Consider the following 54,170-nt stretch of genomic DNA (forward strand, 5'->3'; position numbering starts at 1 on the left):
TCTCGACGCTTGGAGCAGCATCAGCGGTGCCGACAGCCGACTGGACATGCTCGCCGACGATGTCGAGGCGCTGCTGGTACGCGTGCCCGACCGCGATCACGCCGATCCCGAACTCAACGCCCCCGCGGAGTGCTACCTGGTCCCCATCGACGCCTGCTACGAGTTCGTGGGCAGACTGCGGATGTTATGGCGGGGCTTTGACGGTGGCCACGAAGTCCGCGAATTCGTCGACGAATTCTTCGAGCAGATCAAGGCGCGCAGCAAGGTGGCCAGCGGATGAACGGATCAGCGTGAGCAGTTTGACGTTCACCGTGCACGACGTGGCCGCAGAACAGTTCTCGGTCACGCCGCGACTGATCGCGCGCATCGGCATCGTGGCGGGCGACGACGAACCGATCCAGGCCATCGCGCTGCGATGCCAGATCCGCATCGAACCACTTCGCCGGCCCTACTCCGATGAGGAGGCCGCAGGCCTGCTCGACCTGTTCGGTCCACGCGAGCGTTGGGTCAATACCCAACGCACATTCCTGTGGCAGCACAGCACCGCCATGGTGCAGGGCTTCACCGGCGCCACCGAGATATCGCTGCCATTGGATTGCACCTATGATTTCGAAGTTGCGGCGTCCAAGTATCTTCACGCGTTGCGCGATGGAGCCATACCACTGTTGTTCCTTTTCAGCGGAACGGTTTTCGTCCAGGGCGAACGCGGATTCTCAGTTCGCCAGGTGTCGTGGGAGTGCGAAGCCCAGCACGACACGCCGGTGGCCGTCTGGAACGACCTGACTCGACTGCACTATCCGAATGCCGGCTGGGTTCGACTCGGCCACGACACCGTCGCCGCGCTGGCCGCCTACAAGTCGGCCCGCGGCATGCTCGACTTCGAGGACGCGGTCACCACGCTGCTCGCCGAGGCGCCCCGGGTCTCGATGCCGGTACCTCAACCCGAGGAGGCCCGATGACACCCACCTGGGATCGGGCCCGGGCCATCGCCGACGCGGTGCTCTACGAGGGGTACCTGCTGTATCCCTACCGGGCGACGTCGGCCAAGAACCAATCCCGTTGGCAGTTCGGCGTGGTTGGGCCGCCCGGCGCATCGGATGCCGGCATCGGCGAAGACGACAGCCTATCGGCGCAATTCCTGATCGACGGTGACAGCGAACTGACGCTCATCGTGCGCTTCCTCCAGTTGCAGCACCGGAATGCCGAACGTGAGGTCGGCGGCGGACGATTCGAACCCGTCGACGAATTGACCAGCGGCTTGAAATCATGGGTCACCTGGGACGAGGCCGTTGAATGCGAGCTGTCCTTCGGGCCCTTCGACCTAGCCGACCTGGCAAAGCCCTGCACGTTGGAGATCGCCGTCACCGAAGCGCGCGACTCCGAGGACGTCGACGGCGGCCGGTTGATCAGGACCAGGGCGGCCATCGGCGCCGAACTCAACATCGCCGTCGAACACGATGGTGGTTTCAACCGCGTCAGCGTGTCGGTCAACAACACCGGCGCGGCGACAACGGACAAAGTTGCAGCCATCGCCACGTCCCTGATCGGAACGCACATCATCGCGGAAGTGGTTGGCGGGGAGTTCGTCTCCCTGCTCGAACCCCCCGAGTCCGCAGCCGGTCCGGTGGCCCGCCTCGTCCAGCACCGCTGCTTCCCGGTGCTCGCAGGGCGGCCGGGCGAACGCGACCTGCTGCTGATCTCGCCGATCATCCTCTACGACCACCCCGAGATCGCCGAACAGAGCGACGGGGCGCTCTACGACTCCACCGAGATCGACGAGATCCTCACGCTGCGCGTCATGACGATGACCGATGAGGAGAAGGCACAGGCGCGGGCCACCGACCCACTCGCGGCGGCAATCATCGACCGATGCGACTCGATGTCGCCAGAGGCCATGCAGCAGCTGCACGGAATCCTGCGCAACCCGCATGCCGGCACGCATACAGATCCGTGGCTCGACGAGTTGGACGAGCAGATGCGGACGGCCGGGCTGATCCCGGAGATCCCCGACGGGGTCGATTGGTGGGATCCGGTGGCCGACACCGCGGTCCGCCCCGACATCGACGCCGTGCTGGTCAACGGAGTGCGGGTGGCGGCAGGCAGCCGAGTTCGTCTGCGGCCGAATCGCCGTGCCGACGCACAGGACATCTTCTTCGCGGGTAAGAGCGCCCGTGTCACTTCCGTTCATGAGGACGTCGACGGCCAACAGTATGTGGGCGTCATCGTCGAGGACGATCCAGACGTCGAGATGCCCGACTCCTACGGCCGATATCTGTACTTCGCGCCGGACGAGGTCGAACCGATCGATGCAAGAGTAGTCAGCCCAGATAGGAGTTCATGATGGATGTAATTGGTTGGATAGCAACCGGTGTCGTTGCCGTGGTGGTCGTGGGCGGAGTGGTGGTCGGGCTCCGCTCAATCCCGGACGTGCGACGATACATGAAGATACGCAACATGTAGTTGGGAGTTCGTCAATCAGATGACAGCCCGCATCCTGGTCGCCGGAATCGGCAACATCTTCCTCGGAGACGACGGTTTTGGACCCGAGGTGATGCGCCATGTCGGCGTACACTCCGTCGGTGCCGATGTGCACCCGGTGGACTACGGGATCAGGGGCATGCACCTCGCCTACGACCTTCTCGAGGACTGGCGTGCGCTTGTCCTCGTCGATGCATTGCCCAACCGCGGGTCGCCGGGCAAGCTTCACGTCTTCGAGGCCGATCACGAAACCCTCTCGCCCACCGTCGGTCTCGAGGCGCACAGCATGGACCCGGCTGCCGTGTTCGCGACGCTCAACGGACTGGGCGGAACCGCACCGTTGACCATCGTCATCGGCTGCGAGGTAGAGAACATCGACGAGGGCATGGGACTGTCGGCACCGGTGAGCGCCGCGGTGCCGCAGGCCGTCGCGGCGGTCAACGAGGTGCTCGCCGACCTGGCCACGCGCGCGACCGCACCTGCGGAGGGCTGACTCATGTGTCTGGGGATCCCAGGGCAGGTCGTCGGAATGCTGGAGGGTTACGGCGACCAGCTGGCCCTGGTCAACGTCGCGGGTGAGAACCGCAAGGTGAACATCGGCATGCTGCCCGAGGAGACATTCGATCAAGGTGACTGGGTGATCATCCACATGGGATTCGTCGTCGAGAAGACCGACAAGGCCGGCGCCGACGAGGCGATGGCCGGCCTGGAGATGATGGGTAGGGGCTTTCAATCGGGAGAAGACCCCGAGGCTTTTCCATGACCAGCAGGCGCAGGCTGCGTGTCTGCGTTCACGGTGTCGTTCAAGGCGTGGGCTTCCGGCCGTTCGTCTACGCGTGCGCGGCCGCACTCAGCCTCGCTGGCTCCGTACGCAATGACAGCTCCGGTGCGGTGATCGAGGTGGAGGGCGACGCCGCCCGGATCGACGACTTCCTCACCCGACTGCGCGATCGACCACCGCCACTGGCCGTCATCGAATCGATCGAGACTCAAGACGTCGCCGTCGTCGGCGGCACCGGCTTCACCATCGCGGACACATCACGGTCGGCTGGCGGCCGCACCCTGGCATCCCCCGACGTCGCCATGTGTGCCGAATGCGCCGCCGAACAGCGTGATCCGACGAACCGGCGCTACCGGCACGCATTCGTCAACTGCACCAATTGCGGTCCGCGGTTCACCATCATCGCTTCGCTGCCCTACGACCGCGCGTCGACAACGATGGCGCCCTTCGCAATGTGCGCCGATTGCACAGGTGAATACAACGACCCGGCCGACCGGCGGTTCCACGCCCAGCCCGTGTGCTGCCCGAACTGCGGCCCCACACTTCGCTACCGAGACCGCAATGACCACTCGACCGAGTCAGAGGCTGCGCTGCGGCAGACACGGCGGCTGCTGAGCGACGGCGGCATCGTCGCGGTCAAGGGCATCGGCGGATATCACCTCGCCTGCGATGCCGCCAACGAGCGTGCGGTGGCCGAGCTGCGCACACGAAAGCGGCGCGGCGACAAACCGTTCGCGGTGATGGTGGCGGACATGGCGACTGCGCGCACCATCGCCGAGATCGACGACGGGTCTGTGCGGCTGCTGTCCGGTGCGCAGCGGCCGATCGTGCTGATGCCTCGGCGGGACAACGTCGCGGTCGCTGATGCCGTCGCCCCGCATAATCCAGACCTTGGCGTCATGCTTGCATACTCGCCTCTGCACGCACTGCTCTTCGGGTTGCCCGGCGACGAACCCGGACCGTCCACACTTGTCATGACATCCGGCAATCTCGGCGGAGAACCTATCTGCTTCGCTGATGACGATGCGCTGGAGCGACTTTCGGAGCTTGCCGACGGTTGGCTGATGCACGACCGGGAGATTCTGGTCCCGTGCGACGACTCGGTCGTGCGGGTGGTGTCCATCGGCGGTGCCGACAATCAAGCCCATTACAGCGAACTTCCGATCAGGCGCTCCCGCGGATACGCACCGCTGCCCGTCGCGCTGCCGACGGCCCTGCCGCCGACCCTCGCGGTCGGCGCCGACCTCAAGAACGCACTGGCGGTAGCCGACGGAAAGTACGCCTGGCTCAGTCAACACATCGGCGACATGGACGACCTCTCGACGTTGTCCGCTTTCGACTCGGCGCGACAACACCTGCAGGCACTCACCGGAGTGGAACCTGACGTGCTTGTCGCCGACGCCCACCCGCTGTACCGGTCGACCGCATGGGCGCACCGAAACGCGGCGGGGCGGCCCGTCCGGACGGTTCAGCACCACCACGCTCATATCGCCTCGGTGATGGCCGAACACGGTCTGGACGGATCGCGGCCGGTACTCGGATTCGCCTTCGACGGAACCGGCTACGGGCCCGACAACGCGGTGTGGGGCGGTGAGGTGCTGCTCGCCGACTACAAGGGTTACCGGCGGCTTTCGCACCTCAAGTACGTGCCGTTACCCGGCGGGGACGTCAGCGTTCTGCGCCCGTACCGGATGGCCCTGGCGCACATGTGGGCTGCGGGCTTGAGCTGGGATCAGGACCTGGCACCCGTGCAGGCATGTCCGAAGGATGAGCAACGCGTACTGGCCCACCAGCTCGAGACCGGTCTGGGCTGCGCGCCGACGTCGAGCATGGGGAGGCTGTTCGACACCGTCGCGGCGCTGGTCGATGTCCGCCAGGTCGTCGCATACGAGGCACAAGCGGCCATCGAGCTCGAAGGGATGTCCCGCGACGCCGCCTGTGGCACAGCCACTTACAATTTCGAAATCGACATCACCCGAACACCCGCGGTGATCGATCCGGCACCCGTCATCGCCGCGGTGATTGCCGACACCCGATCCGGGGTGGGCGCAGGTGTGGTCGGCGCGCGGTTCCATCGTGCAGTGGCGGATCTGATCGTTCGACTGACCACCACTGTGGTCACCGATAGGCCCATAATCGCATTGTCGGGCGGGGTGTTTCAGAACGCACTTCTGCTGCGCTTGACCATGTGCGGCCTGAAGGACAAGGGATTCGACGTGATCACTCACCGCTTCGTGCCACCGAACGACGGCGGGATCGCACTGGGCCAGCTGTTGGTGGGGAATTCCTCATGAGGAAGGGAGGCCGCTGATGTGTTTAGCGGTACCGGGGAAAATTGTCAGCATCGACGACCGTGACGGCACTCTGATGTCCGTCGTCGACTTCGGCGGAATCAAGAAGGACGTCTGTCTGGAGTACATACCCGACGCGGAAGTCGGCCAATACGTCGTCGTCCACGTCGGTTTCGCGCTTCAGCGACTCGACGAGGAATCTGCGATGCGCACACTCGCCGAATTCGAACACCTCGGCGTGCTCAAGGAGGAGTTCACCGATGGCTTCGAGCTGGCCGCCCAGCAGGCCGGCCTCGACAACCCCAACTCGACCAACGGAAATTCTGAGGTGACGTCATGAAGTACCTGGATGAGTTCAGCGATCCTCAACTCGCCGGCCATCTCGTCGACGAGATCAAGGCCGCCACCAGCCAGCGGTGGTCGATCATGGAAGTATGTGGCGGCCAGACACATTCGATCATCAGGCACGGTATCGACCAACTGCTGCCGGATACGATCGAGATGATCCACGGCCCCGGGTGTCCTGTTTGCGTGACACCGCTGGAGATCATCGACAAGGCGCTGGAGATCGCGTCACGACCCGATGTGATCTTCTGTTCGTTCGGCGACATGTTGCGGGTGCCGGGCAGCGAGAAGGACCTGTTCCAGGTCAAGAGCCAGGGCGGCGACGTCCGGGTGGTGTATTCACCGCTGGACGCGCTGAAGGTGGCGCAGGACAACCCCGACAAACAGGTGGTGTTCTTCGGCATCGGCTTCGAGACCACCGCGCCCGCCAACGCGATGACCGTGTACCAAGCCAAACGGCTTGGTATCGACAACTTCTCGCTGCTGGTATCCCACGTCCTCGTACCGCCGGCGATCTCGGCGATCATGGAATCGCCGTCCTGCCGGGTGCAGGCCTTCCTGGCGGCCGGTCATGTCTGCACCGTGATGGGGACCGAGGAGTATCCGTCGCTGTGCGACAAATACGGCATTCCGATCGTCGTCACAGGCTTTGAGCCGCTGGACATCCTCGAAGGAATCCGGCGCACGGTGCTGCAGCTGGAATCGGGACGTCACGAACTGGAGAACGCCTATCCGCGCGCGGTCCAGGTCGAGGGAAACTCCGCGGCCAGGGCGATGCTCCTCGACGTCTTCGAGGTGACCGACCGGTCGTGGCGCGGCATAGGCATGATCCCGAGTAGCGGGTGGCGGCTCTCGCATGCGTACCGCGACTACGACGCGGAGCATCGGTTCTCCGTTACCGACATCCACACCGAGGAATCGTCGGTGTGCCGGTCCGGCGAGGTACTCCAGGGACTGATCAAGCCGCACGAGTGCGAGGCGTTCGGCACTTTGTGTACCCCGCGCAATCCCCTCGGCGCCACGATGGTCTCGTCGGAGGGGGCCTGCGCCGCCTATTACCTGTACCGGCGGCTGGAGGTATCGAATGCCTGAGACCCCCGCGGAGGTCGGCGCCACCATCGACATGGAGTCGTGGGTGTGTCCGGCCCCCCTTCGGGATTCACCGAACATCGTGATGGGGCACGGCGGTGGCGGGGCGATGTCGGCCGAACTCATCGAGCACCTCTTCCTGCCCGCATTCGGCCCTGCCGCCGATGCGGGCATGGGCGATTCCGCGGTCCTGACCGTCGGCAATGTCCGGCTGGCATTTTCGACCGATTCCTTCGTGGTCAAGCCACTGGTGTTCCCCGGGGGCACGATCGGCGATCTGGCGGTGAACGGCACTGTGAACGATCTGGCGATGGCCGGTGCGCAACCACTCGTGCTGTCGACGGCCTTCATCCTGGAGGAGGGCACTCGCCTAGATGAGCTCGCCCACGTCGCCCACACCCTCGGGACGGCCGCGATGGCGGCGGGCGTGAAGCTGGTCACGGGTGACACCAAGGTGGTCGATGCCGGTCACGGAGACGGCGTCTACATCAACACCGCCGGCATCGGACTGATCGACGAACGCTCCGACATCCGGCCGCAGCGAGCCGCCGAGGGCGACGTCGTGATCGTCAGCGGGGACATCGGAGTGCACGGTGTCGCGGTGATGAGTTGCCGCGAGGGGCTGGAGTTCGGCACCACTGTCGCAAGCGACACCGCGCCGTTGCACGGGCTGGTCGCCGCGATGATCGAGACGGGTGCCGATATCCATGCGCTGCGCGATCCGACCAGAGGCGGGGTCGCCGCGACGTTGAACGAGATCGCCAAGACGGCTCGCGTCGGAATCTCGCTCGACGAACGGGCATTACCGATCCCCGCCGAAGTCCGCGACGCCTGCGGACTGCTGGGCCTCGACCCGTTGTACGTGGCCAACGAAGGCAAGCTGCTCGCGTTCGTGGCGGCCGCGGACGCCGACAGGGTTCTCGCCGCCATGCAAGCGCACCCGCTCGGCGCCCACGCGACCGTGATCGGTCGCTGCGTCGCCGAGCATCCGGGAATGGTGTCCGCCAAGACCGCACTGGGCGGCACCCGCGTCGTCGACCTTCCCATCGGTGAACAACTGCCGCGGATCTGCTGAATGAGCGGGCACGAGACATTCGCCTGCTTCGCCTACCCGCCGAACGAACTGGGCTATTGCGGACCCGCCGATGTCGCTCACACCGAACTCGCGTCGCATGCGCGGGAGTTCGACGGTGCATGGCCTTATCTGCAGGCCATCGCCGATGCCGCGGGGATTTCGGACCCGCTGGATGAGGACGTCGTCCGCAGTTATTGGGTCGGAGGACCCCTGCTGGACAAGGTCGATCCCGCCGAGCTGTTGTCGCGAATACGTAGCGCCTTCACCGGGCAGGTCACCGGACTGCTGGCCGATCTGCCGGACCGGGCACACGTGTTGGCACACCACAGTTTTCACGTCTTCGTCGTCTACCCATGGGTCCGGTTCCTCGATCGCGATCCGACGACGCCACTGCGGGTCATGCAGGACTGCCGGATTCGCTGGGGCACCGTCGACTCCGTCGCGGGCGAGGTCGCCGAGATAGTTTGTCGTCCCCTGTCATTCGATGCCGGTGCGCTCGCGCTGGGAGACCCGCGCGTCGAAACGGTGCGGTGGAGCAAGCACGGTGAGTCGTTGGCCCCGCCGCCGACCCCCGGCGAAACGGTCTCGGCGCACTGGGACTGGGTGTGCGGGTCGTTGACCGACGCGGACGCAGACGCCCTGGCCGAAGCGACGCAAGCGACACTCGACCTGGTCAACGCAGCCAGAACCCGGGCCTGAGTACCTGCTCCGGCGGAAAATCACCACTGGTCACGCGGGACGTCGAAGTCCGCGCAGAGCGCCCGCCAGACATCGCGCGGGTCGACGCCGTCCTCGATGGCCTGCACAGGGGTGCGCCCCCCGAGTCCGGTCAGCACGTGGTCGACGAGCAATGACGCCCCACGCACCGCACCGAACTGAGCTTCAACGAGTTCATTGAATTCCGTCAACCGCACGTCGCCCAACCTACGCCGACGACGCGACCGCTTCATGGCACACCCGTACCGGATCTTCGACGCCGGCGATGGATGCCCCGGCCCGGCGCGCCGCGTCCGCGAAGTGGGGCGAGGACAACACCTCGCCCACCGCCGACGCCAACGCTTCCGCGGTCAACGGGCGTACGAGCAGCGCACTGCCCTGCCGCACAACGCGATTGGCGATCTCCCACTGGTCGCCGCCACCTGGTACGACCACCAGCGGCACGCCCGCCAGCAATGTCTTGGACACCATCCCGTGCCCTCCGCCGCAGACCACCACGTCGGCGTGTGCCAGCAGCTCGTCCTGGCGGCCGAGCCCGACCACCGCCCATGGCGGCAGCGACCCGTCCGGACCCTCCAGCCGCGACACCACGACCCGCGAACCGGCCGGAAGCACCTCACCCGGCGTCAGCGTGTCCAGGGCCAGCTCGGCCAGGCCGCGGGCGCCGGTCGTCGCCGTTGACGGCGCGACGACCACCACCGGGCCCGATCCGGCCGGAATCTGCAGCGTCGACGATGTCGGTTCGAAGTGCAGCGGTCCCACGATCACCGCTTCGGACGGCCAGTCGGGCCGCGGGACTTCCAGTGCGGGCAGGGTGGCGATCAGCCGTCGCCGCGGGCCGGGATCGACCGCGGGCAAACCGATCTCGACACGGGCCGCCGCCCGCTGCCGCTCTCCTTCGCGCCATGAGCGGGCGGACAGCGCACGCAGCACCACGTCCCGGAGCCTGCCGCGGACGCCGGTGCCCGCCGCCAGCCCGCTGCCTATCGGCGGAAGCCCCTTCGACGGTCGATACAGCGGCTGGGGGTTCAGTTCGACCCACGGCAGCCCGAGCAGCTCCGCGGCGAGCCCGCCGGCAACGGTGATCACGTCCGAGACCACCAGGTCCGGCGCCAGCTCTTCGAGCTGCGGCGCGTTGAGGACCGCCATCCGGGCAGCACGCTGATGGATCTTCGCCCCGGCATCGAGATCGTCGTCCACCTCGGTCACGTCCAGACCAAGGAGTTCGGCCGCGTCGACTCCGGCCGCTCTCGCCGTAGCCAGCCATTGTGTGCCGGTCAGAACAGTCGGCGAATCCCCATTGGCCAGAAGGCGAAGACACAGCGCAATGGCCGGAAAGGCATGCCCGGGATCGGGTCCGGCAACGACCACGACGCGCATTGGGCCTACCATGCCACAGCGCCAGACCATAGGCTGAGGACATGACCGACCAGGCTTCTCCAGTGAGACCCGACCTCGACAACGTCCGTGCCGTAGAGACGTTTCTGTACGCAATGCAGGACGAGGACTTCGACACCGTCGACCGCTTGATGGCCGACAACATCGAATGGCAGAACGTCGGGTTCCCCACCATCCGAGGCCGCGAACGCATCATCGGCATGATGCGACGAGGCGAGGGACGGCTGGGCTTCGAGGTGAAGATTCACCGTATCGCCGCCGAAGGCAATGCGGTGCTGACCGAGCGCACAGACGCCCTGGTGTTCGGACCGTTGCGGATTCAGTTCTGGGTCTGCGGGATCTTCGAGGTACACGCGGGCCGAATCACCCTGTGGCGGGACTATTTCGACACGGTTGACTTTCTCAAGGGAACCGTTCGGGGAATTGCCGCGACGGTGTTCCCCTCGCTGCGCGCGACTATGTAGTTCTCGTTTAGAGGCCTGACCCATCCGCGCCGGCTGCGGCGACGAACTACTTCCGTGGGCATAAGTAACGGTGCGCGCGGCGGCGTGCTGATCCTTCCCGGCGGAAAACCCAGCGACATGTCCGCGTCACGCTCGTGGCAACTCGCGAATCAGCGGATGAACTGGCTGGCCTTGTCGCTGCGGCGCAGGCTGGGCAGTTCGGCGACGGTCCGGCGCGTGCAGTACCGCAAGCGCGGCTGGAACAGTCCGGCACTCGATGCGCTTCGCGACGCGCAAGCAGCACTCCAAACGCTGATGCGCGATATCAATTCCGGCCAGGTGGTGCTGGTAGGGCACTCGATGGGCGGCCGCGTCGCGGTGCATCTCGCAGCACACAACGACGTCGCCGGAATCGTGGCACTTGCCCCGTGGTGGCCACACAACGATGCCGACCTGGTGCCGCCGGGCTCCCGGCTCCTGACTCTGCACGGCACCGCCGACAGCTGGACCGACCCACGCGCGTCGCAGACACAGACTCGCAGGGCGGCCGATCGCGGCGTCGACGCGCGGTGGGTGGGAATTCCGAATGCGGGTCACTACCTGCTGCGCGACTTCGACACATGGCACCGGCTGACAACGGAATTCGTCGCCGAACAGCTGAACGTCAGCTGCCCCTAGGCCCGCCGCAGGTGCCCGAGTTCGTCGAAGGCCTGCGCCCATCCGAGCAGTCGATCGGTGGCGTTGGACAGCTCGTTACGGTAGCGCTGCTGCGTCATCGGTGAGCTCGACATCGACCCGGTGTTGGCCGCCGACACCAACTGAGCTGCCGCAGTGACCATTTCGTTGTACTGACGGCTACCCTGGTTCAGCTGTGCGGTGAAGGCCTGGATCGTCGGGGCCAGATGCGCACGCGACTGCGGAGCCGAGGCGATCGCCCGTTCCATCGACACCACCTCGTTGGCGGTCGCGGTCATCGTGGCGGCGGTCTGATTGGCCGCGGACGTCAGCTCACGAAGTTCGTCGTCGGGAAGCATCCGGCCGCGCTCCATCACTCCGAGAAGCGAGAACAAACCGCGCTCAGACGCCGCCAGCGCGGCCATCGGCTGGCGGGCCGCCGAGCCCCATGCCGGGAGGCGACGAGCGGTGCGAGATCGCTGTGGCGGCAAGGGCTCGCCCCGCAGCCAGCGCCAACGCAGGAACGACAGCGTCGCCAGGAATGCCGCCCCGACGGCGATGGGAGCCGGGATGAACAATGCCCAGAACGGCGTCTCCCACGCCGAGAGCAGACCCGTCACGCCGATCCAGAACACCGACGACACCGCGAAGAACACCCCGAGCCGCAACGCCCAGCGTCGCTTGCGGATCAGTTTGGCACGCGGATCCGCTGCGGCATTGAGCTTTTGGGCCAGCACGTCGGACCATTCCGCGGCGGTGTCCATACCCCGCTGCGCCATCGAGCGCCAAGCCTCCGGTCTACCCGCTCGCGAATTCACCGCTGTTCCTCACAGAAGTTATTGCGACAACGGATTTTCCGGAGTCGCTTGGGGGTTGGTGGCGGGCGTCGCAGGCGTGCCGGCCGTCGCGCCACCGGCTGGCAACTGCTCACCGCGCATGGACGCACGAATCTGCTCGAGCCGCGAATGCCCCGCCATCTGCACGCTGGCCGACTGCACCTCCATCATCCGGCCTTGTACAGAGTTCTGCGCCAGCTCGGCCGAACCGATGGCGTTGGCGTAGCGGCGCTCGATCTTGTCGCGCACCTCGTCGAGGCTCGGGGTGCTGCCGGGAGCGGCGAGCTCGCTCATCGACCGCAGCGACGCGCTGACCTGCTCCTGCATCTTGGCCTGCTCGAGCTGGCTGAGCAGCTTGGTGCGCTCGGCGATCTTCTGCTGCAGCATCATGGCGTTCTGCTCGACGGCCTTCTTGGCCTGTCCGGCGGCCTGCAACGCCTGGTCGTGCAGTCCCTTGAGATCCTCGACGCTCTGCTCCGAGGTCACCAGCTGCGCGGCGAACGCCTCGGCGGCATTGGTGTACTCGGTGGCCTTGGCGGCATCGCCGGCGGCGGTCGCCTGATCGGCCAGGGTGAGCGCCTGACGGACATTCACCTGGAGCTTCTCGATGTCGGCGAGCTGGCGGTTGAGCCGCATCTCGAGTTGACGCTGATTACCGATTACCTGGGCGGCTTGCTGCGTCAGCGCCTGGTGCTGGCGCTGGGCCTCTTCGATGGCCTGCTGGATCTGCACCTTCGGATCGGCATATTCGTCGACCTTGGAGCTGAACAGCGCCATGAGGTACTTCCACGCCTTGGTGAACGGATTGGCCATCGGTTCATTCCGCCTTCGTGTCTGTCGTTGTCTCGGCCTTGGGCCGCCGGCTTAACGTGCTGCCCAATCTATCGGGTCGGCTACCGTCGCCGCACCTACACCGGCTTCAGCGGTTCTAGGCCACCGCCATCGACACGACCTGCGGAATGACGACCTTGGTTGCGGCGTCGATGTTGGCCGCACCGACGGATTCGCGTTCGAACGCAGCGAGTTCCTTGCGCCCCATCTCGTCGCCCGCTTCGGAGAGCACCCGAGACAGCGGGACGTCCAGGGCGCTGCAGATGGCGCTGAGCAACTCGCTGGAGGCCTCCTTACGTCCGCGCTCGACCTCCGAGAGGTAGCCAAGGCTGACCCGAGCGGAATCGGACACTTCGCGCAGGGTGCGGCCCTGCTCAGTGCGGGCACGGCGCAGAACGTCGCCGATCACCTCGCGCAGCAATGCCGTCATCGTGATCCCCTTCCAGGAGCCGTCGCTTGGCTTTGTATTAGGGCAACGCCGCAACCATTCAGGTGGTTCCCGGATCGCGCAGTTCTTTGCTGCTCGGCCAGAAACCGCAGGAAGGGCCGCCGAAACCGTCAGGAAGCAGCGGGCCGTTCGCGCGAATCGCGAATCGCCGAGACGACGTAATCAACGCCCGTGACCACGGTCAGGACGATCGCGCACCACATGATCACCCAGGCCCCGGTGAGCCATGGGCCCGACAACGGCAGGATGAACAGGCCGATGGCCACGCCCTGGACGAGGGTCTTCAGCTTGCCGCCGCGGCTGGCCGGAATGACGCCGTGACGCAGGACGGCGAAGCGCAGCACTGTGATGCCGATCTCGCGCACCATGATCACCACGGTCACCCACCACGGCAGCTCGCCGAGGGTCGACAGTCCGATCAAAGCGGCGCCGATGAGGGCCTTGTCGGCGATCGGGTCGATCAGCGTGCCGAACTCGGTGACCATTCCGTAGCTGCGGGCCAGCGCACCGTCGAACCGGTCCGTGATCACCGCGACGGTGAACACGATGAATGCGGCTATCCGCCAGAATGTTTCGTGGCCGTCACCGACGAAGAGGACCACCAGGAACACCGGCACCAGCGCCAGCCGCACCCCGGTGAGCACATTGGCGATGTTCGCCACCCGGGCACGCGGAACCACTGGATCAGTCGTGGGTTCGCCCGGCACCGCAACAGAATATCCGTTGCCCGGACCGATACTCTCCACGTGTGAGCGCAGATCCCGAAAGGGTCGCCATCCGGCGGGCCAGAACGTCGGATGTGCCCGCCATGAAAGCTCTGGTCGACATCTACTCCGGCAAGATCCTGCTGGAGAAGAACCTGGTGACGCTCTATGAGGCGGTCCAGGAGTTCTGGGTCGCCGAGCTCGACGGCGAACTGATCGGGTGCGGCGCCCTCCACGTGCTGTGGTCAGACCTCGGCGAGGTGCGCACGGTGGCGGTGCACCCGAAGGTCCGGGGCCACGGAGTCGGGCACGCGATCGTCGACCGGCTGCTGGACGTGGCCAGGGATCTACATCTGCAGCGGATCTTCGTGCTGACCTTCGAAGTCGCGTTCTTCAGCAGGCACGGCTTCCAGGAGATCGACGGCACGCCCGTCACCGCGGAGGTCTTCGAGGAGATGTGCCGCTCGTATGACACAGGTGTGGCGGAGTTCCTCGACCTGTCCTACGTCAAGCCCAACATCCTGGGCAACACCCGAATGCTGTTGACGCTCTAGGCGTACCGTCGGGGCATGATCCGCCGGATCGTCTTCTGTGCCTGCGCTGCGGCCAGCCTTCTCTCGCCCGCTGTCGCGCAGGCAGACCCACCGCAATGCGGGGACGGCCCGATCGTCATGGCCGGTTGTCAGAGTCCCGGATCATGCACCGCAGTCATCGACAACCGGTGCGTCGGACCCGTCGTACCGCCGCTGCTCCCTGACCCGGGACCGGTGCGGGTAGGTCTGGAAGGCATCGTCGGCGTCGGGAGCTAGAACTCCGGCTCGTCGTCGTCGCCGGCCTCGCCACCGCGGATCAGCATCAGCGTTCCCGCCAGCTCATCGGGCTTGACCAGCACCTCGCGCGCCTTGGATCCCTCGCTGGGGCCGACGATGTTGCGGGTCTCCATCAGGTCCATCAGGCGGCCTGCCTTGGCGAAGCCCACCCGCAGCTTGCGCTGCAGCATCGACGTCGAGCCGAACTGACTGGACACCACGAGCTCGACGGCCTGCAGGAATACGTCCATGTCGTCGCCGATATCCGGATCGACGTCGGTGCGCTCCCCGGTGGGCTTGGCCTTGGTGACGCCCTCGGTGTACTCAGGCTCGGCCTGGGCCTTGGTGGCCTCGACGACGGCGTGGATCTCCTCGTCGGTGATGAACGCGCCCTGCAGACGGATCGTCTTGTTGGCGCCCATCGGCAGGAACAGCGCGTCGCCCATGCCGATCAGCTTCTCGGCGCCCTGCTGGTCGAGGATGACGCGGCTGTCGGTCAGCGACGACGTGGCGAACGCCAAACGTGACGGCACGTTCGTCTTGATCAGTCCGGTGACGACGTCGACCGACGGCCGCTGTGTGGCGAGCACCAGGTGGATGCCGGCCGCGCGGGCCTTCTGCGTGATGCGCACGATGGCGTCCTCGACATCACGCGGAGCGGTCATCATCAGGTCGGCGAGCTCGTCGACGATCGCGACGATGTAGGGGTAGGGCTTGTACTCGCGTTGGCTGCCGAGCGGCGCCGTGATCTCCCCGGACCGCACCTTTTTGTTGAAGTCGTCGATGTGGCGCACACGCGACGCCTGCATGTCCTGGTAGCGCTGCTCCATCTCCTCGACGAGCCACGCCAGCGCCGCTGCCGCCTTCTTCGGTTGCGTGATGATCGGGGTGATCAGGTGCGGAATGCCTTCATACGGCGTCAGTTCCACCATCTTCGGGTCGATCAGGATCATCCTGACCTCTTCTGGCGTCGCGCGCGCCAGCAGCGACACGAGCATCGAGTTGACGAAACTCGACTTGCCCGATCCGGTGGAACCGGCCACCAGCAGGTGCGGCATCTTGGCGAGGTTGGCCGAGATGTATTCGCCCTCGATGTCCTTGCCGAGTCCGATCACCAGCGGGTGGTGGTCGGTACGGGTACCCGGATCGGTAAGGACGTCGGCAAGCCGAACCATTTCCCGATCGACGTTGGGCACCTCGATACCCACGGCGGACTTGCCCGGAATCGGTGCCAGCATCCGGACACTTTCGGTGGCGACGGCGTACGCGATATTGCGTTGCAGCGCAGTGATCTTCTCGACCTTGACGCCGGGGCCCAGTTCGACCTCGTAGCGGGTGACGGTCGGGCCGCGGGTGCATCCGGTCACCGAAGCGTTCACCTTGAACTGATCGAGCACCTCGGTGATCGCCTCGATCATCCGGTCGTTGCCTGCGCTGCGCCGCTTCGGCGGATCGCCCGCGATCAGCAGGTCCAGGGGTGGCAGCGTGTACGGCCCCTCCACGACGCGATCGACGATCTTGGGCTTGGCCGGCTTCTTCTTGCGCGCCCTGGCGGTGGGCTCGGGAATGGTCGGTGTCTCGTCCTCGATCGGGTAGTTCTCCATCGGCGTGGCGCCGTTGAATGTCGCGGGCCCGCCGGCTCCGGAAGGCCACGCCTGCGCCCCGTCGTCCCGATATCCGTCGTCGTAGTAACCGTCGGAGAAGTCGTCGGCTTCGGCGGCGACGGCGGACTCCTCGTCGTCGTAGTACTCGTCGTCATAGTCGTCGCCGCGGAACGCCCGCGCGGAGAACATGGTCCGCACGGTGTCGGGCACCTCGCGGATCGTCGTGCCGGTTAACAGAAGAAGGCCGAACAGGGCGGCGATGAACAGCAGGGGCGCCGCGATCCAGACCGTCAGCCCGTCGGCGAGCGGACCGCCGATCGCGAAACCGAAGAAGCCGGCGGCGTGCTGGCGCGCGACGGGATCGGCCGGGGATCCCGCCCACAGATGCCACAGTCCCAGGGCGGGCAGCGCGATCATCGCCCCGCCGAGCATCAGCCGCGGCCGGGTCTCGTGGTTCGGCTCGGTGCGCATCAGCACAACGGCGATGACGGCCAGCGCCAGTGGTACCAGTGCGACCGAGGAGCCGATGAGCACTCGCAGGAAGGTGTCGATCCACGCTCCGACAGGCCGGGCCGCGCCGAACCAGGAACTCGCGGCGACCACCACGGCCACGCCGAGCAGTGCCAGTGCGATGCCGTCACGGCGGTGGCCGGGCTCGAGGTCGCGGGCCCTGCCTACGGACCGCGCCGTCGAGCCGGCGCCCTTGGCCAGCATCAGCCAGCCCATGCGAACACCGCGGCCGACGGTGGCGCCTGCCGACGAAATCGGTGAGGAATTCCGCCGCGGCGCAGGCTTCCGCTTCTGCGTGGTCCGCGTCCCGGTCCGGCTCCCGGTCTTTGACCTGCTAGAACGGCTGCCGGAACGTGCGGCGGTCTTACTAGGCATGCCTGTAAGCCTAGTCGCAACAGCCCCATATTCACCATCAGCCACACTGGTCACAGAAAAGTATCAATCGCCAACCTGCAGGCAGCCGGCTTACCGGCTTCGAGCTGGGCGCTTTACGCCGTAGGCGCGGGTAGCCGAAATTTAGTTAGGTTCGCTGAGTAGGGTGAGTTCACATCCGGCCGCACTCACCGAGGAGTTCACCGCTTATGCCCATCGTCGTCGTCGCAACCATGAAGGCCAAGCCCGAGTCGGTGGATGCCGTCCGGGACGCATGCAAGCAAGCCATCGAGGCGGTGCATCAGGAGCCGGGCTGCGACCTGTACTCGCTGCACGAGGCGGACGGCACCTTCATCTTCGTCGAGCAGTGGGCCGACGCCGATGCGCTGACCGCCCATAGCCAGGCGCCCGCGGTCGCGACACTGTTTGGCACTGTCGGCGAGCACCTCGACGGCGCACCCGACATCAAGATGCTGCAGCCGGTCGTCGCAGGAGATCCCGCGAAGGGTGCACTGCGTCCGTAATGGGTGCCCTCGACGGCAAAGTCGCCTTCATCACCGGGGCCGCCCGCGGTCAAGGCCGCGCCGAAGCGGTCCGGCTTGCCTCCGACGGCGCGAGCATCATCGCGGTCGACATCTGCGACCAGATCGCGTCGGTGCCCTATCCCCTGGCGACGCCTGACGACCTGGCGCTCACGGTCAAGCTGGTCGAGGACACCGGCGCGCGAATCGTCGCGCAGCAGGCCGATGTTCGAGATCGGGAAGGACTGCAGAGCGCACTGCAGGCGGGGATCGACGAACTCGGCCGTCTCGACATCGTGATCGCCAACGCCGGCATCGCGCCGATGGCAACCGGTGAAGCCGGCTGGCGCGACGTCGTCGACGTCAATCTGACCGGCACGTTCCACACGGCCGAGGTCGCGATCCCGACGCTGGTCGAACAGGGTGACGGTGGATCGATTGTTCTGATCAGCTCCGTCGCAGGACTGGTCGCCATGGTCAGCTCGGACCCGGGTGCAATGGGCTACACAGCGGCGAAGCACGGCATCGTCGGGCTGATGCGCCAGTATGCGAATATCCTTGCCGAACACAGTATCCGCGTGAATTCGATCCACCCGACCGGCGTGAACACGCCGATGATCGACAACGACTTCGTCCGCACCTGGCTGCAACAAATGGGGACCCGGGCCGCGGGAAACGCGCTGCCGGTGCCTGCGGTCGAGCCTGAGGACATCGCGAACGCGGTGGCGTGGCTGGTTTCGGATGACGCACGGTACGTGACCGGCGTGACGCTGCCCGTGGACGCAGGCGCTGTCGTCAAGCGCTGATGGTGCAGAACCCCGCCGCGCAAACCGCTTTCGGCCCGATCATGCTCGCTGCCGTCGAGCAGCACGAACCACCGGATCACCGTTTGGTGCACGACGACCTGGCCGCGAAATTTCTGCCCACCGGACTGCGTGTGCTTGTGCGTGCGACCCGACTTGGCCTTCTCCGACGTTTCATGATCGGGGCATCGGAGCGAGCAGGTCCGGGGCTGTGGGTGAATCTGGCCTGCCGAAAGCGCTTCATCGACGAGAAACTCGACGACGCGTTGCCGGAAATCGATGCGGTGGTCATCCTCGGAGCCGGTATGGACACCCGGCCATATCGCCTCGCCCGGCGATCCGACATCCCGGTGTTCGAGGTCGACCAGTCGGTGAACACCGAACGCAAGAAAGGCGTCGTCCGCCGGGTGCTGGGCCATGCGCCCCCGTCGGTTCGGTTGGTGGCGGTCGACTTCGAGCGCGACGATCTCGCTGACGCACTGGCGAAGACCGGACTTCGCGGCGACGACCGGACCTTCTTCATCTGGGAAGGCGTGACGCAGTACCTGACTGCCGATGCGGTGCACGCCACCTTCGAGTTCCTGCGGGGCGCTGCCCCGGGCAGCCGGTTGGTGTTCACGTACGTGCGACGGGACTTCATCGACGGTACGAACATGTACGGCGCCCGGTCGGCGTACCGCAGGTTCCGCGAGAAGCAGCAGGTGTGGAAGTTCGGACTGGACCCCGACGAGGTCGCAGGAGTCGTAGCGCAGTACGGATGGCGACTGATCGAACAGGCGGGGCCGCAGTATTTTCTGCGTCACTACGTCGAGCCGGCAGGCCGTAGTCTGGGCGCGTCGCAGCTCGAATGGACGGCCTACGCCGAGAAGACCTGACCGCGGCTAGATCTCGATGACCGTGGGCACGATCATCGGCTGGCGGCGGTAGGACTCGCCGACCCATTTTCCGACCGCACGTCGTACGGCCTGGGCGATCCGGGCGACGTCGGTGACCCGTTCCGCGGCAAGGGCTTCCAGCGCTTCCTGCACTTTACGGGTGGCGGGTTCCAGCGCCTTTGGATCCTCGGAGAAACCGCGCGAGTGCAGGAGCGGTGGAGACGCCAGCTTGCCGGTGCCGCTTCGCAGCACCACCGTCACCCCGATGAACCCCGAAGACAGCGTCAGCCGTTCACCGACCACCGTTTCGCCGACGTCGCCGGTGACAAGCCCGTCGACGAACATCTTGCCCGTCGACACCGCGCCGGCTATTGATGCCCGGCCCGCCACCAGATCGACGCTGACGCCGTTCTCCGCCAGCACGATGTTCTCCTCCGGCACCCCGGTGCGCGCCGCCAGCGCGGCATTGGCCCGCAGCATCCGCCAGGTGCCGTGCACGGGCATCACGTTGCGTGGCCGCACGCCGTTGTACAGAAACAGCAGCTCCCCGGCGTAGGCATGCCCGGAGACATGTACGCGCACTTGCGCATTCGTCACGACACGCGCACCGATCTTCGCCAACGCATCCAGGACGCCGAAGATCGCCTCCTCGTTGCCCGGTATCTGGGAGGACGACATGATGATGAGATCACCCGACGTCAGCGTGATGCTGCGGTGCTCACCGCGCGACATCCGCGACAGCGCGGCCATGGTCTCGCCCTGGGTGCCGGTCGTCACGAGCACCACTCGCTCGGGAGCCAGCATCTCGGCGGCACCGATGTCGATGATGTCGTCGTCGTTGTTGAGGGTTATATAGCCGAGTTCCTTGGCGATGCCCATGTTGCGGACCATGGATCGGCCCACGAACGACACCTTGCGCCCCAGCGCGACTGACGCATCGATGATCTGTTGCACACGGCCGACATTCGATGCGAAGCAGGCCACGATGACCCGCCCTTGCGCCCCGCGCATCAGCCGGTGGATGTTCGGGCCGATCTCGCTCTCCGAGGGACCGACACCGGGAATCTCGGAATTCGTCGAATCACACAGGAACAGGTCCACTCCGGAGTCACCGAGCCGCGACATACCCGGCAGGTCGGTCGGCCTGCCGTCGGGCGGAGACTGGTCGAGCTTGATGTCGCCGGTGTGCAGCACGGTGCCCGCGCCGGTGTGGATCGCGATGGCCAAACAGCCCGGAATGGAATGGTTGACGGCGAAGTACTCGCATTCGAACACGCCGTGCGTCGAGCTCTGTCCCTCGTCCACCTCCTCGAACACCGGCTTGATGCGGTGTTCGCGGCATTTCTCGTTGACCAGCGCCAGCGTGAACTTCGAACCGACCACCGGAATGTCGGGGCGCATTTTGAGCAGGTATGGGATGGCACCGATGTGGTCTTCGTGCGCGTGGGTGACCACGAGCGCTTCCACGTCGTCGAGGCGATCCTGGACTAGGCGCAGATCGGGAAGGATCAGGTCGACACCGGGCTCATCGTGAGTCGGGAACAACACCCCGCAGTCCACGATCAGCAGCCGGCCCAGATGCTCGAAAACCGTCATGTTGCGGCCGATTTCGCTGATGCCACCGAGCGCTGTGACCCGCAGTCCCTCTGGGGCCAGTGGCCCCGGTGGCGCGAGTTCTTCGTTCACTAGCGCAGCACCGTGGCGGCCCGCATATCCGCGGCCAGCGCATCGATAGCCTCCGACGAGGCCGGAATCTGCGGCAGCCGCGGATCACCGGCCTCGAAGCCCAGCAGTCTCAGACCCTCCTTGGCCAACGTCACACCGCCCAGCCGTGCCTGTGCCTCGGCCAGCGGTCCGAGTGTGACGTTGATCTTGCGCGCCGTGGCGACGTCACCGGAGTTGAACGCCGACAACATGTCCCGCAGCTGACTCGCGGCCATATGTCCCCACACGCTGATGAAGCCGACAGCGCCCATCGCCAGCCACGGCAGATTCAGCGCGTCGTCGCCCGAGTAGTAGGCCAGGCCCGTCTCGGCGATGATCTGCCCGCCGCCGTGTAGATCGCCCTTGGCATCCTTGATCGCCACGATGTTGGGGTGCCGCGCCAGCGTCCGGATGGTGTCCCACTCGATCGGAATGGACGACCGCGGCGGAATGTCATAAAGCACCACGGGTAGTGGCGTGGCATCGGCGATGGCGGTGAAATGCTCGATGAGTCCGGCCTGCGGCGGGCGCGAGTAGTACGGCGTCACCACCAGCAGGCCATGCGCACCTTCGCCCTGCGACGCCATGGCGAGCTCGATGCTGTGCGCGGTGTCGTAGGTGCCTACACCGGCGATGATGCGGGCACGATCCCCCACCGCGTCCAGCACCGCCCGCAGGAGCGTCAGCTTCTCGCCGTCCGTCGTCGTCGGCGATTCACCGGTGGTACCCGATAACACCAAGCCGTCGCAGCCCGAATCGACGAGACGGATCGCCAGCCGGGCCGCCGCCTCGGAGTCCAGGGAGCCGTCGGGCTTGAACGGCGTGGCCATCGCGGTCAGCACGGTGCCCAACTGGGCCGTCACGTCAAATCCGCCATTGCTCACGCACAGCAGATTACTCGCTCGGCCTCACGCTTCTGTGGCTAGCGGGCTGGTTGCCACCTCTGTGCCGTCAGCCAGCGCATAGATCTCGAAGTCCGAGAACGCCTGCGGTGCGACGTGGATCAGCTGGCGCAGACATTCGATGGCGAGCCTGCGAATCTCCACGTCGGCGTGTTCGCTGGCCCGCATCGCGACGAAATGCCGCCACGCGCGATAGTTGCCGGTGACGACGATGCGGGTTTCGGTGGCGTTCGGCAACACCGCACGGGCGGCCTGTCTGGCCTGCTTACGTCGCAGTACGGCTGACCTGTCTCCGGGCTCACCGCCCAGTTTCGCTTCGAGCCTGCCGAGCAATTCCGTATACGCCGCCCGGCTGGCGTCGGCGGCGGCGGTGAAGATCTCCGCGAGCTCGGGGTCGTCCTCCATGCCCGGAGGCAGGACGACCTCCGAGTCGTCCTCGGGCACGTAGCGCTGCGACAGCTGTGAATAGGAGAAATGGCGGTGCCGGATCAGCTCGTGAGTGGCCGACCGCGAGATCCCGGTGATGTAGAACGACACCGACGCGTGTTCAAGCACCGAGAAATGGCCGACGTCGATGATGTGCCGCACGAAGGCGGCATTGGTCGCAGTCCGCGGATTTGGCTTTGACCAGCTCTGATAGCACGCACGCCCGGCGAATTCGACCAGTGCGGGTCCGCCGTCGGCATCGGTGCTCCATGACACGCCCGAGGGCGGCAGGAACTCCGTCTTGGCGATCAGCTGCACGTGCAGCGGCGCGATCTCGGCCACGGCTCACCCTAGCGTGGGCGCCCTTTGGCATTGATTACTGACGCACGCGTTTGGACGTGGTGTCGGAGGGGAATTATGCGGTCCTCGGGCGGCGTTAAACGCAGCACCGAACTTGGAGGGAGTGGGGCCAATGCCCACAGATTACGACGCACCTCGCACCCAGAACGCCGATGACGCCGGCGATCAGTCTCTCGAGGATCTCGCGAGCCGCAGACGCGAGCAGGTCGACGTGGCCGTGCTCGACGTCGACGACGGGGACGCGGTGGACGCGATCGACCTGCCCGATATGGATCTGACCGGTGAGGAGCTCACCGTTCGGGTGATCCCGAAGCAGGCCAACGAATTCACGTGCTCAAGTTGCTTCCTGGTGCAACACCGCAACCGGCTCGCCCTGCAGTCGGGCAACCAGTTGGTGTGCGCCGACTGCGTCTGACACTCCGGCTCCATCCGCATTAGGGTGGCGCCATGGCAGCGCAGCCAGTTGCATCCCGTCTCCTCGACGTCTTGGAATTCGACATCCTGCCGATGACCGAGCGCGGTGTGGCGGCGGGCAACAAGGTGTTCGGGGCGGCACTGCTGCGCAAGTCCGAGATGTCCCTCGTCCTCGCCGGGACGAACAGCGAGACGGACAATCCGCTGTTGCACGGCGAGATCAGCACCCTGAACCAGTTCTACGAGTTGCCGGACCGTCCCCCGACTCGCGACCTGATGTTTCTGTCCACACACGAGCCGTGCCCCTTGTGCCTGTCGGCCATCACGTGGGCAGGATTCGACAACTTCTACTACTTCTTCACATACGAGGACTCCCGGGACGCGTTCGGCATCCCACATGACCTGACGATCCTCGAAGAGGTCTTCGGGATCGACGACGGCAATTACCGCCGCACGAATGCGTTTTGGACCTGCCATTCGATCGGCGACCTCGTCGAAGCCGAACCCGAGCCGCTCCGCACCGAGCTGCGTGAGCAGGACCAGCGGATCCGCGATGTCTACGCGGCGCTGTCCGCGACCTATCAGGATTCCAAGGGCAACAACGACATTCCGTTCGACTAGATTCTTCACGTGCCCGCCGACGCTCCGACCATTCTTGCCACCAGCGGCGGCCTGCGGCCAGGCCAACGCATCCGGTGGGAGCTCAGCGCGCTCAGCCAGTACGCCGTGGACCTGTCCGGGGTGACCGGCCGCGCCCCGCGGGTCTGCTTTGTGGCTACGGCAATTGGTGACGACCCGTCGATGCGGCACAGTCTGTTCGCGGCTGCCGGTGCGCTGGGGTGGCACAGCTCCGAACTCGTTCTGTTTCCGATGCCGAACGTCGAGGACATCCCCGCTCTGCTGCTCGATCAGGATGTGGTGTGGGTGTGCGGCGGAAGTGTGGCCGGGCTGTTGGCCATGTGGCGGTTACACGAAGTAGGCGACGCCATGCGGGCCGCGTGGGAAGCCGGGGTCGTGCTTACCGGCGTATCCGCCGGATCGATCTGCTGGCATACCGGCGGAACCACCGATTCATTCGGACCGACATTGCGGCCGGTCACCGACGGACTCGGTTTCGTCCCCTACTCCAACGGCGTGCACTACGACTCGGAACCTCAACGACGCCCGCTGTTTCAGCGACTGATCGCCGACGGCACGCTGCCTCCCGGGTACGCCACCGACGACGGCGTGGGAGTGCTGTACCGCGGTAGCGACTTCGTCGAGGCGGTCAGCGAAAAGGATGGCGCCGGGGCCTACCACGTGGACGCTGATGGCGAAACGCCATTGGACGTACGGCGCCTGTAGGCCGGTCGATCAACGACACGCTCGACGCAGATCGGCCACCAGGTCGCCCCGCCGCCCCACTCTCACGTCGCTCAGCCCCAGCCACGTCGCCATCTTCTGCAACTCCGGAGCCAGCGCCGCCGCGACCCGCGACGGTTGCTCCCCCTCTTCGGCGAATGCGCCGACGACGTTCAGCGCCCCCTGCGCACGATCTGCCTTCAGGTCGACCCGCCCGACGAGCCTGCCGTCGAGCAGGAACGGCCACACGTAGTACCCGAACCGGCGCTTGGGCGCGGGAGTGTAAATCTCTATGCGGTAATGGAATTGGAACACCCGCTCCATGCGCGGGCGGAAGAAGATCAGCGGATCGAAAGGGCACAACAACGCGGTGCCACGGTCGCGCCGAGGAATCTTCTGGCCCGCAGGCATATAGGCCGGGGCCGCCCATCCGTCGACGTCGACGGTCTCCAATACGCCGTCGGCCACCAGCTTCGCGACCGCCGGCTTGCTCTGCTTCGGGCTGAGCCGGAAATAGTCACGGATGTCGGCTTCGGTCCCGATACCGAGCGCACCGGCGGCACGCAACGACAGCTCACGGACCGCCTCATCGTCGTCGACCTGCCTGGCGACCACCTCGGGCGGCAACACCCGCTCCGTGAGGTCGTAGTGGCGGGCGAATCCGATACGGGTGGCCGTCGTCAGCACGCCCGACGACCACAACGCCTCCGTCACCCATTTGGTGTCGCTGCGGTCCCACCACGGCCCTTTGCGGCCGCGCTGTTCGGACCCCAGGTGTGCCTCGATCTGTCCGGCGGTCGACGGTCCGAGTTCCGCGATCGCGGCGACGACGTCGTCGGCAAGCCGCCGGTTCTTCTTGACGATCTCTTTTCCCCAACGGCCGTCGGCGTACTCCCGCATCCGCCAGCGCAGCAGGGGCCAATCGTCCACGGCCATCAGCGCGGCCTCGTGCGCCCAGTATTCGACGAGCAGCCGCGGGGAGCGTGCGGTGTGACTCCACGCCGCACGATCCAGTACGTCGCGGTCGTAGGGGCCGAGCCGACTGAACACCGGCGCATAGTGGGCCCGCACCGCGACCGACACCGAGTCCAGTTGCAGCACTTGGATCCGCGACACCAGCCGACGCAGATGGGCGCGCGTCACCGCCCCGCTCGGCGGTGCCTCCGTGAAGCCCTGCGCCGCGACGGCGATGCGGCGGGCCTGCGCGGTGGTCAGCCTGCTCACGGGCGGACGTAGCTGAAGAACCGGTAGCGCAAACCCGAGGTGCTGGTCAGCCAGTCCCCTTGGGTGCCTATCCAATGTTCATCCAGCGTGGGTGCCACCGCATCGCCGTCATCGCGGGGCAGGTCGATCTCGACCTCGGTGACCTCGCACCGCGTGGCAAGCGGCAGCGCGAGCGTATAGATCTGCTCACCGCCGATCACCCAGGTGATGTCGTCGGTCAGAGCGTCCTGAAGCAGGGGAACCACGTGCGCACCGTCGGCCATGTAGTCAGCTTGCCGCGTCAGTACGACATTTTTCCGGCCGGGCAACGGTCGCACCTTCGCGGGCAGCGACTCCCAGGTCAGCCGCCCCATCACGACGGTGCGTCCCATCGTGAGCTCTTTGAATCTGGCCTGGTCCTCTGGCAGCCGCCACGGGATGCCGCCGGCGCGGCCGATCACGCCACTGCTCGATTGGGCCCAGATGAGCCCCACCGTCGTCATACGGCGACGGGCGCCTTGATCGCCGGGTGCGGGTCGTAGTTCTTGATCACGACGTCGTCGTAGGTGTAGTCGAAGATCGAATCACGCGGCGCCAGAACGAGTTCCGGGTACGGACGCGGATCCCGGCTCAGCTGCTCGGTGACCTGTTCGATGTGATTGTCGTAGATGTGGCAGTCGCCGCCGGTCCAGACGAAGTCGCCCACCTCGAGGCCGGCCTGTGCCGCCATCATGTGGGTCAGCAGCGCGTAGCTGGCGATGTTGAACGGCACGCCGAGGAAGAGGTCGGCGCTGCGCTGGTACAACTGGCAGCTCAGCCGGCCGTCGGCCACGTAGAACTGAAAAAACGCGTGACACGGCGGGAGCGCCATTTGGGGGATCTCGCCGACATTCCAGGCCGAGACGATGTTGCGTCGCGAATCCGGGTCGGTCTTGAGCAACTCCAGTGCCGCGCTGATCTGGTCGATGTGGTCACCGGACGGCGTCGGCCACGACCGCCACTGCACGCCGTATACCGGACCGAGATCGCCTGTGTCAGAGGCCCATTCGTCCCAGATCGTGACGCCGTGCTCCTGTAGCCAGCGAACGTTCGAGTCGCCGCGCAGGAACCACAGCAGCTCGTAGACGATCGACTTGGTGTGCACCTTCTTGGTCGTCAGCAGCGGAAATCCGGCCGTCAGGTCGTAGCGCATCTGATGGCCGAACAGGCTGCGGGTACCCGTGCCGGTGCGGTCGGATTTCGGGGTTCCGCGCTCGAGTACGAGGCGAAGGAGGTCTTCGTACGGCGTGCTTATAGACCCTGTGACCGGCACTCGGTCAGCTTACGTCCAGAGGACAGGAGTAGAACGAAAGCCATGCCGATCATCACCGACAGCATCACCACGGCCGACGGCACCTGCCCGGTCACCCTGCACACCCCCGAGGGCGACGGGCCGTGGCCCGGAGTCGTCATGTACCCCGACGCCGGCGGCGTGCGCCAGACGTTCCGCGACATGGGCGACCAGTTGGCCTCCTACGGCTACGCCGTTCTGGTCCCCGACGTGTACTACCGCGACGGTGATTGGGCGCCCTTCGAGATGGCGTCGGTGTTCAACGACGAGGGCGAGCGCAAACGGCTCTTCTCGATGATCTCGAAGGTCACGCCGGACATCATGGCCACCGACGCAGGTGCGTTCTTCGACTATCTCGTGTCTCGGCCCGAGATCAGCGGCGAAGCATTCGGCACCACCGGCTACTGCATGGGCGGGCGGACGTCCCTGGTGGTCGCGGGCCGACTCCCGGAACGCGTTGCCGCGGCGATGTCGTTCCACGGCGGCGGCCTAGCGGCCGACGATCCGGGCAGCCCGCATCTTCTCGCCGATCAAATGAAGGCCGCCGTCTATGTGGGCGGCGCCGAGAACGACGCCTCGTTCACCACCGATGCGGCCGAAAAACTGGCGAAGGCGCTCACGGCGGCGGGTGTCGAGTACACCATCGAGTGGTACGGGGCGGGTCACGGCTTCGCCGTTCCCGACAACGCCCCCTATGACCCCGCGGCGGCGCAACGGCACTGGGACGCCATGGAGTCGTTCTTCGGCGTCCACCTCGGCTGACCCCGCGTAACGCCACAGACGGCCGGTGCGCAACCATGAACGGATGAGCGACCAGCCGACCTCAGAGCAACCGGATTCCGGCGAGGGATCGCGTATCGACCCGGTACTCGCACGCAGTTGGCTGCTGGTCAACGGCGCGCAGTACGACCGCTTCGCGCCCGCGACGGCATCCCGCGCCGACATCGTCGTCCTCGACATCGAGGATGCCGTCGCCCCGAAGGACAAAACGGAGGCACGCGACAACGTCATCCGGTGGCTTGGCGAGGGAAACAGTGACTGGGTCCGAGTCAACGGATTCGGCACACGCTGGTGGGCCGACGACCTCGATGCATTGGGTAAGACGTCCATCGGCGGCGTGATGCTCGCGATGGTGGAGTCCGTCGACCACGTGACGGAAACCGCGAAGCGGCTGCCGAACGTGCCCATCGTCGCACTGGTGGAGACGGCACGCGGTCTGGAGCGCATCACCGAGATCGCCGCCACCAAGGGCACGTTCCGGCTGGCCTTCGGAATCGGCGACTTCCGGCGTGACACCGGTTTCGGGGACAACCCCACGACGCTGGCCTACGCGCGTTCGCGGTTCACGATCGCGGCGAAGGCGGCGCACCTGCCCAGTGCGATCGACGGCCCGACGGTCGGCTCGAGTGCGCTGAAGCTGAGCGAGGCGACAGCGGTATCCGCCGAGTTCGGCATGACGGGAAAGATTTGCCTGACACCCGACCAGTGTCCGACGGTGAACGAGGGGCTGTCACCGTCCCCCGAGGAAATCAGTTGGGCCAAGGAGTTTTTCACCGAGTTCGAGCGTGACGGCGGCGAGATCCGCAACGGCTCCGATCTACCGCGCATCGCCAGGGCCAACAAGATTCTCGACCTCGCCCGCTCCTACGGCATCGAGGTGACGGAATTCGACGACGTCGACGAACCGGCGCATATTCCGGCACCGTCAGACACCTACCACTACTGAGGTTTGACCGCCGGAACTTGTCGGACCCCGATGCTTTGATGGGGTCATGTCTTCGACCGCATCGATCGACGTTCCCGCTTTGAGTCGGGTTGATCGTCTCGATGCGTGTTTCGAGGAACTGGGCGACTTGATGGGTCAGCGCAATGCCATCGATGCACGCATCGTGGAACTCGTCGCCGAGATGGACCACGACAATCTGGTCAGCATGACCGGGGCGCGATCGATCGCGGCGCTGGTGGCCTGGAAGACCGGGTCCTCGACGGCCAACGCCAACACCATCGCCGCCATCGCGCATCGACTTCCGGCGTTTCCTCTGTGTGCGGCCGGGATGCGCGAGGGCCGGCTGTCACTGGATCAGGTCGGGACGATCGCGAAGAAGGCCGCCAACGGATCCGACGCCCACTATGCCGCGCTGGCCGAGGTCACCACCGTCAGTCAGCTCAACACCGCCCTCAAACTCGAACCACCCCTGGACCCCGAACCCGATCCGTGGCGTGAACCCAACCCTGATCGGGAACCCGAACCCGAGCCCGAGCTGCCGCCCTCGATCACCAAGACCCACAGCGACGAGCAGTACACCTACTGGAAGATTCAACTGTCCCACCTCGACACGGCGACCTTCGACGCCGCCGTGCAGTCACATCTGGATGCCGCGATCGCCCAACACCAACGCGACCGCGACCGCGACGACACCCTGCCCGCACAACACCGGCCGCCGTTTCCTACCAGGGGTGAGGCGTTCATGAGTCTGGTGAAATCGGGATGGGACGCCGACGTCACCCGCCGCCCGCACGGACAGCACACCACCGTCGTCGTGCACCTCGACGTCAAGGACAAGACCGCCTCCCTGCATCTGGGGCCGCTGCTCGCCGACCACGACCGCCAATACCTGACCTGCGATGCCACCTGCGAGCTGTGGTTCGAGCGCGACGGTCAACCCCTAGGCGCCGGACGGACCGCCCGCACCATCAACCGCCGACTACGCCGCGCCCTCGAATACCGCCACTGCACCTGTGCGGTGCCCGGCTGCACAGCGACCCGCGGTCTACACGCCCACCACATCCGGCACTGGGAAGACGGCGGCCCCACCGACCTGGACAACCTGGTGCTGCTGTGCCCTTATCACCATCGGTGCCACCACCGCGGGGCCATCACCATCACCGGACCCGCACCCGACATCACCGTCACCGACAGCGCGGGACGCGAACTCAGCACCGGATCGCTTGCCCGATCACCCAATCGAGCCCCACCCGACGTCGCGCCCTACCGAGGACCGACCGGCGAACGCGCCGACTGGTGGTGGTACACGCCCTTCGAACCACAACCACCACCAAGCAACAACTAACGTTGATGCTCAAACAGGTTGGTGCATAGCGGAGCTCAATCGCACCTACTGAGAATCGTGGTCGTTTCGGTGGAGGAACGTGCCGATTGCGCGCGCAACCCCCCGGCCCGCGTAGATGCCGGCGAGGATCGACAAGATGATCATCGCGATGAACATCACCAGCCAGTTCGATCGGCTGTGGCTGACGTTCCACCACACGATCGTGAAGAGGATCGCGCAGAGGAACACCACGATGTCGCGCCAGTTTCCGGCGTAGGACATCGCGGCTTCGCGCAATGCGCGCGACCGCTCGGTTCCCTCGATCAGATCGGCGATGCGCTCGTTGATACTCGCTTCCAGGCGGGCTTTCAGCTCCGGCCTGTCATCGGGGATCCGTTCGAGCAGGTCCATGTCCTTGGCGATCATGGCGCGAACGTCGGGCCCCTTGAAGCTGCCGGCAGCGGCGCCCAGCAGGGCCCCGCCGGCGATCGGCGCGGCGCCCATAGCGAGTTCGGCAATCCCAGGCATGTGTCTCCTCCGTCGGTCAGGCTTGCGTCTCGGCGAGCAACGCGGTGGCGAGCTCCTGCGGTCGTGTGGTCATCGCCTGATGGCCCGCGTCGATCCGGACCACCCTGTCTACCCGCAGCGTCTCGGCGAAACGTTCCTGCCACGCCGGCGGCAGGCTCATATCCTGTTCGCACACTACGTATGTCGACTTGACGGCCGCCAGATGGTCGTAACGCCAGTCACTGTAGAAGTAGGAGCTCAACGGCCAATTGTCGTGCCCCAGCTTCGCGAGGAACGCCTCGCGATCGGGTGCCGACATGTCGTTGCAGAACATGACCGCGAAGCGCTCTTCGAGCGATGTCGTGTTCGGATCGAGGGGGAATCCAACATTGTCCTCCCGCTCGCCATGTGCGCAATTGCCCATCAATTCCAGAACGCTGGTTCCGGGCGGCGGTGCAGAACATGCTACATAGACGATCCTGCCGAACATCGCCGGCGCGATCTCGACCATGCGGGGAATCGCCATGCCCGCCTGCGAATGTCCGACCAACACGACGTCACACATACCCGCTGCATCGATGTCGTCGACGAGTTCCCTGGCTATGTCGTCGAATTCGATTGAGGATGTATCGCGGCCACGCTTGGCACCACACCCCGGCACGTCGAGCGCGATGCAGTCGGTATCTGCGGATGCCGACAGCAGGCTGATCACGTCGTCCCACAGCCAGCTGCCCTGCCCACCCCCGTGTAGCAGTGCGAAATTCGTTGCCGCCACCATCGCTTCCGTCCTCGTGTCGAGGGGCAATAGTAGTTCGCCACCATGGCCACCGGAGTGTCTTCGGCTACCCCATCAACTGCGCCGCGACCGTGGCGCCGAGCTCCCAGCACGCCTCCAGGTCGGCCTTGCTCGGCTTGCCCGCCACCACAACATATTCGGCGGCCTTCACCCATCCCAGCCCGCCGGTGATCCCGTCCACGGCACGCTCGGCTCCCTCGGTGCCCTCGTTACCGTGGAGGTACAGGCCGAAAGGCCGCCCCTTCGTGGAGTCGATAAGTTGGTAATAGGCGCAGTCGAAGGCGTGCTTCAGGGCACCGCTGATATAGCCCAGATTCGCCGGAGTGCCTAGCACGTAGCCGTCGGCCTCCAGCATCTCGACGGGTGACACCGTGAGCGCCGGTCGGCGGACGACCTCCACGCCCTCGATGTCGGGATCGGTGGCCCCGGCCACGACCGCCTCGAACATCTCCTGCGTATGCGGCGACGGCGTGTGATGGACGATCAGCAGGGTCTTATTCGATGGATTGTTCACGAGCGCTCCTCCATCTCGACCGCCTTCTTCATGGCTTCGCGCGCGCGGCTGCGATCGCCCGCGTAGTCGTAGGCACGCGCCAGCCGATACCAGCGTCGCCAGTTGTCCGGGTCGTTCTCCAGTTCCTCGCGCACCGTCGCGAAGAGCGCGTCGGCGGCGTCGCGCTCGATTCGCCCCGACGCCATCCGCGGCAGCGAGTTGACGTCCAGTGCCATTCCCTCGTCCTTGACGATCCTGCCCAGCCGCTGATGCGTGAGCCCCGCCCGCAACGTGGCCACCATGACCCATATGCCGATCAACGGCATGATCATCAGCGCCAGACCGAGGCCGATCGCGGCGGCTTCGCCAGAAGTGATGAACGCCATGGCGATCCGGCCGAGCAGAACGAAGTAGACGATCAGTGCGACGCACATGAAGCCGATCAGCAGCTGAATGCGCAGCGCCTGCGATCTCTGGCTCATCAGAGGTCGAGCAGCGGCTCGATACCCACGGTGAGGCCGGGACGCTCGGCCACCTTGCGTACCGCAAGAAGGACGCCCGGAACGAAGGATGTGCGGTCGAAGCTGTCGTGCCGGATCGTCAACGTTTCGCCGAGCGTGCCGAAGAGCACCTCCTGGTGCGCGACGAGTCCGGCCAACCGCACCGAGTGCACCGGGATCCCGTCGACGTCGGCGCCCCGGGCGCCGTCGAGGCCCGTGCTGGTCGCGTCGGGATTGGGCGGAAGTTCTTTGCGCGCCTCAGCGATCAGACGGGCGGTGCGGGTCGCCGTCCCCGACGGCGCGTCGGCCTTGTGCGGGTGATGCAGTTCGATGACTTCGACGGATTCGAAGAACCGGGCGGCCTGTTGCGCGAAATGCATCGACAGGACCGCGCCGATCGCGAAATTGGGCGCTATGAGCACCGCGGCATCCGGCTTGTCGGCCAGCCACTCCCGGACCTGGCTCACCCGCTCGTCGGTGAATCCGGTGGTGCCGACGACAGCGTGGATCCCGTTGTCGATCAGGAACCTCAAGTTGTCCATCACGACATCGGGATGGGTGAAGTCGATGACGACCTCGGTCCGCGAATCGACCAGTTGACTCAGCGGATCGCCGTCGTCGACCCCCGCGGAGAACGTCAGGTCCTCGGCATCCTCGACCGCCGCAACCATCGTCGCGCCGACCTTGCCTTTGGCCCCCAGGACTCCGACTCGCATGGGGGCAACCCTAGTTGGTGGCCTCAGCCCGACCGTCTATAACGGGGAGGCGCCCCGCAGGTGCTCGAATATCAACGACGTCTGGGTGCCCGCCACGTCGGTGTCGGCGTTGAGGTTCTCCACGACGAACGAGCGCAGGTCGTCGGTGTCGCGCGCAGCGACATGCAGGATGAAGTCCTCGGCACCGGCCAGGAAGTAGACGTCCATCACCTGAGGTTTGCGTCTGATCTGGTCGATGAAGCTGTGGATCTTGCCGCGGGCGCTGGATTGCAGGCTCACCGAGATCATCGCCTGGAGGGTCAGGCCGATCGCCGCCGGATCGATGTCGGCGTAGAAGCCGCGGATCACCCCGATGTCCTGCAGCCGCCTCAGCCTGACGTGACAGGTCGACGGGGCGATGCCGACCACCTCGGCCAGTGCGCTGTTGGAGATGCGGGCGTCGGCGTGCAGCGTGAGAAGGATCCGCCGATCCACCTCATCGAGGTCCACGCCCCGAACATCCTTCGGCGAACGCGGGAGACGCGCCGACGGTATCGATGTTTCTTCACTCATGTCCGCATGTTAGCGAATTATCCGCATACTTATTGCCTTCTAAACGAAGATTCTTCACACTTTAGGGAACAAATCCGATTCTTAGGAGCGATCATGCGCGTCGGCATCCCGACCGAGATCAAGAACAACGAGTTCCGTGTCGCCATCACCCCGGCCGGTGTCGCCGAGCTGGTCCACCGCGGTCATGAGGTGCTGGTTCAGGCCGGTGCGGGCGAGGGGTCCGCGATCGCCGACAACGATTTCAAGCGCGCAGGCGCTCAGATGGTCAACAGCGTCGACGAGGTCTGGGAAGAAGCCGAACTGCTTCTCAAGGTCAAGGAGCCGATCGAGGCCGAGTACTCGCGCATGCGCGAGGGCCAGACCCTCTTCACCTACCTGCACCTCGCGGCCTCCAAACCGTGCACCGACGCACTGCTCGCTTCGGGCACGACCTCGATCGCCTATGAAACCGTCCAATTGGCCGACGGATCCCTTCCGCTGCTCGCCCCCATGAGCGAGGTCGCGGGCCGCCTGGCCGCCCAGGTCGGCGCCTACCACCTGATGCGCAGCCACGGTGGCCGCGGCGTGCTCATGGGCGGCGTGCCCGGCGTCGCACCCGCCGAGGTCGTCGTCGTCGGTGGCGGCGTTGCCGGCTACAACGCCGCACGCATCGCCAAGGGCATGGGCGCGCACGTGTCGGTCTTCGACGTCAACATCAACACGCTGCGCAAGATCGACAACGAGAACAGCGGAGCAATCGAGACCCGCTACTCGTCCATGCTCGACCTCGAGGATGCGGTCAAGCAGGCGGACCTGGTGATCGGCGCCGTGCTGGTGCCCGGCGCCAAGGCGCCCAAGCTGGTCACGAATTCGACCGTCGCACATATGAAGTCCGGTGCGGTGCTCGTCGACATCGCGATCGATCAGGGCGGCTGCTTCGAGGATTCGCGGCCGACCACACATGACGACCCCACCTTCGCGGTGCACGACACCGTGTTCTACTGCGTGGCCAACATGCCGGGTGCGGTGCCGCGCACGTCGACCTACGCGCTGACCAACGCCACGATGCCGTACGTGCTGAAGCTGGCCGACAAGGGCTGGCAGGCCGCGTGCGACTCCGATCCGGCACTGGCCAAGGGCTTGTCCACGCACGAGGGTTCGCTGCTCTCCGAGCAGGTGGCCGCCGATCTGGATCTGCCCTTCACCGATCCGGCCGCCCTGCTGGCCTGACCTGGATCAGCTGAACAACTCCCCGTCCACGTAAAACCATCGACGGGCTCTGACGGCGAAGCGGGACCGCTCATGCAGCGTCCCGCTTCGCTTGTTCTGCAGATAGTGCGCATGGAATTCGACCTCACCCGACGTGTCGCCGGTTCTCCCATCCACGGTGTCCACGATCTCCAGACCGGTCCACGTCAATCCGGCCTGCGGTGTCAGCGCGTCGGGCCGCGTCCGCGGATGCCACGTCTGCCAGAGGTAGTCCAGGTCGTCGGCGGCGTAGGCGCTGTATCGCGACCGCATCAGTTGTTCGGCGGTCTCGGCCTGGCGTTCGCCGAGGTGCAGTGGCAGACAACAGCGACCGAACGGCTCATCCGACCCACACGGACACGACGCGCTCGGACGCATGGTCCTTCTCTACGCGAGAAGCGTCGGCATCACCAGTGCTGTCAGCTCGCCGATCAGCGGACGCATGTTCTCGGCCTTCGGATCGTCGGCCTGCGACCGCGTGAGGATCGCGAGCAGAACGCGTTGCCCCGCCGGTCCGTACGCGATGCCGACGTCGTTGGTGCTGCCGTAGTCCCCGCTGCCGGTCTTGTCGGCGGTGGTCCAGCCGGGCGGTAGCCCGGCCCTCATGCTCGACGTCTGATTGGCGCGCATCCAGTCCTCGAGCACCTTCCGTTGTGCAGGCGCGAGGACGTTTCCGTCGAGCAGCGCGCGGTACCCCCCGCCGAGCGCCTCGGGCGTACTGGTGTCGCGGAGATCGCCGGGAATCGCCGAGTTCAGCTCGGTCTCCCATCGATCCAGCCGCGTGCGTTCGTCTCCGATGCTGCGCGCGAACGCGGTGATCGCCTGCGGACCGCCGATCCTGTTCAACAGGATGTTTCCTGCCGCATTGTCGCTCTGCTGCAGCGCGGCCTGGCACAGTTCGGCCAGCGTCATCTCACCGCCGGCATGTGTTTCTGTGACAGGCGAATTGGGCAGAATGCCTTCCGGGTCGACGAACATCCTGTCCTCGATCGAGAGCTCACCGTGCTGGGCCATCTGCAATATGCGCGCCGAGGCGTAGCCCTTGAACGTCGAACACATCGCAAAGGGATCTTGCGCGCGGTGGGCAACGGTCTTGCCGGACACCAGGTTTGTCGCGAAGATCCCGATGGAGCGGTTGTGCTCTTGCTCCAGGCCTTGGATCGAAGCATCGACTGACGGCGGCTGCGCCAGTGCAGGATTATGTGAGGTCGCGGCGACTGCGGCGAGTGTCAATCCACCGAGCAGTACGTGCCGTCGGGACAGTGGCTGGATGTCGGCGCCGGAGCGCCTCAGTCGAGTCATCGTCCCTACAGTAAATGATCAGCGCGTCATGGCCCGAAGCGGCTGCGGCAACGCCCTTTTCGAAGTTTGCGGGCCGAGAACAGCGCCACCGTATGGACGGGTGAGCAGTTTGCGCGCGACGGAGTTGACCTCGTCGAGTGTCACCGCTTCGATCTTGGCGAGGGTGTCGGCGATGCTGCGATGTGTGCCGAAGTTCAGCTCGCTGCGGCCGATCCGGTTCATCCGGGAACCGGAGTCTTCCAGACCGAGCACCAATCCCCCACGCATTGAACCCTTCGCGATCCGGTATTCGGTCTCGGTGATGCCGTCGCGGGCCACCGCACCGAGCACGTCGGCAGTCACCCGGGTGACTTCTTCGAACCGCTCCGGCAGACACGCCGCGTAGATCGACAGTGCACCGCTGTCGGCGAAGGTGTCCACCGTCGAGTAGACCGAGTACGCAAGTCCGCGTGTCTCCCGAATCTGTTGGAACAGCCGCGAACTCAATCCTCCGCCAAGCGCGGTGTTGAGCACCGACAACGCCCAGCGATGCTCCCAGTGCCTGCCCGGCGTCCGGACACCGAGCGACAGATGGGTCTGCTCGGCGTCCTTGTTGACCAGTTGCAGTGTCGGCCGGCCCGTGACGCGGCCGGTCCCCTTGCGCGGGGGCACGGGTTTGCGGCCGCGAACCAGCCGAGGGCCGAAGTGCTCCCGCACCAGGGCCATCACCTCGTCGTGGTCCACGTTTCCCGCGACCGCAACCACCATTCGCTCCGGCGTATAGCGACGCATGTGGAACGAATGAAGTTGTGTCCGTGTCATCGCCGCGATCGAATCCGAGCTGCCGATCACGGGTCGCCCGATAGGATGCGCGCCGAACATCGCCGAAAGGAAGACGTCGCCGAGGGTGTCTTCGGGATCGTCGTCGCGCATGGCGATCTCCTCGAGCACCACGTCGCGCTCGATCTCGACATCGTCTGCGGCGCAACGCCCACGCAGCACCACGTCCGCAACCAGGTCGACAGCCAGTTCGAGATCGGTGTCGAGCACGTGTGCGTAATAGCAGGTGTGCTCGCGGGAGGTGAAAGCGTTGAGCTCACCCCCGACCGCGTCGACGGCCTGCGCGATCTCGACCGCGGTGCGGGTCGGCGTGGACTTGAACAGCAGGTGCTCCAGAAAGTGCGCCGCACCGGCAACGCTGGGTCCCTCATCACGGGAGCCGACGTCGACCCACACCCCGACCGATGCGGAATGCACCGACGGGATGTACTCGGTGACCACACGCAGGCCACCGGGCAACACGGTGCGACGCACGGCCGCAGATGATTGGTCGCCGCGTCCGGTGCGGCGCAACGCCCTAGTTGGTGGCCGCTGCGGCATCTGCTGGTGCAGTCTCCGACGGAGCCTCCGCTGCTTCGTCTTCGGCGACGAGGACCAGCGAGATCTTTCCACGGTTGTCGATGTCGGCGATCTCCACGCGCAGCTTGTCGCCGACCTTGACGACATCCTCCACCTTGGCGATCCGCTTGCCGCGGCCCAGCTTGGAGATGTGCACCAAGCCGTCCCGGCCGGGCAGCAACGACACGAACGCTCCGAAATCGGTTGTCTTGACCACGGTTCCGAGGAACCGCTCGCCGATCTTGGGCAGCTGCGGGTTGGCGATCGCGTTGATCTTGTCGATCGCCGCCTGCGCCGCTTCGCCGTTGGACGCGCCGACGAACACGGTGCCGTCGTCCTCGATCGAGATCGATGCACCGGTTTCTTCGGTGATCGAGTTGATCATCTTGCCCTTGGGCCCGATGACCTCGCCGATCTTGTCGATCGGCACCTTGATCGTGGTGATGCGCGGCGCGTACGGGCTCATCTCGTCGGGCTCGTCGATGGCCTCGGCCATCACCTCGAGAATGGTGATCCGGGCATCCTTGGCCTGCGCCAGCGCTCCGGCCAGCACCTGCGACGGGATTCCGTCGAGCTTGGTGTCCAGCTGCAGCGCGGTGACGAAGTCCTTGGTGCCTGCGCACTTGAAGTCCATGTCGCCGAAAGCGTCCTCGGCGCCGAGGATGTCGGTCAGCGTGACGAAGCGTCTTTCGACGCCACCGCCCTCTACTTCCACGTCGTCAGACACCAGACCCATCGCAATACCGGCAACCGGAGCCTTCAGCGGCACACCGGCATTCAGCAGCGACAGCGTCGATGCGCACACCGAACCCATCGACGTCGAACCGTTGGAGCTCAACGCCTCCGAAACCTGACGGATCGCGTACGGGAACTCCTCGATGGACGGCAGCACGGGCATCAGCGCCCGCTCGGCCAGGGCGCCGTGGCCGATCTCGCGGCGCTTGGGCGAACCGACACGTCCGGTCTCACCGGTCGAATAGGGCGGGAAGTTGTAGTGGTGCATGTACCGCTTGCTGGTCTCGGGTCCCAGCGAGTCGATCTGCTGGGCCATCTTCACCATGTCCAGCGTGGTGACACCCATGATCTGGGTTTCGCCGCGCTCGAAGATCGCACTTCCGTGCGCGCGCGGTACGACGGCGACCTCGGCCGACAGCGCCCGGATATCGGTGATGCCGCGCCCATCGATGCGGAAGTGGTCGGTCAGGATGCGCTGGCGCACAAGCTTCTTGGTGAGCGACCGGAACGCTGCGCCGATCTCCTTCTCGCGGCCGGCGTACTGCTCGGCCAGCCGGTCGAGCACCTCGGCCTTGATCTCGTTGGTGCGATCGTCGCGCTCTTCCTTGCCCGCGATGGTCAGCGCCTTGGACAGCTCGTCGGTGGCCACCGAGGACACGGCGAAGAACACGTCCTCCTGGTACTCGGGGAACACCGGGTAGTCGGCGGTCGGCTTGGCAGCCTTGGATGCCAGCTCTTCCTGCGCGGTGCACAGTGCCGAGATGAACGGCTTCGCCGCTTCGAGGCCCTCGGCCACGACGGCTTCGGTCGGCGCGCCCGCGCCGCCGCCGATCAGCTCGATGACCTTGTCGGTCGCCTCGGCCTCGACCATCATGATCGCCACATCATCGGCGGTCTTGCGACCGGCGACGACCATGTCGAACACGGCGTTCTCCAGCTGCTCGACCGTTGGGAACGCCACCCACTGGCCGTCGATCAGCGCGACACGCACGCCGCCGACCGGACCCGAGAACGGGATCCCGGAGATCTGGGTCGACGCGGACGCGGCGTTGATGGCCAGCACGTCGTACAGATCCTTGGGATCCAGGCTGAGGATGGTGACGACGACCTGGATCTCGTTGCGCAGACCCGAGATGAAGGTCGGGCGCAGCGGCCGGTCGATCAGGCGGCAGGTCAGGATCGCGTCCGTGGAGGGACGGCCTTCACGACGGAAGAACGAGCCGGGGATGCGGCCCGCCGCGTACATCCGCTCCTCGACGTCGATCGTCAGGGGGAAGAAGTCGAAATGGTCTTTGGGCTGCTTGCTGGCCGTGGTGGCCGACAGGAGCATGGTCTCATCGTCGAGGTAGGCGACGACGGCGCCGGCGGCCTGCTTGGCCAGCCGGCCGGTCTCAAAACGGATGGTGCGGGTGCCGAAGCTCCCGTTGTCGATGACGGCGGTGGATTCGTACACGCCTTCTTCAAGTTCAACTACAGACATGGTTGTCCGTATGGCCTCTCTGGATCACAGTCTTCACTGTTCAGCTGTTTTGCAATGCCACAGTGTGTGAATCACCGGCCTCGATTTGGCCACGGCCATCGATCGAAGCTGTCGGGTATCAGACCCGGCAGCCACTACCGAAGACCGCGCGATCAGGCAATTCGTTGATCCAACACAGTTCGATATGACACGCGGGAACGGCGCTCACGGTTCTGCGAGGGCCGCACCTAAATCATTCGAGCCGTAACCGGCTGTCGAACTCCGCCATCCTACATTGCAGCAGGTACGGCACCGAAATCCCCGGGAGATCCCGCGAGTCCCTCAGGCCACGTCCTCCACGCACACGGTGAAGCCGCGCTCGTCGTAGGGGTAGCCGACGCCGGTGGAGCACTGGTCGACGTTGGCAACCTTCAGGATCTGGGTGGCGCGCTGGCGGTTGGGCACCGCGGAGTCGGTGCAGTCCACCTGCACCGGATCCTTGTCGTTGTTCGGGTCGATGCTCATGCAGTTCCCGACCACCCAGTCGACGTCCATGCAGATCGTGGTGGTCTTGTCCGAGAAGGTGCCGCGCATCGAGTAGTACGAGTCGACGTCCGCCGGGCATTGTTCGCTGGTTTCGACCGAGGCCGCCACCCTGAAATTGGACTCCCGGCTACCGCAGGCGACCTTGGTCACCTCGGGCCGTTCGGGGGTTCCGCCCGTCTTCAGGCAGTCACCGACCGCCAAGTTCGCAGCCGACGAGTGCGAGCATCCGGCCAAACCGGCGGTCGCAAGGACCGCGGCCGCGACGACCGCGGACAGGTTCCGCACGTACGTCGCGTCAGCGACGCAGCCCGAGGCGCTCGATCAACGAGCGGTAGCGCGCCACGTCGACTGCAGCGACGTACTTCAGCAGCCGGCGGCGGCGACCGACGAGCAGCAGCAGACCGCGACGTGAGTGGTGGTCGTGCTTGTGCATCTTCAGATGCTCGGTCAGGTCGGCGATGCGCTTGGTCAGCAGCGCGACCTGGGCCTCCGGCGAGCCGGTATCGGTGCCATGCAGGCCGTACTCGCCAAGAATGGTCTTTTTCTGTTCGGCAGTGAGCGCCACGAAACAACTCCATCTTTTCAGTCCGCGAACATGGGGCTGATTGTCCCCGTCAAAAGCGCGGCCACCGCGAACTGCAGCACACGCTCGGTCGGCGCAGAGTCTAGCAGCGACCCGACTGAGCTGCGAAATCGCCGGTCTACTGCGCGGCCAGGATGGATCGCGCCCGTTCGGTGTCCGCACCCATCGCCGTGACCAGGTCCTCGACCTTGGCGAACTTCTCCTGCCCGCGAATGCGCGCGACGAAATCGACGGCCACGTGCTGGCCGTACAGATCGGCCGACGCGTCGAGAACGAACGCCTCCACGGTGCGGGTGCGGCCCGAGAACGTCGGATTGGTGCCCACCGACACCGCGGCCTGATAGCGCTCACCTGGGACGACTTCGCCCACGATCGGACCGTGGCCGAGCACCGTGAACCACGCCGCGTACACGCCGTCGGCGGGAATGGCCGAATACATCGGCGGTGCGACATTGGCCGTGGGAAAGCCCAGCACCTTGCCGCGGCCGTCGCCGCGGACCACCACACCCTCGACGCGGTGCGGGCGGCCGAGCGCCTCGGTGGCGGCGACGACGTCTCCGGCATCGACGCAGGACCGGATGTAGGTCGAGGAGAACGTGACCGTCTCGTCGCGGTCGGTGGCCGTCTCCCCGAAGGCCTCGGATACCAACGTCATGCCCTCGACCGCGAAACCGAATCGATCGCCCGCCTTGCGCAGCAGGCTGACGTTGCCCGCCGCCTTCTTCCCGAAGGTGAAGTTCTCCCCCACCACGACCTCGACGACGTGCAGCCTCTCGACCAGCAGTTCGTGGACGTAGCGGTCGGGTGTGAGCTTCATGAAGTCCGAGGTGAAGGGCATCACCAGGAACACGTCGATGCCCATTTCCTCGACCAGCTCGGCGCGCCGGGTCAGGGTCGTCAGCTGGGCGGGATGGCTGCCGGGGAAGACGACCTCCATCGGATGCGGGTCAAACGTCATCAGCACGGTCGGCACACCTCGCGACCGACCCGCTTTCACCGCGTGGTTGATCAGCTCTTGATGGCCTCGATGAACACCGTCGAACACGCCGATGGTGACGACACATCGGCCCCAGTCCGTCGGGATCTCGTCCTTTCCCCGCCAGCGCTGCACAGCGCAAGCCTACGGCGCGAACGCTCCGACGGCCTCGCTAGATCGCCAGATCAGATGAGGACTGCCTAAACTTTGTAACTGTGAATCCGAACGGTGACCCGCGCGACCTGACGATGGTCGCCCAGGATTACCTCAAAGTGATCTGGACCGCCCAGGAGTGGTCACACGAAAAAGTCAGCACCAAGATGCTGGCCGAGCGGATCGGCGTGTCCGCGAGCACCGCCTCGGAGTCCATTCGCAAGCTGGCAGATCAGGGGCTCGTCGACCACGAGAAGTACGGCGCCGTGACGTTGACCGACGCGGGCCGGGCGGCCGCGCTGGCGATGGTGCGCAGACACCGGCTGATGGAGACCTTCCTCGTCCGCGAACTCGGATACAGCTGGGACGAGGTGCACGACGAGGCCGAGGTGCTCGAGCACGCGGTGTCCGACACCATGCTGGCCCGCATCGACGCCAAGCTCGGTCATCCCACCCGCGATCCACACGGTGATCCGATCCCCGCGGCGGACGGCCATGTTCCCACCCCGGACGCGCGGCAACTATCGATGTGCCGCGACGGCGACACCGGAGTCGTCGCCCGCATCTCGGACGCCGACCCGGAGATGTTGCGCTACTTCGACAGCGTCGGGATCAGCCTGGATTCCCGGTTGCTGGTGCTTGCCCGCCGCGACTTCGCGGGCATGATCTCCGTCGCCGTGAAGTCCGCAGGCTCGGGCGAACACGAAAAGGGCACCACCGTGGATCTGGGAAGCCCTGCGGCAGAAGCGATCTGGGTGGTCAGCTAGCGGGTCACGCGACGGCGGCCTCGAGGAACTGCCCGGCTGTCATCAGACTGGTCAGCCCTCCGCGTTCATCGCGCGGCCACAGCCAGTACCCGTGCATCAGTCCTGGCCACATGCGGACGTCGCAACGTCCGCCGGACGCAAGTACCTTCGCGGCGAACTCCTCTGCGTCGGCGCGCATCATCTCCCGTGAGCCATAGTGCAATTCGATGGGAGGCAGCCCGGACAGGTCCGCGTTCAGGAGGCAAAGGCGAGGGTCGTCGACATCGTGGTTGCCGACATAGAGGGCCAGCGCACGAGCGGCCAGTTTCGGGTGGAGCGGTTGGTTACGGCTCCTCGGATCGGCACCGGACGCGCGACACGCCGGGTCGATCAGCGGGCCGAACAGCGAAATCGCAGCCGGGCCGGGAAGGCCTTCCCGCTGGGCGCGCAGCGCCACTGCCACCGCGAGGTGCCCTCCTGCCGAGTCGCCCGCGAGCACCACCTTGGCGGGGTCGTAACCGCGGTCGAGCAGCCACCGGTAGGCGGCGAACGAATCGTCCTCGGCTGCCGGGAACGGATTCTCGGGCGCGAGACGGTAATTGACCGTGAGGGCGAGGATGCCGGAATGCGTTGACAGATGGGATGCGAACCCCCGGTGCGTGCGCGCGGAACACGCCAGATAGCCGCTGCCGTGTAGGACCAGGATCACCGGTCCCTGGCCGCGGACCGGAACGGCGACGCCGGGACCGCGCACCCACTCGCCACCCAGAGGCACGCGGGCGGGGACCACCTGCGTGCCGGGAACGACCGGACTGGCCCGCGCGATCATCGCGTCGAGCGTCGGTCGTAGGCGCATCAGTAACGACGGGTTGGCGAGCGCAAGCCCGAGCACCGCCGAGATGCCGGCCCGCGAGGCATGCCGTGACGCAGAACGACCAATGACAACTCTCTTGGGTTTCTTGCGCTCCGACGCAGTCATCAAGACAACAACTCCTTGGCATCGCGATCCAGCTGCCCAACACGGTACTAGGCCGGGTAGCCGTTGCGACTTCCTTCGCGGATAACCGATTACAGCGTCGCAGGTCGCAGCACCACCACCGAGCGGGTGCGCGAGTCGGCATCGGAGAGCAGCGCGATCACCCGGCCATCGGATGATGTCGCGGCGTACGTGCCACTGATGCCGGCCGGGCTCAGCGGCCTGCCGTGGCGGGTGTCCTCGGTTTCGTCGTCGCTCAGATCGCGGCGCGGGAACATCATCAGGCACGCGTCGTCGAGCGAATAGGAGAGGCGCGGTTGTTCGGCGAGATCCTCGAGGGTCGCGGCCTGCTCGAGTCCGTACGGGCCGACGCGGATGCGCCGCAGTGCGGTGAGGTGGCCGCCGACGTCCAGCGCGTCGCCGACATCTCGCGCCAGCGCGCGGATGTATGTCCCGCTGGAACAGTCCACCTCGACGTCGACATCGAGGAGGTCACCTTCTCGCCGCACGTCGAGCACGTCGAAACGGTCGATGCGGACCTTGCGCGGCGCCAGTTCGACCGTGTGCCCTTCGCGGGCCAGTTTGTAGGCCCGCTGACCGTCGATCTTGATGGCGCTGACCGCCGACGGCACCTGCTCGATCGCGCCGCGCAGCGCGGCCACCGCGACCTCGATCTGCTCTCGCGCGACGCCCGCGGCGGAAACCCTCTGCAGGATTTCGCCTTCGGCGTCCTCGGTCGACGTGGTCTGGCCCAGCCGGATCGTCGCGGCATACGACTTGTCGGTCGCGGTCAGCAATCCGAGGATCTTGGTGGCCCGTTCGATACCGACGACCAGTACGCCCGTGGCCATCGGGTCCAGAGTGCCTGCGTGGCCGACCTTTCGGGTGCCGAAGATGCGCCTGCAGCGGCCGACGACGTCGTGGCTCGTCATACCAGTCGGCTTATCGACGACGACAATGCCAGGTTTGGTCATAGGACGATCGCGGTGAGCGCCAAACCGTCGCGCACCGACCAGCGGCCCGACAGCGTCTGCAGTGGCGCCCCGAACGGCGCGGACGGATCGATCAGTATCCGCGACTCGAACCCACCCGCGGTACCGCTCGCGTCCACGTCGAACGTGATGTGCGCGTCCTCGAAACCCAGCCAGCGCCGCGTCACCGGGAACCACGCTTTGTAGGTCGCCTCCTTGGCGCAGAACAGGATTCGATCCCAGTGCAGTCCATCCGGCAGCGTCTTCAGTTCGACGCGCTCCGCGGGCAGGCTGACGGCGTCGAGCACACCTTCGGGGAGCACGTCGTGTGGCTCGGCGTCGATGCCCACCGATCGAACGTCGCGGCGGCGACCTACGGCAGCACCACGAAAGCCCGCACAGTGGGTGAGGCTGCCGACGATGCCGTCGGGCCAGCACGGTTCGCCCTTCTCCCCCTTGAGAATCGGCACCGGCGCCACGCCGAGCTCGCCGAGCGCCTCCCGTGCACAGAAGCGCACGGTGATGAATTCGTTACGCCGCTTGGCTACCGACTTCGCGATCAGCGGCTCTTCCTCCGGCAGCGGCGCGAGTTCCGGTGGGTCGGTGTACATCTCGGCGGCGGCCAGGGCCTGTGCGTAGGCGGGCAGCACACCCGAGAGCAGGGTCGCCGCAACCGTCATGACTGCCTGGCCTTGATGCGCTGCTGCACTTTCTCGGCGTGCTCGCGCATCTCATGGGTGATTTCGAAATGTCCACCGAACTCGTTCAGATAGCCGGGCGCGTACTTCGGGACCGGCAGCACCTGCCGCAACCATCGATATGGCTTGCGGCGGCGCCATTCCCGCGGATATCCGACGGATACCTCTTCGTGGCGGACCCCGTCGTACCACGTGGTGCGCGGAATGTGCAGGTGCCCGTACACCGAGCAGATCGCGTTGTAGCGCGTGTGCCAATCGGCGGTCGCGGTGGTGCCACACCACATCGCGAACTCGGGGTAGAACATCGCGTCGCAGGGTTCGCGGACCAATGGGAAGTGGTTCACCAGGACGTTGGGCGTCATCCAGTCGAGTTCCTCGAGACGCTTGCGTGTGGAGGCGACCCGGTCGCGACACCACGCGTCACGCGTGGCGTACGGCTCGGCGGACAGCAGGAACTCGTCGGTGCCGACGACGTTGCGCTCGCGGGCAATCGCCAGGCCTTCCGCCTTGGTCGCCGCTCCATCGGGCAGGAATGAGTAGTCGTAGAGCAGGAACATCGGCACGATGGTCGCCGGGCCGCCCTCTTCGGTCCACACCGGGAAGGGATGCTCCGGGGTGATGACGCCCATCTCGTCGCAGATGTTGACGAGGTAGTCGTAGCGGGCCTTGCCGAAGATCTGCATCGGATCGCGGGCGGTGGTCCACAGTTCGTGATTGCCCGGCACCCAGATGACCTTGGCGAATCGTTTACGCAGCAGATCCAGCGCCCAGTAGATCTCGTCGGTGCGTTCGCCGACGTCGCCCGCGACGATCAGCCAGTCGTCGGGTGTGGACGGGTAGAGCGACTCGGTGACGGGCTTGTTGCCGGTGTGACCGGTGTGGAGGTCGCTGATGGCCCATAACGTGGGCTGCCTGCCATCGCGTGTCACAACCCTTTAGCCTACGTGCGGGCGGCGAACCTCTCGAACCCCAACTAGAACAGGTTCTCATTTCCGCTTCGGCCTCTCGCGGCGGACGGCTACACTCCCCGGGCAGGGTTGGACCGGATGCCGGCGTCGCCGCCGCCACGACAGCAGGGGGTGTAATGGTCGCCAAGCTGCGCATTCTTGCAGCGCTGTGTGCGCTCGTCGCGGCAGTGATCGTGGTGTCCCATGCCAACTCCGACGGCCCCCTGCAGGTGCGCGCGAGCGACATCCCGATGACCAACGTCACAACCAGCATCAAGTGGCCGGTCATCGACCTGACCGACCCGGACCCGTTCAGCCCGTGCCGCGACATCCCGCTCGACGCGGCCGCGTCGCTCGGGCTTGCCTTCACGCCGCCGACGCCTGAGGAAGGGCTTCGGTGCAAGTACGACGCGGGCAACTATCAGCTGAGCATCGAGCCGTTCGTGTGGAAGACGTTCGAGGAGGCCCTGCCTGCCGACGCGGTCCAGCTCGACGTCGAAGGTCACCGTGCGGCGCAGTGGTGGGTGATGAAGCCGACCGACTGGAACAACCGCTGGTGGAGCACCTGCGCGCTCGCGTTCGACACGAGCTACGGCCTGATCCAGCAGACGCTGTTCTTCTCGCCGATCTACTCCAACCCCCCTCCCGACTGCATGCAGACCAACCTGCAGCGCGCGCACGATCTGGTCCCGTACTACAAGTTCGACTCGCCCCCTAGCGAGTGATCTTGTCCATCGGACTCGAGCGTTCGAGCATGCCGATGGCTTCCTCACCGTCCCACCGGTAGCGCACGCCGGCCTGCTGTAGCGCGGGAAACGTCCAGTTGGCCATCTTCTCGAGCATCTCGGCGGGTACCTCGCTGGGATCGGTGATGTCATGTGTCGACACGACCGTCTCGCCCTCGATCCGCACCGTGCCGCGATCGGTTTCGAGCACGACCGAGACATCCTCACCGCGCGACTGCAACCGCGTCAGCCACGGCGCAGCGACGACGCGCGCCGGCATCAGATCGCCGTCCCCGTCAAACAGGTATCCCTCGTTGAATGCGGGCTCCCCGTCGGGCCGCGGCGGATACGCGATGTAGCCGAACGCCCGCCCGTCCGAGAAGAGGGCGGACTGCCAGCAGTGGCCCCAGAACCCCTCGAGCCGGCGCACGCCTTGCCTGCGGATTCGCAAGCCTGTTCCGCTGAACGCACGGTGTTCGCCCGCCACGTCCACCGATCCCGTCGCCCGGAACAGCTGCTCGTAGCGGGGACCGCCCATCAGGTCGCCCACGATCGACGTCTTCAGCTGACTGTCGGCATCGGCCTGCAGCGCGCCCTGCACCCACGGCGGCACCGCCATTCGCGCCTCGACGGCGAACTTGAGGTCGACACGCGGCCCGTCCTTGCGCCCGGCGATCAGATCGCTCGACGACGTCGCGTCCGCCGTCCCGTCGAACGTCATCGTCCACACGTCGAACGGCTCGACACACGTGAACACCAGGGGGCCTGCGCCGAGCACGCATGGCTTGCCGTCCGCTCCGGTGGCCGGCAGGCTCTCGCCCTCGTCGCGCAGTCGGTACACGCGCCCGTCGGGGAAGGCGACGTTGACCTGGACCCCGTGCGCCTGCCAGTTCGCGGCGACCGCCTCGACACCGATGCGCGGCAACGCCACTTCTCCGCGATCGTCGAGGACCCAGAAACTCACCGAGTCCCGCATCTCGGGGTTGTCCGGCCGCTCGGCGAACATGTACTCACGCTCGGGGTCGATGCCGCCGGTCAGATCAATTGCCATGAGTGCTTCCCAGGTAGGTATCGACATAGGTGGCGAACAATGGACGAATTGTGTTGAGGTCCAAGCCGAATACCTCGGGGTCCGCCTTCGGGTGTGGTTCTCGATTCTCGGCGTTGTCGACCCACCACCGCCGCATCGCGTCCTCGAACTTCTCGGTCACGGGTTCGCCGAGCCAGGCGTACAACCGGCGCACCTCGCCGATCGGGTCGTCCTGCATCGCGCGGAAATCGATGTCGTGGAAGCGCGCGTCGGCGCCGGCAGCCCGGAACTTCAGCGCGCGGTCCATACCCGTCGACCACTGGGTGATGTTGAGCTCACCCAGGTAGCGGCGATCGACGTCGTCGCTGAACCCGCCGACGATGTCGGCGTATACGTCGGCGACCGACAACATCACGTCGGTGGGGTCGCGGTGCGTCATCACGAAGCGGGCATCGGGAAAGACCCGGTCCAGGTAATCAAGGGAGATCACGTGGGCAGGCGACTTCAACCGCCACGGCCGCTTCGGCTCGCCCCATTGCAGCAGCTTCAGCACACGCCGCTCGTAGCGATAGGTGGAGGTGAAGTCGGCCCGCTGCAGCAACCAGTCGGAGTAGCTCGGGATCTGTGCGAATGCCTGGAACATCTGCGATTTGAAGTCGAGCGCCATCAGATCGAGGCATTCCATCGGCCCCTGGACGTCGTTGGGAACGTGATGCCTGGTGCCGACGACCGCCGACCGTGCCTCGGGCGGAATCCTCGGATCGTCGCCCTGGACAGTCGAGGGTGGCGGGCACGGTCGGGTGGACTCCCAGCTGCGCAGGTAGCGGACGTGCGGATCGCGGGCCAGCAGGAACGACAGCGCGGTCGACCCGGTCCGGGGCAAACCGAGCCCGAACAGCGGCGCCTCGATCGGCTCGTCGTCGATCTCAGGATGCCGGCGATACCAGTCCTCGACGTGCAATCGCTGACACAGGTGCAGGCAGAGGCGGTCGTAGATGAACCCTTCGCCGCGGGCGTTCAATCGCGCTTCCTCGGCCAGCGCGCGCACCAGGATCTCCAGCCCCTCACGGAAGGAGTCGTCGCCGAAATCGTCGAGCCCGGTGCGCTCGACCGCTGCATCCATCAGATCGCCCGATGCCGCCACGGCGCACCTCCTCAATTTGATGGCAGTATACTGTCGCCATTATGGTCGAGTCGTCAATAGCGCGTCGTCGCACGTACGACAACCGTGCGCGCCAGGAGAAGGCGGCCGAGACGCGAGAGCGCATCGTCGCGGCGGGTGGCGAGTTGGTGCACGCCTTCGACTCATGGAACTGGCGGGATCTGACGTACAGGGCCGTGGCCGAACGCGCAGGCGTCGGTGAGCGGACGGTCTACCGGCACTTCCCCACCGAAAGGCACCTTCACGACGCGGTCATGCAGCGCCTGGAGTCCGAGGCGGGCGTGTCCTACGAGGACGTCGACCTGACCAACATCGGCGACGTCGCCGCCCGGGTATTCGCGGCGCTGCAACGGTTCTCGGTGCACGAGTCCGTCGAGGCGCCTCGGGACCCGACGTTCGCCGGCGTCGACGTCCGCAGGCGCGACGCGCTCATGCGTGCGGTGTCGGCGGCCGCCCCGGAGTGGCCGGCGGCCGAGAAGCAGGTGGCGGCGGGCCTTCTCGATGTGCTCTGGAACGTGCCGAGCTACGAGCGACTGGTCGGTGTGTGGGGTATCGACGGCGCCGACGCGAGCCGCGCCATCGCGTGGCTGATGGGAAAGGTCGTCGCGGCAATCGAGGACGACGATCGGCCGCCTGCGTAGCCTGTGTGACGTGACCGCAGTATCCGATCCCGCCACCGCTTCACCCGCCAAAGGGAAACTCAGGACTTTCGTAGGGCGGACGCTGAGCAGACTGCTCCGTCTGCCACCGCATGAAACCGAGTACACCGTCCATCGTGGAGTGCGGGTGCCGATGCGCGACGGCGTCGAATTGATCGCCAACCACTACGAGCCCCTTACCGCAACCCCGGCTGGCACGCTGCTGGTGCGCTGCCCGTACGGCCGGGCATTCCCGTTCTCCACGCTGTTCGCCGGCGTGTACGCGTCTCGCGGTTACCACGTCCTGTTCCAAAGCGTGCGTGGCACATTCGGCTCCGGTGGCGACTTCGATCCCATGGTCAACGAGATCGCCGACGGCGCGGACACCGTCGAGTGGCTACGTCACCAGCCATGGTTCACCGGCTCATTCGCCACCATCGGCCTTTCGTATCTGGGCTTCACCCAATGGGCCCTGCTGGCCGACCCGCCGCCGGAGATGAAGGCCGCGATCATCACGGTGGGCCCGCATGACGTCAGCGGTCCCCGTTGGGGCGCCGGATCTTTCGCGCTGAATGACTTCCTCGGCTGGAGCGACCTGGTTGCCCACCAGGAAGAACCGAGCAAGCTGCGCATGGTGATCCGTCAGGCACGGGCGCGGCGTGCGTTGGCCCGCGCGACCAGCGGACTACCCGCGGGGCAGGCGGGCCGAAAGCTGCTGGGCGACGGCGGCCGGTGGTGGGAGGAATGGCTCGACCATCCTGAGGCCGACGACCCGTTCTGGGCAAACACGAACATCCGGGATGCGTTGACGAACGCCGATATTCCGGTATTGCTGATCGGTGGCTGGCAGGACCTGTTCCTCGAGCAGACGCTGACGCAGTACGACGCGCTGAAACGGCGCGGCGTCGACGTCGCCGCGACCATCGGCCCATGGACTCACACGCAGATCATGTCCAAGGCCGCACCCACCGTGATCCGCGAAACACTCGACTGGCTCGACGGCCACCTCCGCGGCCGGGGTACCACACGGAGTCCGGTCCGCGTTGAGCTGAACGGGAAGGGCTGGATCGACCTGCCGGAATGGCCGCCGGCGATGCCCGAACGCGTGCTGTACCTGCAGCCGACCGGACGCCTTGGCGACGGGGCTCCGCCGGACACCGCACCGCCGAGCCGATTCACCTACAACCCCGTGAACCCGACGCCGACGATCGGCGGTCGACTGCTGGCACCGGAGGCCGGCTACCGCAAGGATGCCAAGCTCGCCGAACGCCCCGACGTGCTGTGCTTCACCGGCGACCGGCTGCCGACCGATCTCTATGTCGTCGGGTCACCGGTCATCGAACTGTCGCACTCCTGCGACAACCCGTACCACGACCTGTTCGTGCGCGTCAGCGAAGTGGACGCCAAGGGGGTATCGCGCAATGTGAGCGACGGATATCGCCGCGGCCCAACGGTTTCGCGGGGTAGCGACACCATTCGCATCGAACTCGACGCGACCGCGCACAGATTCCGGGCCGGATCGCGAATCCGGGTCCTGATCGCAGGCGGCTCGCATCCGCGGTTCGCCCGCAACCTCGGCACCAGCGACTCGTTGGCCAGCGGCCGCGAACTCATGGTGTCGACGCACACCATCCACCTCGGCGAGGGCGGTGGGTCGCGGCTCGTGCTGCCCGCGGGCCCGGAACCGCCGTCAGGCCACTGAGTGACGCACCCGCTGCGCGATATCGGCCAGCACCTCATCGGAGTGCACCGGCGGGGCCCAGTCCGGATCAACCGGTAGCGGCACCCAACTCTTGCAGCCCGCGTAGTCGGGGCTGCGGGCCAGGCGCACCGGCTCTCGCAGCGGGCTGGCCTGCACAACCAACACGGTGAGGCGGTGTTTGGGCCGGAAGTCCAGCCGGTCGGCTCGCACCGACTCGGCGGTCCAGATGTGCAGCGGCTCGATCTCGTGAAGATTCTCCGGACGACTCACCTCAACGGCGGCAACGACTTTGGCGCCTGCCCGAAGGACGACCTCGTCCTCGGTGCTGTCGGCGGCGGCGACGTCGAGCAGCTCAGCATGTTCGGCCCGCACTCTCTCGGCATGGCTGTGAGCGACGGTCGGAAAGAACAGGAAGCATGACGCGCTGAGCGCGAACCGCTTCTCGTGTATGCCGCCCTTCCGCAGCAGCACGGTCTGTCTGCCGTCGAGCAGACCGTGAACGGCCGCGCTCCACTCCTTGAGTGCGGGCCGGGTGAGCGTGGCCGTCATGTGAGATTCAGTCGCGCCCGCACCTCGGGACGCCGCAGCGGCGGAACGGTCTTGGGCGGCTGGCGTCGCGGTTGGAGTCCAGCCAGCAGTCGGGTGGTGATCGCGGTGACCTCGGCGACCGCCTCTTCGAACGCCTCGACGTTACTGCCCGACGGCCGCGTGATTCCGCTGACCTTCCGGACGTACTGGCGTGAGGCCGCCTCGATTTCCTCCGGGGTGGCCGCCGGTTCCAGGCCGCGTAGCTCGGTGATGTTTCGGCACATGTGCTCCACGATAGGTTCGGAGGATGACCAACCCCAACAACACAGATGTGCTGCTCATCGACACCCGGGATCGGGTGCGCACGCTGACGCTGAATCGCCCGCAGGCCCGCAACGCCTTGTCGGCGGCGCTTCGCACGGCGTTCTTCGGCGCGCTGCGCGACGCGGAAAGCGCCGATGACGTCGACGTCGTCATCTTCACCGGCACCGATCCGGTGTTCTGCGCGGGACTTGACCTCAAGGAACTCGGTGACTCCACCGAACTGCCCGACATCTCGCCGAAGTGGCCGGCGATGACCAAACCGGTGATCGGCGCCATCAACGGCGCCGCGGTGACCGGCGGCCTGGAACTCGCGCTGTACTGCGACATCCTGATCGCGTCGGAGAACGCCAGGTTCGCCGATACCCACGCCCGGGTGGGACTGCTGCCCACGTGGGGTTTGTCGGTGCGCCTACCGCAGAAGGTCGGCGTCGGAATGGCCCGCAGGATGAGCATGACCGGTGACTATCTCTCGGCCGCCGACGCGTTGCGGGCCGGACTGGTCACCGAGGTCGTACCGCACGACGAGCTGATTCCCACCGCACGCCGGGTGGCGGCGTCGATCGCCGGCAACAACCAGAAGGCGGTACGCGCCCTGCTGGCGTCGTATCACCGCATCGACGAGGCCGGCACCGCCGGCGGCCTGGCGATCGAGGCCGAGTCGGCGATCGACTGGATGCGCTCGGCCAGCGGCGACGACATCGCCGCCAACCGCGCCGCGGTCTTCGAGCGGGGACGGGCGCAGGTCCGGTGAACGAGGCGCACGAATACTGCGGCAGCGAGGAATGGCGGCAGATGATCCGCGAGGTGATCCTGCCGTGGGCGCTGCGCGAGACCGAGTTGGGCGACGACGTGCTGGAGGTCGGGCCGGGCTACGGCGCCACCACCGATGTCCTCGGCGAGGCCACCGCGCGATTGACGTCGGTCGAGATCGACGACGAGCTCGCCGCGCTACTTCGTGAGCGCTTCGCGCAGAAGCCTTCGGTCGAGATCGTCCACGGCGACGCGACCGCGCTCGAATTCGACGACGGAAGATTCACGGGCGCAGCCTGTTTCACCATGCTTCACCATGTGCCCACGGTGGAGCTGCAGGACCGGCTGTTCGCCGAGGTCGCGCGCGTTCTGCAGCCGGGCGCTCCGCTGGTTGCCAGCGACAGCCTTGGCAGCGACGAGCTGGCCGTCGCGCATGAAGGCGATAACTACAATCCGGTCGATCCGGCATCGCTGCCCGCCCGCCTGACCGCGGCCGGCTTCCGCGACGTTGCGGTCAGGACCAACGACTACGGCTGGACAGTGATCGCGAGAGTCGCTGGTTGACTCAGGTGCCGGGTGGGACGTCTGGGACGTTTATGTCGACGCGGACCACCTGCTCGATTCCCGGCTGATACGTGACGGGCTCCGACGGGGTCGGACCGAACGTGGGACTCAGTTCGCCGCCGGGACCGGCGAACTGGACGTTGAACGTCGGC

General features: G+C 66.1%; 66 protein-coding genes (2 of these 66 cut by a window edge). 31 read left to right on the forward strand and 35 right to left on the reverse strand.

The annotated features are described in order from the left end of the window. The 11 genes in view from AB4Z42_RS21195 to AB4Z42_RS21245 are tightly spaced (at most 19 nt apart) and all read left to right on the forward strand, a layout consistent with a single transcriptional unit that may run on beyond the window. Window positions 1-280, forward strand: partial view of a DUF5947 family protein gene (locus AB4Z42_RS21195; RefSeq protein ID WP_442011179.1) — the 3' end only. It extends 413 nt beyond the left edge of the window; only the last 280 of its 693 coding nucleotides appear in the window; the start codon falls outside the window, past its left edge; the stop codon is at window positions 278-280. A gap of 10 nt (window positions 281-290) precedes the next feature. Next, entirely contained in the window at window positions 291-959 is a 669-nt protein-coding gene (locus tag AB4Z42_RS21200; RefSeq protein WP_442011180.1) for a DUF6084 family protein, read from the forward strand. Further along, window positions 956-2,341, forward strand: a complete 1,386-nt coding sequence (locus AB4Z42_RS21205) for a hypothetical protein (RefSeq protein ID WP_442011181.1) — start codon at window positions 956-958, stop codon at window positions 2,339-2,341. The genes AB4Z42_RS21200 and AB4Z42_RS21205 overlap by 4 nt, the downstream gene beginning before the upstream one ends. Next, window positions 2,341-2,460: a DUF6893 family small protein gene (locus tag AB4Z42_RS21210; protein WP_442011182.1), complete on the forward strand. Its 120-nt coding sequence runs from the start codon at window positions 2,341-2,343 to the stop codon at window positions 2,458-2,460. Before AB4Z42_RS21205 ends, AB4Z42_RS21210 begins: the two co-directional genes overlap by 1 nt. A gap of 19 nt (window positions 2,461-2,479) precedes the next feature. Continuing rightward, window positions 2,480-2,971, forward strand: coding sequence for a hydrogenase maturation protease (locus tag AB4Z42_RS21215; RefSeq protein ID WP_442011183.1), 492 nt, complete (start codon window positions 2,480-2,482; stop codon window positions 2,969-2,971). 3 nt (window positions 2,972-2,974) lie between these two features. Continuing rightward, window positions 2,975-3,241, forward strand: a complete 267-nt coding sequence (locus AB4Z42_RS21220; RefSeq protein ID WP_442011184.1) for a HypC/HybG/HupF family hydrogenase formation chaperone — start codon at window positions 2,975-2,977, stop codon at window positions 3,239-3,241. Next, window positions 3,238-5,553, forward strand: coding sequence for a carbamoyltransferase HypF (hypF, locus tag AB4Z42_RS21225; protein ID WP_442011185.1), 2,316 nt, complete (start codon window positions 3,238-3,240; stop codon window positions 5,551-5,553). The genes AB4Z42_RS21220 and hypF overlap by 4 nt, the downstream gene beginning before the upstream one ends. A 16-nt stretch (window positions 5,554-5,569) precedes the next feature. Then, window positions 5,570-5,890, forward strand: a complete 321-nt coding sequence (locus tag AB4Z42_RS21230) for a HypC/HybG/HupF family hydrogenase formation chaperone (protein ID WP_442011186.1) — start codon at window positions 5,570-5,572, stop codon at window positions 5,888-5,890. After that, complete coding sequence (gene hypD / locus AB4Z42_RS21235; RefSeq protein ID WP_442011187.1) at window positions 5,887-6,987, forward strand: hydrogenase formation protein HypD; 1,101 nt, start codon at window positions 5,887-5,889, stop codon at window positions 6,985-6,987. The genes AB4Z42_RS21230 and hypD overlap by 4 nt, the downstream gene beginning before the upstream one ends. Then, the gene (gene hypE / locus AB4Z42_RS21240) at window positions 6,980-8,059 is read left to right on the forward strand and encodes a hydrogenase expression/formation protein HypE (protein ID WP_442011188.1); all 1,080 of its coding nucleotides are present in this window, start codon (window positions 6,980-6,982) and stop codon (window positions 8,057-8,059) included. Before hypD ends, hypE begins: the two co-directional genes overlap by 8 nt. Next, entirely contained in the window at window positions 8,060-8,758 is a 699-nt protein-coding gene (locus AB4Z42_RS21245; RefSeq protein ID WP_442011189.1) for a DUF6390 family protein, read from the forward strand. A 20-nt stretch (window positions 8,759-8,778) separates the two neighbouring features. Here AB4Z42_RS21245 and AB4Z42_RS21250 read toward each other — a convergent pair whose 3' ends face one another. Further along, complete coding sequence (locus tag AB4Z42_RS21250) at window positions 8,779-8,973, reverse strand: DUF3046 domain-containing protein (RefSeq protein ID WP_442011190.1); 195 nt, start codon at window positions 8,971-8,973, stop codon at window positions 8,779-8,781. 10 nt (window positions 8,974-8,983) lie between these two features. Next, window positions 8,984-10,156 (reverse strand): glycosyltransferase, encoded by a 1,173-nt coding sequence (locus AB4Z42_RS21255; protein WP_442011191.1) that lies wholly within the window; start codon window positions 10,154-10,156, stop codon window positions 8,984-8,986. 41 nt (window positions 10,157-10,197) lie between these two features. Between AB4Z42_RS21255 and AB4Z42_RS21260 the strand changes: the two genes are divergently transcribed. Together AB4Z42_RS21260 and AB4Z42_RS21265 are read left to right on the forward strand one after the other, a co-directional pair. Next, the gene (locus AB4Z42_RS21260) at window positions 10,198-10,638 is read left to right on the forward strand and encodes a limonene-1,2-epoxide hydrolase family protein (protein ID WP_442011192.1); all 441 of its coding nucleotides are present in this window, start codon (window positions 10,198-10,200) and stop codon (window positions 10,636-10,638) included. A gap of 54 nt (window positions 10,639-10,692) precedes the next feature. Next, entirely contained in the window at window positions 10,693-11,295 is a 603-nt protein-coding gene (locus tag AB4Z42_RS21265; protein WP_442011193.1) for a dienelactone hydrolase family protein, read from the forward strand. Here the strand turns inward: AB4Z42_RS21265 and pspM are convergent. The 4 genes from pspM to pgsA form a co-directional block, all read right to left on the reverse strand. Then, window positions 11,292-12,110 (reverse strand): phage shock envelope stress response protein PspM, encoded by an 819-nt coding sequence (pspM, locus tag AB4Z42_RS21270; RefSeq protein WP_442011194.1) that lies wholly within the window; start codon window positions 12,108-12,110, stop codon window positions 11,292-11,294. The two genes, AB4Z42_RS21265 and pspM, sit on opposite strands and share 4 nt — an antisense overlap. A gap of 18 nt (window positions 12,111-12,128) precedes the next feature. Continuing rightward, window positions 12,129-12,941: a phage shock protein PspA gene (pspA, locus tag AB4Z42_RS21275; protein ID WP_442011195.1), complete on the reverse strand. Its 813-nt coding sequence runs from the start codon at window positions 12,939-12,941 to the stop codon at window positions 12,129-12,131. A 115-nt stretch (window positions 12,942-13,056) separates the two neighbouring features. Continuing rightward, window positions 13,057-13,389: a transcriptional regulator ClgR gene (gene clgR / locus AB4Z42_RS21280; protein ID WP_442011196.1), complete on the reverse strand. Its 333-nt coding sequence runs from the start codon at window positions 13,387-13,389 to the stop codon at window positions 13,057-13,059. 128 nt (window positions 13,390-13,517) lie between these two features. Beyond that, the gene (gene pgsA / locus AB4Z42_RS21285) at window positions 13,518-14,114 is read right to left on the reverse strand and encodes a CDP-diacylglycerol--glycerol-3-phosphate 3-phosphatidyltransferase (RefSeq protein WP_442011197.1); all 597 of its coding nucleotides are present in this window, start codon (window positions 14,112-14,114) and stop codon (window positions 13,518-13,520) included. 41 nt (window positions 14,115-14,155) lie between these two features. Here pgsA and AB4Z42_RS21290 point away from each other — a divergent pair, with 41 nt between their 5' ends. Both AB4Z42_RS21290 and AB4Z42_RS21295 read left to right on the forward strand, forming a co-directional pair. Beyond that, window positions 14,156-14,665: an amino-acid N-acetyltransferase gene (locus AB4Z42_RS21290; protein ID WP_442011198.1), complete on the forward strand. Its 510-nt coding sequence runs from the start codon at window positions 14,156-14,158 to the stop codon at window positions 14,663-14,665. Window positions 14,666-14,680: 15 nt separating this feature from the next. Beyond that, window positions 14,681-14,920 (forward strand): hypothetical protein, encoded by a 240-nt coding sequence (locus AB4Z42_RS21295; protein ID WP_442011199.1) that lies wholly within the window; start codon window positions 14,681-14,683, stop codon window positions 14,918-14,920. Here the strand turns inward: AB4Z42_RS21295 and AB4Z42_RS21300 are convergent. After that, window positions 14,917-17,409 (reverse strand): DNA translocase FtsK 4TM domain-containing protein, encoded by a 2,493-nt coding sequence (locus AB4Z42_RS21300; protein WP_442011200.1) that lies wholly within the window; start codon window positions 17,407-17,409, stop codon window positions 14,917-14,919. The genes AB4Z42_RS21295 and AB4Z42_RS21300 overlap by 4 nt on opposite strands. Before the next feature lie 206 nt (window positions 17,410-17,615). On the opposite strand from AB4Z42_RS21300, the gene AB4Z42_RS21305 reads away from it, so the two are divergent. From AB4Z42_RS21305 to AB4Z42_RS21315, 3 genes are read left to right on the forward strand one after another with little or no spacing between them, the layout of a single operon-like run. Next, a complete protein-coding gene (locus tag AB4Z42_RS21305) occupies window positions 17,616-17,930 on the forward strand; it encodes a putative quinol monooxygenase (protein WP_442011201.1) in 315 nt (104 codons plus the stop codon). Beyond that, a complete protein-coding gene (locus AB4Z42_RS21310) occupies window positions 17,930-18,733 on the forward strand; it encodes a mycofactocin-coupled SDR family oxidoreductase (protein ID WP_442011202.1) in 804 nt (267 codons plus the stop codon). The genes AB4Z42_RS21305 and AB4Z42_RS21310 overlap by 1 nt, the downstream gene beginning before the upstream one ends. Next, entirely contained in the window at window positions 18,733-19,605 is an 873-nt protein-coding gene (locus tag AB4Z42_RS21315; RefSeq protein WP_442011203.1) for an SAM-dependent methyltransferase, read from the forward strand. Before AB4Z42_RS21310 ends, AB4Z42_RS21315 begins: the two co-directional genes overlap by 1 nt. 6 nt (window positions 19,606-19,611) lie before the next feature. On the opposite strand, the gene AB4Z42_RS21320 is transcribed toward AB4Z42_RS21315, so the two are convergent. From AB4Z42_RS21320 to thyX, 3 genes are read right to left on the reverse strand one after another with little or no spacing between them, the layout of a single operon-like run. Then, window positions 19,612-21,291: a ribonuclease J gene (locus tag AB4Z42_RS21320; RefSeq protein WP_442011204.1), complete on the reverse strand. Its 1,680-nt coding sequence runs from the start codon at window positions 21,289-21,291 to the stop codon at window positions 19,612-19,614. Continuing rightward, window positions 21,291-22,199: a 4-hydroxy-tetrahydrodipicolinate synthase gene (gene dapA, locus AB4Z42_RS21325; RefSeq protein WP_442011260.1), complete on the reverse strand. Its 909-nt coding sequence runs from the start codon at window positions 22,197-22,199 to the stop codon at window positions 21,291-21,293. Before dapA ends, AB4Z42_RS21320 begins: the two co-directional genes overlap by 1 nt. An 18-nt stretch (window positions 22,200-22,217) precedes the next feature. Beyond that, window positions 22,218-22,979: an FAD-dependent thymidylate synthase gene (gene thyX / locus AB4Z42_RS21330; RefSeq protein ID WP_442011205.1), complete on the reverse strand. Its 762-nt coding sequence runs from the start codon at window positions 22,977-22,979 to the stop codon at window positions 22,218-22,220. Window positions 22,980-23,109: 130 nt separating this feature from the next. Here thyX and AB4Z42_RS21335 point away from each other — a divergent pair, with 130 nt between their 5' ends. Genes AB4Z42_RS21335 through AB4Z42_RS21345 form a run of 3 tightly spaced genes read left to right on the forward strand, consistent with a single transcriptional unit; the run spans window position 23,110 to window position 24,755 of the window. Then, window positions 23,110-23,412 carry a DUF4193 domain-containing protein gene (locus AB4Z42_RS21335; RefSeq protein ID WP_442011206.1) on the forward strand — a complete coding sequence of 101 codons (303 nt, stop codon included), beginning with the start codon at window positions 23,110-23,112 and terminating at the stop codon, window positions 23,410-23,412. 32 nt (window positions 23,413-23,444) lie between these two features. Further along, window positions 23,445-24,032, forward strand: a complete 588-nt coding sequence (locus tag AB4Z42_RS21340) for a nucleoside deaminase (RefSeq protein WP_442011207.1) — start codon at window positions 23,445-23,447, stop codon at window positions 24,030-24,032. 9 nt (window positions 24,033-24,041) lie between these two features. Beyond that, the gene (locus tag AB4Z42_RS21345; protein WP_442011208.1) at window positions 24,042-24,755 is read left to right on the forward strand and encodes a Type 1 glutamine amidotransferase-like domain-containing protein; all 714 of its coding nucleotides are present in this window, start codon (window positions 24,042-24,044) and stop codon (window positions 24,753-24,755) included. 9 nt (window positions 24,756-24,764) lie between these two features. Here AB4Z42_RS21345 and AB4Z42_RS21350 read toward each other — a convergent pair whose 3' ends face one another. The 3 genes from AB4Z42_RS21350 to AB4Z42_RS21360 are packed head-to-tail and all read right to left on the reverse strand — an operon-like array spanning window position 24,765 to window position 27,249. Further along, complete coding sequence (locus AB4Z42_RS21350; RefSeq protein WP_442011209.1) at window positions 24,765-25,976, reverse strand: winged helix-turn-helix domain-containing protein; 1,212 nt, start codon at window positions 25,974-25,976, stop codon at window positions 24,765-24,767. After that, entirely contained in the window at window positions 25,973-26,458 is a 486-nt protein-coding gene (locus tag AB4Z42_RS21355) for a dihydrofolate reductase (RefSeq protein WP_442011210.1), read from the reverse strand. Before AB4Z42_RS21355 ends, AB4Z42_RS21350 begins: the two co-directional genes overlap by 4 nt. Next, window positions 26,455-27,249: a thymidylate synthase gene (locus tag AB4Z42_RS21360; RefSeq protein ID WP_442011261.1), complete on the reverse strand. Its 795-nt coding sequence runs from the start codon at window positions 27,247-27,249 to the stop codon at window positions 26,455-26,457. The genes AB4Z42_RS21355 and AB4Z42_RS21360 overlap by 4 nt, the downstream gene beginning before the upstream one ends. A gap of 60 nt (window positions 27,250-27,309) precedes the next feature. Here AB4Z42_RS21360 and AB4Z42_RS21365 point away from each other — a divergent pair, with 60 nt between their 5' ends. From AB4Z42_RS21365 to AB4Z42_RS21375, 3 genes are read left to right on the forward strand one after another with little or no spacing between them, the layout of a single operon-like run. Beyond that, a complete protein-coding gene (locus AB4Z42_RS21365) occupies window positions 27,310-28,047 on the forward strand; it encodes a dienelactone hydrolase family protein (protein ID WP_442011211.1) in 738 nt (245 codons plus the stop codon). Between the two features lie 43 nt (window positions 28,048-28,090). After that, window positions 28,091-29,011: an HpcH/HpaI aldolase/citrate lyase family protein gene (locus AB4Z42_RS21370; protein ID WP_442011212.1), complete on the forward strand. Its 921-nt coding sequence runs from the start codon at window positions 28,091-28,093 to the stop codon at window positions 29,009-29,011. A gap of 46 nt (window positions 29,012-29,057) precedes the next feature. After that, window positions 29,058-30,356 (forward strand): DUF222 domain-containing protein, encoded by a 1,299-nt coding sequence (locus tag AB4Z42_RS21375; RefSeq protein WP_442011213.1) that lies wholly within the window; start codon window positions 29,058-29,060, stop codon window positions 30,354-30,356. 45 nt (window positions 30,357-30,401) lie between these two features. Here the strand turns inward: AB4Z42_RS21375 and AB4Z42_RS21380 are convergent, their stop codons facing one another. The 6 genes from AB4Z42_RS21380 to AB4Z42_RS21405 form a co-directional block, all read right to left on the reverse strand. Continuing rightward, complete coding sequence (locus AB4Z42_RS21380) at window positions 30,402-30,863, reverse strand: hypothetical protein (RefSeq protein WP_442011214.1); 462 nt, start codon at window positions 30,861-30,863, stop codon at window positions 30,402-30,404. Between the two features lie 16 nt (window positions 30,864-30,879). After that, a complete protein-coding gene (locus AB4Z42_RS21385) occupies window positions 30,880-31,620 on the reverse strand; it encodes an alpha/beta fold hydrolase (RefSeq protein ID WP_442011215.1) in 741 nt (246 codons plus the stop codon). 64 nt (window positions 31,621-31,684) lie between these two features. Further along, window positions 31,685-32,086, reverse strand: coding sequence for a flavodoxin family protein (locus tag AB4Z42_RS21390; RefSeq protein WP_442011262.1), 402 nt, complete (start codon window positions 32,084-32,086; stop codon window positions 31,685-31,687). Between the two features lie 62 nt (window positions 32,087-32,148). After that, window positions 32,149-32,613 (reverse strand): hypothetical protein, encoded by a 465-nt coding sequence (locus tag AB4Z42_RS21395; RefSeq protein ID WP_442011216.1) that lies wholly within the window; start codon window positions 32,611-32,613, stop codon window positions 32,149-32,151. Further along, window positions 32,613-33,347 carry a 4-hydroxy-tetrahydrodipicolinate reductase gene (gene dapB / locus AB4Z42_RS21400; protein WP_442011217.1) on the reverse strand — a complete coding sequence of 245 codons (735 nt, stop codon included), beginning with the start codon at window positions 33,345-33,347 and terminating at the stop codon, window positions 32,613-32,615. Before dapB ends, AB4Z42_RS21395 begins: the two co-directional genes overlap by 1 nt. A 36-nt stretch (window positions 33,348-33,383) precedes the next feature. Then, a complete protein-coding gene (locus AB4Z42_RS21405) occupies window positions 33,384-33,899 on the reverse strand; it encodes an Lrp/AsnC family transcriptional regulator (protein WP_442011218.1) in 516 nt (171 codons plus the stop codon). 93 nt (window positions 33,900-33,992) lie between these two features. Between AB4Z42_RS21405 and ald the strand changes: the two genes are divergently transcribed. Continuing rightward, window positions 33,993-35,108, forward strand: coding sequence for an alanine dehydrogenase (ald, locus tag AB4Z42_RS21410; RefSeq protein WP_442011219.1), 1,116 nt, complete (start codon window positions 33,993-33,995; stop codon window positions 35,106-35,108). 6 nt (window positions 35,109-35,114) lie between these two features. On the opposite strand, the gene AB4Z42_RS21415 is transcribed toward ald, so the two are convergent. The 7 genes from AB4Z42_RS21415 to AB4Z42_RS21445 all read right to left on the reverse strand — a co-directional run bounded on the left by AB4Z42_RS21415 (window position 35,115) and on the right by AB4Z42_RS21445 (window position 42,239). Then, entirely contained in the window at window positions 35,115-35,504 is a 390-nt protein-coding gene (locus AB4Z42_RS21415) for a YchJ family protein (protein ID WP_442011220.1), read from the reverse strand. 9 nt (window positions 35,505-35,513) lie between these two features. Beyond that, entirely contained in the window at window positions 35,514-36,398 is an 885-nt protein-coding gene (gene bla, locus AB4Z42_RS21420) for a class A beta-lactamase (RefSeq protein WP_442011263.1), read from the reverse strand. A 48-nt stretch (window positions 36,399-36,446) separates the two neighbouring features. Then, window positions 36,447-37,787, reverse strand: a complete 1,341-nt coding sequence (locus tag AB4Z42_RS21425) for a M16 family metallopeptidase (protein WP_442011221.1) — start codon at window positions 37,785-37,787, stop codon at window positions 36,447-36,449. Beyond that, window positions 37,765-40,020, reverse strand: coding sequence for a polyribonucleotide nucleotidyltransferase (locus tag AB4Z42_RS21430; RefSeq protein ID WP_442011222.1), 2,256 nt, complete (start codon window positions 40,018-40,020; stop codon window positions 37,765-37,767). The genes AB4Z42_RS21425 and AB4Z42_RS21430 overlap by 23 nt, the downstream gene beginning before the upstream one ends. Window positions 40,021-40,341: 321 nt before the next feature. Then, window positions 40,342-40,830: an LppU family putative lipoprotein gene (gene lppU, locus AB4Z42_RS21435; RefSeq protein ID WP_442011223.1), complete on the reverse strand. Its 489-nt coding sequence runs from the start codon at window positions 40,828-40,830 to the stop codon at window positions 40,342-40,344. Between the two features lie 10 nt (window positions 40,831-40,840). Then, window positions 40,841-41,110 carry a 30S ribosomal protein S15 gene (rpsO, locus tag AB4Z42_RS21440; protein WP_442011224.1) on the reverse strand — a complete coding sequence of 90 codons (270 nt, stop codon included), beginning with the start codon at window positions 41,108-41,110 and terminating at the stop codon, window positions 40,841-40,843. Between the two features lie 136 nt (window positions 41,111-41,246). Next, the gene (locus tag AB4Z42_RS21445) at window positions 41,247-42,239 is read right to left on the reverse strand and encodes a bifunctional riboflavin kinase/FAD synthetase (RefSeq protein ID WP_442011225.1); all 993 of its coding nucleotides are present in this window, start codon (window positions 42,237-42,239) and stop codon (window positions 41,247-41,249) included. 113 nt (window positions 42,240-42,352) lie between these two features. Here AB4Z42_RS21445 and mntR point away from each other — a divergent pair, with 113 nt between their 5' ends. Further along, window positions 42,353-43,024 carry a manganese-binding transcriptional regulator MntR gene (mntR, locus tag AB4Z42_RS21450; RefSeq protein WP_442011264.1) on the forward strand — a complete coding sequence of 224 codons (672 nt, stop codon included), beginning with the start codon at window positions 42,353-42,355 and terminating at the stop codon, window positions 43,022-43,024. A gap of 4 nt (window positions 43,025-43,028) precedes the next feature. Here mntR and AB4Z42_RS21455 read toward each other — a convergent pair whose 3' ends face one another. The 4 genes from AB4Z42_RS21455 to AB4Z42_RS21470 form a co-directional block, all read right to left on the reverse strand. Continuing rightward, the gene (locus tag AB4Z42_RS21455) at window positions 43,029-43,982 is read right to left on the reverse strand and encodes an alpha/beta hydrolase (RefSeq protein ID WP_442011226.1); all 954 of its coding nucleotides are present in this window, start codon (window positions 43,980-43,982) and stop codon (window positions 43,029-43,031) included. A gap of 89 nt (window positions 43,983-44,071) precedes the next feature. Then, the gene (gene truB / locus AB4Z42_RS21460) at window positions 44,072-44,953 is read right to left on the reverse strand and encodes a tRNA pseudouridine(55) synthase TruB (RefSeq protein WP_442011227.1); all 882 of its coding nucleotides are present in this window, start codon (window positions 44,951-44,953) and stop codon (window positions 44,072-44,074) included. Then, on the reverse strand, window positions 44,950-45,630 hold the full coding sequence (pptT, locus tag AB4Z42_RS21465; RefSeq protein ID WP_442011228.1) for a 4'-phosphopantetheinyl transferase PptT: 681 nt from the start codon (window positions 45,628-45,630) through the stop codon (window positions 44,950-44,952). The genes truB and pptT overlap by 4 nt, the downstream gene beginning before the upstream one ends. After that, entirely contained in the window at window positions 45,627-46,577 is a 951-nt protein-coding gene (locus AB4Z42_RS21470) for a metallophosphoesterase family protein (RefSeq protein WP_442011229.1), read from the reverse strand. Before AB4Z42_RS21470 ends, pptT begins: the two co-directional genes overlap by 4 nt. 155 nt (window positions 46,578-46,732) lie before the next feature. Between AB4Z42_RS21470 and AB4Z42_RS21475 the strand changes: the two genes are divergently transcribed. Continuing rightward, window positions 46,733-47,320 (forward strand): DUF3558 domain-containing protein, encoded by a 588-nt coding sequence (locus AB4Z42_RS21475; protein ID WP_442011230.1) that lies wholly within the window; start codon window positions 46,733-46,735, stop codon window positions 47,318-47,320. Here the strand turns inward: AB4Z42_RS21475 and AB4Z42_RS21480 are convergent. Then, window positions 47,310-48,371, reverse strand: a complete 1,062-nt coding sequence (locus AB4Z42_RS21480) for a hypothetical protein (protein ID WP_442011231.1) — start codon at window positions 48,369-48,371, stop codon at window positions 47,310-47,312. The two genes, AB4Z42_RS21475 and AB4Z42_RS21480, sit on opposite strands and share 11 nt — an antisense overlap. Further along, complete coding sequence (locus tag AB4Z42_RS21485; RefSeq protein WP_442011232.1) at window positions 48,361-49,494, reverse strand: sulfotransferase family protein; 1,134 nt, start codon at window positions 49,492-49,494, stop codon at window positions 48,361-48,363. Before AB4Z42_RS21485 ends, AB4Z42_RS21480 begins: the two co-directional genes overlap by 11 nt. A 41-nt stretch (window positions 49,495-49,535) precedes the next feature. Here AB4Z42_RS21485 and AB4Z42_RS21490 point away from each other — a divergent pair, with 41 nt between their 5' ends. After that, on the forward strand, window positions 49,536-50,153 hold the full coding sequence (locus AB4Z42_RS21490; protein ID WP_442011233.1) for a TetR family transcriptional regulator: 618 nt from the start codon (window positions 49,536-49,538) through the stop codon (window positions 50,151-50,153). 10 nt (window positions 50,154-50,163) lie between these two features. Continuing rightward, entirely contained in the window at window positions 50,164-51,852 is a 1,689-nt protein-coding gene (locus tag AB4Z42_RS21495; protein ID WP_442011234.1) for a CocE/NonD family hydrolase, read from the forward strand. On the opposite strand, the gene AB4Z42_RS21500 is transcribed toward AB4Z42_RS21495, so the two are convergent. Both AB4Z42_RS21500 and AB4Z42_RS21505 read right to left on the reverse strand, forming a co-directional pair. Then, window positions 51,841-52,401 (reverse strand): DUF1802 family protein, encoded by a 561-nt coding sequence (locus AB4Z42_RS21500; RefSeq protein ID WP_442011235.1) that lies wholly within the window; start codon window positions 52,399-52,401, stop codon window positions 51,841-51,843. The genes AB4Z42_RS21495 and AB4Z42_RS21500 overlap by 12 nt on opposite strands. Next, window positions 52,398-52,664, reverse strand: a complete 267-nt coding sequence (locus AB4Z42_RS21505) for a DUF2277 domain-containing protein (RefSeq protein WP_442011236.1) — start codon at window positions 52,662-52,664, stop codon at window positions 52,398-52,400. The genes AB4Z42_RS21500 and AB4Z42_RS21505 overlap by 4 nt, the downstream gene beginning before the upstream one ends. 23 nt (window positions 52,665-52,687) lie before the next feature. Here AB4Z42_RS21505 and AB4Z42_RS21510 point away from each other — a divergent pair, with 23 nt between their 5' ends. Then, window positions 52,688-53,455, forward strand: a complete 768-nt coding sequence (locus tag AB4Z42_RS21510) for an enoyl-CoA hydratase (protein ID WP_442011237.1) — start codon at window positions 52,688-52,690, stop codon at window positions 53,453-53,455. After that, entirely contained in the window at window positions 53,452-54,018 is a 567-nt protein-coding gene (locus AB4Z42_RS21515) for a class I SAM-dependent methyltransferase (RefSeq protein ID WP_442011238.1), read from the forward strand. The genes AB4Z42_RS21510 and AB4Z42_RS21515 overlap by 4 nt, the downstream gene beginning before the upstream one ends. A 1-nt stretch (window position 54,019) precedes the next feature. Here the strand turns inward: AB4Z42_RS21515 and AB4Z42_RS21520 are convergent, their stop codons facing one another. Then, window positions 54,020-54,170: the 3' end of a hypothetical protein gene (locus AB4Z42_RS21520; RefSeq protein ID WP_442011239.1), read on the reverse strand. Its footprint extends 311 nt past the window's final position; the window shows 151 of its 462 coding nt (coding positions 312-462); the start codon falls outside the window, past its right edge — the gene reads right to left on this strand; the stop codon is at window positions 54,020-54,022.

Source organism: Mycobacterium sp. 2YAF39, assembly GCF_052114565.1.
GTDB lineage: Bacteria > Actinomycetota > Actinomycetes > Mycobacteriales > Mycobacteriaceae > Mycobacterium.

Bases quoted from the DNA above. Each gene is read 5' to 3' on its own strand.
- AB4Z42_RS21205 (WP_442011181.1), top strand. From the start codon at position 956: ATGACACCCACCTGGGATCGGGCCCGGGCCATCGCCGACGCGGTGCTC.
- AB4Z42_RS21210 (WP_442011182.1), top strand. From the start codon at position 2,341: ATGGATGTAATTGGTTGGATAGCAACCGGTGTCGTTGCCGTGGTGGTC.
- AB4Z42_RS21215 (WP_442011183.1), top strand. From the start codon at position 2,480: ATGACAGCCCGCATCCTGGTCGCCGGAATCGGCAACATCTTCCTCGGA.
- AB4Z42_RS21220 (WP_442011184.1), top strand. From the start codon at position 2,975: ATGTGTCTGGGGATCCCAGGGCAGGTCGTCGGAATGCTGGAGGGTTAC.
- hypF (WP_442011185.1), top strand. From the start codon at position 3,238: ATGACCAGCAGGCGCAGGCTGCGTGTCTGCGTTCACGGTGTCGTTCAA.
- AB4Z42_RS21230 (WP_442011186.1), top strand. From the start codon at position 5,570: ATGTGTTTAGCGGTACCGGGGAAAATTGTCAGCATCGACGACCGTGAC.
- hypD (WP_442011187.1), top strand. From the start codon at position 5,887: ATGAAGTACCTGGATGAGTTCAGCGATCCTCAACTCGCCGGCCATCTC.
- hypE (WP_442011188.1), top strand. From the start codon at position 6,980: ATGCCTGAGACCCCCGCGGAGGTCGGCGCCACCATCGACATGGAGTCG.
- AB4Z42_RS21245 (WP_442011189.1), top strand. From the start codon at position 8,060: ATGAGCGGGCACGAGACATTCGCCTGCTTCGCCTACCCGCCGAACGAA.
- AB4Z42_RS21255 (WP_442011191.1), bottom strand. From the start codon at position 10,156: ATGCGCGTCGTGGTCGTTGCCGGACCCGATCCCGGGCATGCCTTTCCG.
- AB4Z42_RS21260 (WP_442011192.1), top strand. From the start codon at position 10,198: ATGACCGACCAGGCTTCTCCAGTGAGACCCGACCTCGACAACGTCCGT.
- pspA (WP_442011195.1), bottom strand. From the start codon at position 12,941: ATGGCCAATCCGTTCACCAAGGCGTGGAAGTACCTCATGGCGCTGTTC.
- clgR (WP_442011196.1), bottom strand. From the start codon at position 13,389: ATGACGGCATTGCTGCGCGAGGTGATCGGCGACGTTCTGCGCCGTGCC.
- AB4Z42_RS21295 (WP_442011199.1), top strand. From the start codon at position 14,681: ATGATCCGCCGGATCGTCTTCTGTGCCTGCGCTGCGGCCAGCCTTCTC.
- AB4Z42_RS21300 (WP_442011200.1), bottom strand. From the start codon at position 17,409: ATGCCTAGTAAGACCGCCGCACGTTCCGGCAGCCGTTCTAGCAGGTCA.
- AB4Z42_RS21305 (WP_442011201.1), top strand. From the start codon at position 17,616: ATGCCCATCGTCGTCGTCGCAACCATGAAGGCCAAGCCCGAGTCGGTG.
- AB4Z42_RS21310 (WP_442011202.1), top strand. From the start codon at position 17,930: ATGGGTGCCCTCGACGGCAAAGTCGCCTTCATCACCGGGGCCGCCCGC.
- AB4Z42_RS21315 (WP_442011203.1), top strand. From the start codon at position 18,733: ATGGTGCAGAACCCCGCCGCGCAAACCGCTTTCGGCCCGATCATGCTC.
- AB4Z42_RS21335 (WP_442011206.1), top strand. From the start codon at position 23,110: ATGCCCACAGATTACGACGCACCTCGCACCCAGAACGCCGATGACGCC.
- AB4Z42_RS21340 (WP_442011207.1), top strand. From the start codon at position 23,445: ATGGCAGCGCAGCCAGTTGCATCCCGTCTCCTCGACGTCTTGGAATTC.
- AB4Z42_RS21355 (WP_442011210.1), bottom strand. From the start codon at position 26,458: ATGACGACGGTGGGGCTCATCTGGGCCCAATCGAGCAGTGGCGTGATC.
- AB4Z42_RS21365 (WP_442011211.1), top strand. From the start codon at position 27,310: ATGCCGATCATCACCGACAGCATCACCACGGCCGACGGCACCTGCCCG.
- AB4Z42_RS21370 (WP_442011212.1), top strand. From the start codon at position 28,091: ATGAGCGACCAGCCGACCTCAGAGCAACCGGATTCCGGCGAGGGATCG.
- AB4Z42_RS21375 (WP_442011213.1), top strand. From the start codon at position 29,058: ATGTCTTCGACCGCATCGATCGACGTTCCCGCTTTGAGTCGGGTTGAT.
- AB4Z42_RS21380 (WP_442011214.1), bottom strand. From the start codon at position 30,863: ATGCCTGGGATTGCCGAACTCGCTATGGGCGCCGCGCCGATCGCCGGC.
- AB4Z42_RS21385 (WP_442011215.1), bottom strand. From the start codon at position 31,620: ATGGTGGCGGCAACGAATTTCGCACTGCTACACGGGGGTGGGCAGGGC.
- AB4Z42_RS21390 (WP_442011262.1), bottom strand. From the start codon at position 32,086: ATGTTCGAGGCGGTCGTGGCCGGGGCCACCGATCCCGACATCGAGGGC.
- AB4Z42_RS21395 (WP_442011216.1), bottom strand. From the start codon at position 32,613: ATGAGCCAGAGATCGCAGGCGCTGCGCATTCAGCTGCTGATCGGCTTC.
- dapB (WP_442011217.1), bottom strand. From the start codon at position 33,347: ATGCGAGTCGGAGTCCTGGGGGCCAAAGGCAAGGTCGGCGCGACGATG.
- AB4Z42_RS21405 (WP_442011218.1), bottom strand. From the start codon at position 33,899: ATGAGTGAAGAAACATCGATACCGTCGGCGCGTCTCCCGCGTTCGCCG.
- ald (WP_442011219.1), top strand. From the start codon at position 33,993: ATGCGCGTCGGCATCCCGACCGAGATCAAGAACAACGAGTTCCGTGTC.
- AB4Z42_RS21415 (WP_442011220.1), bottom strand. From the start codon at position 35,504: ATGCGTCCGAGCGCGTCGTGTCCGTGTGGGTCGGATGAGCCGTTCGGT.
- AB4Z42_RS21425 (WP_442011221.1), bottom strand. From the start codon at position 37,787: ATGCCGCAGCGGCCACCAACTAGGGCGTTGCGCCGCACCGGACGCGGC.
- AB4Z42_RS21430 (WP_442011222.1), bottom strand. From the start codon at position 40,020: ATGTCTGTAGTTGAACTTGAAGAAGGCGTGTACGAATCCACCGCCGTC.
- mntR (WP_442011264.1), top strand. From the start codon at position 42,353: ATGGTCGCCCAGGATTACCTCAAAGTGATCTGGACCGCCCAGGAGTGG.
- AB4Z42_RS21455 (WP_442011226.1), bottom strand. From the start codon at position 43,982: ATGACTGCGTCGGAGCGCAAGAAACCCAAGAGAGTTGTCATTGGTCGT.
- truB (WP_442011227.1), bottom strand. From the start codon at position 44,953: ATGACCAAACCTGGCATTGTCGTCGTCGATAAGCCGACTGGTATGACG.
- pptT (WP_442011228.1), bottom strand. From the start codon at position 45,630: ATGACGGTTGCGGCGACCCTGCTCTCGGGTGTGCTGCCCGCCTACGCA.
- AB4Z42_RS21475 (WP_442011230.1), top strand. From the start codon at position 46,733: ATGGTCGCCAAGCTGCGCATTCTTGCAGCGCTGTGTGCGCTCGTCGCG.
- AB4Z42_RS21480 (WP_442011231.1), bottom strand. From the start codon at position 48,371: ATGGCAATTGATCTGACCGGCGGCATCGACCCCGAGCGTGAGTACATG.
- AB4Z42_RS21490 (WP_442011233.1), top strand. From the start codon at position 49,536: ATGGTCGAGTCGTCAATAGCGCGTCGTCGCACGTACGACAACCGTGCG.
- AB4Z42_RS21500 (WP_442011235.1), bottom strand. From the start codon at position 52,401: ATGACGGCCACGCTCACCCGGCCCGCACTCAAGGAGTGGAGCGCGGCC.
- AB4Z42_RS21505 (WP_442011236.1), bottom strand. From the start codon at position 52,664: ATGTGCCGAAACATCACCGAGCTACGCGGCCTGGAACCGGCGGCCACC.
- AB4Z42_RS21510 (WP_442011237.1), top strand. From the start codon at position 52,688: ATGACCAACCCCAACAACACAGATGTGCTGCTCATCGACACCCGGGAT.